This window comes from Pseudomonas sp. GW821-FHT03C07 (assembly GCF_059420925.1).
On the sequence record NZ_JBWKUQ010000009.1, the window covers coordinates 115,344 to 172,542 of the forward strand.

Below are 57,199 nucleotides of genomic sequence, written 5' to 3' on the forward strand. Positions count from 1 at the left end.
CTACGACATGTTGCCGATGGCCGGCCTGATCGGTTGCCTGATCGGCCTTGGCAGCCTGGCCAGCAACAGCGAATTGACCATCATGCGCGCGGCGGGCGTGTCGGTCGGGCGTATCGTCTGGGCGGTGATGAAGCCGATGCTGGTGCTGATGCTGGTCGGCGTGCTGGTCGGCGAGTACGTTGCCCCGGCCACCGAGAGCCGGGCCCAGGCAGCCAAGGCCCTGGCCCAGGGGTCGGGGGATGCGCAGAGTTCGCGCAACGGCCTGTGGCATCGCCAGGGTGACGAGTTCATCCATATCAACGCCGTGCAGCCCAACGGCCTGCTTTACGGTGTGACCCGCTATCACTTCGACAGCGAGCGGCACATACTCTCGTCGAGCTTTGCCAAGAAGGCCCACTTCGACAAGGATTTCTGGCAACTGACGGACGTCACCACCACCTATTTCCGTGACGGTCGCACCGAAGTGATCAATGTGCCGGAAGAACGCTGGGACGTGGCCTTGAGCCCGAACCTGCTGAGTACCGTGGTGATGGTGCCCGAGGCTCTGTCGATCAGCGGCCTGTGGAGTTACATCCACTACCTGGCGGACCAGGGCCTGGCGAACGGTCGTTACTGGCTGGCGTTCTGGGTCAAGGTCCTGCAACCGCTGGTGACCGCGGCGCTGGTCTTGATGGCGATTTCCTTCATCTTCGGCCCGCTGCGTTCGGTTACCCTGGGGCAACGGGTGTTCACCGGCGTGCTGGTGGGCTTCACCTTCCGCATCGCCCAGGACTTGCTCGGGCCGTCGAGCCTGGTGTTCGGTTTCCCGCCGCTGCTGGCGGTGGTGGTGCCGGCGGCGATCTGTGCGGTGGCCGGTGTCTGGCTGTTGCGTCGGGCCGGATGATGAAGCGATTGAGCGGTAAATGATTCACGGAAAAGCCTCTGTCCAGCGACCGAGGCTTTTTTGTCCGTGCCGCCCGGCCTGTTCACGTGACGCCTTGGTCGCGCATCAGGTACAATTCCCGGCTATTTTTCGGCGGGCAGTCTGCCTGCAACCTTTTTGAGTGTTGATCCGTGAGTGATTTGAGTCATATCCGCAATTTCTCCATCATCGCCCACATTGACCATGGCAAGTCGACTCTGGCCGATCGCTTCATCCAGATGTGCGGCGGCCTTGCCGAGCGCGAAATGGAAGCGCAGGTGCTGGACTCCATGGACCTCGAGCGCGAGCGCGGGATCACCATCAAGGCCCATAGCGTTACCCTGTACTACAAGGCTCGCGACGGCATCACCTACCAGCTGAACTTCATTGACACCCCCGGCCACGTCGACTTCACCTATGAAGTCAGCCGTTCCCTGGCCGCCTGTGAAGGTGCCCTGCTGGTGGTGGACGCCGGCCAGGGCGTCGAAGCCCAGTCCGTTGCCAACTGCTACACCGCGATCGAGCAGGGCCTGGAAGTCATGCCGGTGCTGAACAAGATCGACCTGCCTCAGGCCGATCCGGACCGCGTGAAGGAAGAAATCGAGAAAATCATCGGTATCGACGCCACCGACGCCGTCACCTGCAGCGCCAAGACCGGCCAGGGTGTCGACGAAGTGCTCGAACGCCTGGTGACCACCATTCCCGCGCCGACCGGCAATATCGAAGATCCGCTGCAAGCGTTGATCATCGACTCCTGGTTCGACAACTACCTGGGCGTCGTGTCCCTGGTGCGCGTGCGCCACGGCCGTGTGCGCAAGGGCGACAAGATCCTGGTCAAGTCCACCGGCAAGATGCACCTGGTGGACAGCGTCGGCGTGTTCAACCCGAAACACACCGCCACCGTCGACCTGAAGGCCGGCGAAGTGGGCTTTATCATCGCCGGTATCAAGGACATCCACGGTGCGCCGGTGGGTGACACCCTGACCCTGAGCACCACCCCTGACGTCGACGTGCTGCCGGGCTTCAAACGCATCCAGCCGCAGGTCTACGCCGGTCTGTTTCCGGTCAGCTCCGACGATTTCGAAGACTTCCGCGAAGCCCTGCAAAAGCTCACGCTGAACGACTCCTCGCTGCAGTACACCCCGGAAAGTTCCGACGCCCTGGGCTTCGGTTTCCGTTGCGGGTTCCTCGGCATGCTGCACATGGAGATCATCCAGGAGCGCCTGGAGCGCGAGTACGACCTGGACCTGATCACCACCGCGCCGACGGTAATCTTCGAGCTGCTGCTCAAGACCGGCGAAACCATTTACGTCGACAACCCGTCGAAGCTGCCGGACCTGTCGTCCATCGAGGATATGCGCGAACCGATCGTCCGGGCGAATATTCTTGTACCGCAGGAGCACCTGGGTAACGTCATTACCCTGTGTATCGAGAAGCGTGGCATCCAGCACGACATGCTGTTCCTCGGTTCACAGGTGCAAGTGACCTACGATTTGCCGATGAACGAAGTGGTCCTGGACTTCTTTGACCGTCTCAAATCCACCAGTCGCGGCTATGCTTCGCTGGACTACCATTTTGATCGTTACCAGTCGGCCAACCTGGTCAAGCTGGATGTACTGATCAACGGTGAAAAGGTCGACGCCCTGGCGCTGATCGTGCATCGTGATAACGCGCATTACAAAGGTCGTGCGTTGACCGAGAAGATGAAAGAACTGATTCCTCGTCAGATGTTCGACGTTGCCATCCAGGCCGCCATTGGCGGGCAGATCGTGGCGCGGACAACCGTCAAGGCCCTCAGAAAGAACGTACTGGCCAAATGCTACGGCGGCGACGTCAGCCGTAAGCGCAAGCTGTTGGAAAAGCAAAAGGCCGGTAAGAAACGCATGAAGCAAGTGGGTAACGTGGAAATTCCACAGGAAGCCTTCCTTGCAGTGCTCAGGTTGGATAGTTAGGTCCTATGTCACTAAATTTCCCGCTGTTGCTGGTCATCGCCGTCGCCGTTTGTGGTGCCTTGGCGTTGTTCGATCTGGTCTTTCTGGCGCCTCGTCGGCGTTCCGCCATCGCGGCCTATCAGGGCAGCGTGACGCAGCCCGATGGCGATGTGGTCGAAAAGCTGAACAAGGAACCTTTGCTGGTTGAATACGGCAAATCCTTCTTCCCGGTGTTGTTCATCGTGCTGGTACTGCGTTCGTTCCTGGTGGAACCGTTCCAGATTCCGTCCGGTTCGATGAAACCGACCCTGGATGTCGGCGACTTCATCCTGGTGAACAAGTTTTCCTACGGGATTCGCTTGCCGGTGATCGACCAGAAGGTCATCCGGGTCGGTGATCCGCAGCGCGGCGATGTGATGGTGTTCCGCTACCCGAGCGACCCCAACGTCAACTACATCAAGCGTGTAGTCGGCCTGCCGGGCGACGTGGTGCGCTACACCAGTGACAAGAAGCTGTTCGTCAATGGCCAGTCGGTGGCCGAGCAACTGATTGGCGCCGAGCCGGGCATGTTGGGCAGCGCCGAGCTCTACAAAGAGCAACTGGGCGCCGCCGAGCACATGATCCGCAAGGAAATGGGCCGTTACCGCGCGCCGCCCGATCACGAGTGGAAGGTTCCGCAAGGCCACTACTTCATGATGGGTGACAACCGCGACAACTCCAACGACAGCCGCTACTGGGATGACCCAAGCATTCCCAAGGAGCTGCTGGGCATGGTTCCCGACGAGAACATCGTCGGCAAGGCCTTCGCGGTCTGGATGAGCTGGCCCGAACCGAAACTCAGCCACTTCCCGAATTTTTCCCGGGTCGGTCTGATCAAGTAACCAAACCCGGCGCTGTGAACACAGCGCCGAGTGCTTTTTCAGGTGCCGCAGTACCATGAAGATGACCTCCGCTCGCTCGCAAGAAGGCCTGTCGTTTTTTGGCTGGTTGCTGACCCTGGCCGTGGTGGCCTTTGCCGCCAGTGTGGCGTTGAAGCTGGTCCCGCATTACCTCGACTATATGTCGATGAAGAGAATCATCATGTCGGTGGAAACCGACAAGGCGGCGGATATCGTCACCGTCAATGACTTTTATACCCATGTTATCCGCGGCATGCAGGTCAACAGTATTCAGGATTTGGATTTGAACAAGGTGTTAAGCGTGACGTTGGAAAACAACCGGTTCCTCGCGCACTTGAAATATGAGCAGCGTGACCCGCTGATCCAGAATATCGATCTGGTGGTCAAGTTCGACCACGAATTCAGCGTGGCCAAACCGTGAGCGTGTCTTTAAGTCGTCTCGAGCGCCAGCTCGGCTATACCTTCAAGGATCAGGAGTTGATGCTCCTGGCCCTGACTCACCGCAGTTTTGCCGGGCGCAACAACGAGCGCCTGGAGTTCCTCGGGGATGCCATTCTCAACTTCGTGGCGGGCGAGGCGCTGTTCGAGCGTTTCCCCCAGGCTCGCGAAGGCCAGTTGTCGCGTTTACGCGCGCGCCTGGTGAAAGGTGAAACACTGGCGATACTGGCCCGTGGTTTCGAGTTGGGCGAGTACCTGCGCCTGGGCTCCGGCGAGCTGAAAAGCGGTGGTTTCCGCCGCGAGTCGATTCTCGCCGATGCCCTGGAAGCCCTGATTGGTGCGATTTACCTGGATGCCGGCATGGAAGCGGCACGGGACCGGGTGTTGGCCTGGCTGACCTCGGAGTTTGACAGCCTGACGCCGGTGGACACCAACAAGGACCCCAAGACCCGCCTGCAGGAGTTTCTGCAATCCCGGGCCTGCGACCTGCCGCGTTACGAAGTGGTGGATATCCAGGGTGAGCCGCATTGCCGGACGTTCTTCGTCGAGTGCGAGATCACCCTATTGAATGAAAAAAGCCGAGGACAGGGCGTGAGCCGTCGTATTGCCGAACAGGTAGCGGCGGCATCGGCACTGATTGCCCTGGGCGTGGAGAATGGTAATGACTGATTCAACGGCAACACGCTGCGGCTACGTCGCCATCGTCGGCCGGCCGAACGTGGGCAAGTCCACGCTGCTGAACCATATCCTCGGGCAGAAACTGGCGATCACCTCGCGCAAGCCCCAGACCACTCGCCACAACATGCTCGGGATCAAGACCGAAGGCAGCGTGCAGGCGGTCTATGTCGACACCCCCGGTATGCACAAGGGCGGCGAAAAGGCCCTGAACCGCTATATGAACAAGACCGCTTCGGCGGCGTTGAAAGACGTCGACGTGGTGATCTTCGTGGTTGACCGCACCCGTTGGACCGACGAAGACCAGATGGTCCTGGAGCGTATCCAGTACGTTGAGGGCCCGGTGATCGTGGCCTTGAACAAGACCGACCGGATCGAGGACAAGGCCGAGCTGATGCCACACCTGACCTGGTTGCAGGAGCAGTTGCCGAAGGCGCAGATCGTGCCGATCTCGGCGCAGCACGGGCACAACCTTGAGCACCTGGAAAGCCTGATCGCCACGCACCTGCCGGAAAACGAGCACTTTTTCCCGGAAGACCAGATCACCGACCGCAGCAGCCGATTCCTGGCGGCGGAACTGGTGCGTGAGAAAATCATGCGGCAGATGGGCGCCGAGCTGCCTTACCAGATCACCGTGGAAATCGAAGAATTCAAGCAGCAGGGCAAGACCCTGCACATCCATGCGTTGATCCTCGTCGAGCGTGACGGCCAGAAGAAGATCATCATTGGTGACAAGGGCGAGCGCATCAAGCGTATCGGCACCGAGGCGCGCAAGGACATGGAGCTGCTGTTCGATTCGAAGATCATGCTCAACCTGTGGGTCAAGGTGAAGGGCGGCTGGTCCGATGACGAGCGTGCGCTGCGTTCGTTGGGTTACGGCGACCTGTAACCAGGCTGTTCGAGCGCTCCCAGGCGGAACGCTATCCCTCACCCCTGTAGGAGCGAGCTTGCTCGCGATGAACGCAAGAACACTGCGATTCTTGCATTGCCCCGCGTTATCGTTAACGTTCATCGCGAGCAAGCTCGCTCCTACAGGGTCTTCATGTCCACGACGCCACCTCCCGGCCAACCCGCCTACGTCCTGCACTCCCGCGCCTATCGCGAAAACAGCGCGCTGGTGGATTTCATCACCCCGCAAGGCCGGCTGCGTGCCGTACTGCGCAGCGCGCGGGGCAAGGCCGGGACTCTGGCGCGGCCCTTCGTGCCCCTCGAGGTGGAGTTTCGCGGTCGCGGCGAGCTGAAGAACGTCGGCCGCATGGAAAGCGCCGGGGTCTCCACCTGGCTGGTTGGCGAGGCCCTGTTCAGCGGCCTCTACCTCAATGAACTGTTGATCCGCCTACTGCCCGCCGAAGATCCGCACCCCGCGGTCTTCGAGCATTACGCCGCAACCTTGCTGGCCCTGGCCGAAGGCCGTCCCCTCGAACCGCTGCTGCGCTCCTTTGAGTGGCGGCTGCTGGACGACCTCGGTTATGGCTTTTCCCTCGACCTGGATATTCACGGTGAACCGCTGGCGGCGGATGGCTTGTACCGCCTGCAAGTCGATGCCGGCCTGGAGCGGGTCTATCTGTTGCAACCGGGCCTGTTCCAGGGCGCCGAGCTGCTGGCCATGGCCGAGGCCGACTGGACCGCGGTGGGCGCCTTGTCGGCGGCCAAACGCCTGATGCGCCAAGCCCTGGCGGTGCATCTGGGCGGCAAGCCGCTGGTCAGTCGCGAGTTGTTTCGCAAGCCCTGAGGGGCGGGTAGGGCCTAATGCTGTTGTAGGAGCAGCCGGTCGACGGCGTTAGGGCATGGCCTCCTGGCATCCACATTCGACACACAGAACTGGCCGTACAAGCCACGGCTGACGTGTATGCTGTGCAGCGAATCTTCCACTCTTCAGGAGTCTTTCCGTGAGCACCAGCACTCGTATCCTTCTCGGCGTGAACATCGACCACGTCGCCACCCTGCGCCAGGCCCGGGGCACGCGTTATCCCGATCCGGTCAAGGCTGCGCTGGATGCCGAAGAGGCGGGCGCCGACGGCATCACCGTGCACCTGCGTGAAGACCGCCGGCATATCCAGGAGCGCGATGTGTTGCTGCTCAAGGAGGTGTTGCAGACGCGGATGAACTTCGAGATGGGCGTGACCGACGAGATGATGGCTTTTGCCGAGCGCATTCGTCCGGCGCATATCTGCCTGGTACCGGAAACCCGTCAGGAGCTGACCACCGAGGGTGGCCTGGATGTGGCGGGGCAGGAGGAACGGATCAAGGCGGCGGTGCAGCGCCTGAGCAAGATTGGCAGCGAAGTGTCGCTGTTCATCGATGCTGATGAGCGTCAGATCGCCGCGGCCAAGCGTGTCGGGGCGCCGGCTATCGAGCTGCACACCGGGCGTTATGCCGATGCCCAGACGCCGGTGGAAGTGGCCGAAGAGCTGAAGCGGATCGCCGATGGCGTGGCATTCGGTGTGGCCCAGGGATTGATCGTCAATGCCGGGCATGGCCTGCATTACCACAACGTCGAGGCGGTGGCGGCGATCCCGGGGATCAACGAACTGAACATCGGTCACGCGCTGGTGGCGCATGCGCTGTTCGTCGGATTCAAGGCGGCGGTGGTGGAGATGAAAGCGCTGATCCTGGCGGCTGCGCCGAAGGCCTGACTGCCGGGTATGTCATCTTGAGGCGTAACCTGAAGTGCTGTTGCGCCTGTTCCGGTCTCTTCGCGGGCAAGCTCCGCTCCCACAGTTTGACCGCGTCCCCCCTGTGGGAGCGGAGCTTGCCCGCGAAGAGGTCCGAAAGAACACCACAAATAACTCAGGCCATACCCCCATCAGCTTAGAGCTGTGACGGCTGCTCGGTCGGCTTGGTCTTGTCCACGCCTGGCACATGCAGGTTGCTGTCCGCCACCTGGCTGCCTTCCAGCTGCGGCTGGGTCACCCAGGTCAGGATGTCGTAGTAACGGCGGATGTTGGCGACGAAATGCACCGGTTCGCCGCCCCGCGCATACCCGTAGCGGGTCTTGCTGTACCACTGCTTCTGCGCCAGACGCGGCAACATCTTCTTCACGTCCAGCCACTTGTTCGGGTTCAGGCCGTCCTTCTCGGCCAGCTTGCGCGCGTCGTCCAGATGGCCGCTGCCGACGTTGTACGCCGCCAGGGCAAACCAGGTGCGGTCCGGCTCTTCGATCTGCTCGTCCAGTTGATCCTTCATATACGCCAGGTACTTGGCCCCGCCGCTGATGCTCTGTCGCGCATCCAGGCGGTTGGACACGCCCATGGCCTGGGCCGTGCTCTGGGTCAGCATCATCAGGCCGCGCACGCCGGTCTTGGAAGTGACCCCCGGCTGCCACAGCGATTCCTGATAGCCGATGGCCGCCAGCAACCGCCAGTCGACTTTTTCTTCCTTGGCCGACGCGCGGAAATGTTTCTCGTACTTGGGCAGGCGTTGCTGCAAGTGCTGGGCAAAGGTATAGGCGCCGACGTAACCGAGGACATCGACATGCCCGTAATAGCGATCCTTCAGACGTTGCAAGGTGCCGTTCTGCTGCACCTTGTCGAGGTAGGCGTTGATCTCGTTGAGCAGGCTGTTGTCTTCGCCCGGGGCCACCGCCCAGCGCTGGTTGCGGGCATCGCCGAGGTCGAAGGCGACCCGCACATTGGGGAAGTAGACCTGGTTCATCGCCACTTCGTTGGAATCCACCAGGGTCAGGTCGATCTGACCTTCGTCGACCATGCGCAGCAGGTCGACCACTTCAACCGCGTCGGACTCTTCGTATTCGATCGCGGGATTCTGCTTTTTCAGCTCGGCGAGTTGTCCGGCATGGCTGCTGCCCTTGAGCACCGTGATGCGTTTGCCCACCAGGTCCGCCGGTGTCGTGGGGCGGGATTGGCCGTTGCGGTAGACAATCTGCGGGGTGACTTCCAGGTACGGATGGGAAAAGCGTGCCTGCAGCTTGCGTTCGTCGCTGCTCACCAGGCCGGCGGCCGCCAGCACCGGGCCGTTGGGTTTGCCCAGTTGATTGAACAGATCGTCAAGATTGTCGGCGGTTTCGATCTCGAGCTTGACCCCCAGGTCATCGGCAAAGCGCTTGACCAGCTCGTACTCGAAGCCGGTCTCGCCGTTGCGATCCTGGAAATAGGTGGCCGGACTGTTGCGGGTAATCACCCGCAGTACGCCGTCCTCCTTTACGCGCTCGAGTGTGCTGGGTTTATCAACACAGGCGCCGAGCATCAGGAAGAGTCCGGTTGCGATGAGCCACCTGGCACAGCGCGGGCGGAAAGCAGTTGGGGAGAACATCTGCGCAGTATACGCAAAGGACCCCGGCCGCCATATCTCGACAGAATCGCGCCGGTCTGCTAGCTATCCCTGGGAATGGCTGGAGGCTGTAGGAATGGGCTTTTGAGCGCGTATGAACTTTATAAAATAGTGCTGATGAATAATGGTAATGACCTGTATGAATGGGTAATTAGACCTTGAGAGGCATGTGCCGTGAGGCAAGCGTGCCGTTTCGGGTGCCGTCGCGGGCGGTTTAGGCTAGAATGCACGGCCTCAAAGCACACCCCTTCCCGAGGCTGTCCCGAAGATGTTGATCCTGCGCGGCGCTCCTGCCCTTTCCGCCTTTCGCCACAGCAAACTGCTTGAACAACTGAGCCAAAAAGTTCCGGCTGTCAGTGGTTTGTATGCCGAGTTCGCCCATTTCGCCGAAGTGACTGGCGTGCTGACTGGCGACGAACAGCAAGTGCTGGCCCGCCTGCTGAAATACGGCCCGAGCGTGCCGGTCCAGGAGCCGACCGGTCGTCTGTTTCTGGTGTTGCCGCGTTTCGGCACCATTTCGCCCTGGTCGAGCAAGGCCAGCGACATTGCCCGTAACTGCGGCCTGGGGAAAGTCCAGCGCCTGGAACGTGGTATCGCGTTCTACGTGGCCGGCCAGTTCAGCGACGCCGAAGCCGAGCTGATCGCTTCCGCCCTGCATGACCGCATGACCCAGATCGTGCTGGGCACCCTGGAGCAGGCCGCCGGTCTGTTCAGCCATGCCGAGCCGAAGCCGCTGACGGCCATCGACCTGCTGGGTGGCGGTCGCGCCGCGCTGGAAAAAGCCAACGTCGAGCTGGGCCTGGCCCTGGCGGAAGACGAGATCGACTACCTGGTCGACGCTTTCAACGGCCTCAAGCGCAATCCCCACGACATCGAACTGATGATGTTCGCCCAGGCGAACTCCGAGCACTGCCGGCACAAGATCTTCAACGCCAGTTGGGATATCGACGGCCAGAGCCAGGAAAAAAGCCTGTTCGGCATGATCAAGAACACCTACCAGATGCACAGCGAAGGCGTTCTGTCGGCTTACAAGGACAACGCCTCGGTGATCGTCGGTAACGTTGCCGGACGTTTCTTCCCGGACCCTGAAACCCGCCAGTACGGCGCGGTGCAGGAGCCGGTGCACATCCTGATGAAGGTCGAAACCCACAACCACCCGACCGCGATTGCCCCGTTCCCGGGCGCGGCCACCGGTTCCGGCGGCGAGATCCGCGACGAGGGTGCTACCGGCCGTGGCGCCAAGCCGAAAGCCGGCCTCACCGGTTTCACCGTGTCCAACCTGCAGATCCCGGGTTTCGTACAGCCGTGGGAAGTGCCATACGGCAAGCCCGAGCGCATCGTCACCGCGCTGGACATCATGATCGAAGGCCCACTGGGTGGCGCCGCGTTCAACAACGAATTCGGTCGTCCGGCCCTGACCGGCTACTTCCGTACTTTCGAGCAATCCATCACCACCCCGCGTGGCGACGAAGTGCGCGGTTACCACAAGCCGATCATGCTGGCCGGCGGTATGGGCAACATTCGCGCCGAGCACGTACAGAAAGGCGAAATCGTTGTCGGCTCCAAGCTGATCGTCCTTGGCGGCCCGGCAATGCTGATCGGTCTGGGTGGCGGTGCTGCCTCGTCCATGGCCACCGGCACCAGCTCGGCGGACCTGGATTTCGCTTCGGTACAGCGCGAAAACCCGGAAATGGAACGTCGCTGCCAGGAGGTCATCGACCGTTGCTGGCAGCTGGGCGACAAGAACCCCATCAGCTTTATCCATGACGTGGGTGCCGGCGGTCTGTCCAACGCCTTCCCGGAACTGGTCAATGACGGCGATCGCGGCGGTCGTTTCGAACTGCGCAATATTCCCAATGACGAGCCGGGCATGGCCCCGCACGAAATCTGGTCGAACGAATCCCAGGAACGTTATGTCCTGGCGGTCGGCGCGGCGGACTTCGAACGCTTCAAGGCGATCTGCGAGCGTGAGCGTTGCCCGTTCGCCGTGGTCGGCGAAGCCACTACCGAGCCGCAACTGACGGTCACCGACAGCCACTTCGGCAACAGCCCGGTGGATATGCCGCTGGAAGTGCTGCTGGGCAAGGCCCCGCGCATGCACCGTTCGGCGGTGCGCGAAAGCGAGCTGGGCGACGATTTCGATCCGAGCAGCCTGGCCCTGGCCGAGTGCGTCGAGCGCGTCCTGCATCACCCGGCCGTGGCGAGCAAAAGCTTCCTGATCACCATCGGCGACCGCACCATTACCGGCCTGGTCTCCCGCGACCAGATGGTCGGCCCGTGGCAGGTACCGGTGGCTGACGTCGCCGTGACCGCTACCAGCTTCGACGTCTACACCGGTGAGGCCATGGCCATGGGCGAGCGCACGCCGCTGGCCCTGTTGAACGCGCCGGCCTCCGGGCGCATGGCGATCGGCGAAACCCTGACCAACATCGCGGCTTCGCGGATCGGCAAGCTGTCCGATATCAAGCTGTCGGCCAACTGGATGTCCGCGGCCGGCCATCCGGGTGAAGATGCCCGTCTTTACGACACCGTCAAAGCGGTCGGTATGGAACTGTGCCCTGAACTGGGCCTGACCATTCCGGTGGGCAAGGACTCCATGTCCATGGCCACCCGCTGGAACGACGAAGGCACCGACAAGAGTGTGACTTCGCCGCTGTCGCTGATCGTTACCGGTTTCGCCCCGGTCACCGATATCCGCCAGACCCTGACCCCGCAACTGCGCATGGACAAGGGCACCACCGATCTGATCCTGGTCGACCTCGGTCGCGGTCAGAATCGCATGGGCGCTTCGATCCTCGCCCAGGTCTACGGCAAGCTCGGCAAGCAGGCTCCGGACGTCGACGACGCCGAGGACCTGAAGGCCTTCTTCGCGGTGATCCAGGGCCTCAACGCCGACGGTCACCTGCTGGCCTACCATGACCGTTCCGACGGTGGTCTGCTGACCTCCGTGCTGGAAATGGCCTTTGCCGGTCATTGCGGCCTGCATCTGAACCTCGACGGTTTGGCGGAAACCTCCGCCGACCTCGCGGCCATCCTGTTCAACGAAGAACTCGGCGCGGTGATCCAGGTTCGCCAGGATTCCACCCCGGACGTGCTGGCGCAGTTCAGCGCCGCCGGCCTGGGCGACTGTGTGTCGGTGATCGGCCAGCCGTTGAACAATGGCGAAGTCAGCATCACCTTCGACGGCGAGACGGTCTTCACCGGCGAGCGTCGCCTGTTGCAGCGCCAGTGGGCGGAAACCAGCTACCGTATCCAGCGCCTGCGTGACAACGCCGAGTGCGCCGACCAGGAATTCGATGTCCTGCTCGACGAAGGCAACCCCGGCCTGAGCTACAAGACCAGCTTCGATGTGAGCCAGGACATCGCCGCGCCGTACATCAAGAAGGGCATTCGCCCACAGGTGGCGGTGCTGCGTGAGCAGGGTGTCAACGGCCAGGTGGAAATGGCCGCGGCGTTCGACCGTGCCGGCTTCAACGCCATTGACGTGCACATGAGCGATATCCTCGCCGGTCGCGTCGACCTGAACGAGTTCAAGGGCCTGGTTGCCTGCGGCGGCTTCTCCTATGGCGACGTACTCGGTGCCGGTGAAGGCTGGGCCAAATCGGCGCTGTTCAACGCCCGTGCCCGCGATGCCTTCCAGGGCTTCTTCGAGCGCACCGACAGTTTCACCCTGGGCGTGTGCAACGGTTGCCAGATGATGTCCAACCTGCACGAGCTGATTCCGGGCAGCGAACTCTGGCCGCACTTCGTCCGTAACCGCTCCGAGCAGTTCGAAGCGCGGGTGGCGATGGTCCAGGTCCAGGAGTCGAATTCGATCTTCCTGCAGGGCATGGCCGGTTCGCGCATGCCGATTGCCATCGCCCACGGCGAAGGCCATGCCGAGTTCGAAAGCGAGGCCGCGCTGCTGCAAGCCGACCTGTCGGGTTGCGTGGCCATGCGTTTCGTCGACAACCACGGCAAGGTCACCCAGACCTACCCGGCCAACCCGAACGGCTCGCCGCGCGGGATCACCGGGCTGACCAGCCGCGACGGTCGCGTCACCATCATGATGCCGCACCCTGAGCGGGTATTCCGTGCCGTGCAGAACTCCTGGCGCTCGGAAGACTGGAACGAAGACGCGCCATGGATGCGCATGTTCCGCAACGCCCGCGTCTGGGTGAACTAAGCGCTCATGTACAAGCTCAGCTTTTTCGTTCCGCCGAGCCATGTGGAACAGGTCAAGCGTGCCGTATTCGCCGCCGGAGGCGGGCGGATCGGTACTTACGACCAGTGCGCATGGCAGGTGCTGGGCCAAGGCCAGTTTCGCCCGTTGGACGGCAGCCAGCCGTTTCTCGGGCAGACCGGTGTGGTCGAGCAGGTGGATGAGTGGAAGGTTGAGCTGGTGGTGGCGGACGCCTTGATCGAGGCGGTGGTGATGGCTCTGAAGCAGAGCCATCCCTACGAAACGCCGGCCTATGAAGTCTGGCGTCTAGCGGATTTCTGATGCACTCCTCTCCATCTAGAGCGGTACCGCACAGGTTTCCTTGCGGTTCAATAGCGTCCTTAGCGCTTCACTCATTGCGCTGGCCCGATTCCCCACCAACACATGCCAGGCGCCGCCTTCCACCTGGCTGATGCCCTGGCAGCCCAGGGTTTTCAGATCCGCTTCGGATAACCGCCGAACATCCTCGAGCTGCACCCGTAGCCGGGTCTGGGCGACGCATTGCAGTGCCAGCACATTGTCTTTCCCGCCCAGTGCGTCCAGCCATTGCTGGGCCTGTTGCGCGCTGATCGCCTTCGCCCCGAGGGGCACTGGCTCGCTCACCGCCCTGTCGATCGAGCCTGTCACTGGTAAGGCCAGGCGGATCTCATCGGCAATGCTGTCCGCCAATGGCCCGACCACCACCTGCAGGCTGCCGCCGTGTCCTGGTCGCACCACGGCCATTGCCCCGAGGCTTTTCAGCTCGGCGTCCACGGCCTTGTCCCGGTCCAGCAACTCCACTCGCAGGCGTGTGGTGCAGGCCCCCACTGTCAGCAAGTTGGCGGCCCCGCCGAGGGCCTGGATATAAGCGGCGGCCCGCTGGTTTTCGCTGAGTATCCGGGTGGCGGTGGCACTGGCGAGATTCTCGCGGCCCGGGGTCTTCAGGTCGAATCGGCGGATGCAGAAATCGAAAACGAAGTAGTACAGCAAGGCATAGCCCAGCCCCACCGGAAGCACCAACCAGCCGTTGGTGGATTTGCCCCAGCCCAGGGCCATGTCGATGGCACCGCCGGAGAAGGTAAAGCCCAGGTGGATGTTCAGCGCGTTGGTCACGGCCATCGACAGGCCCGTGAGCAAGGCGTGCAGCACATACAACATGGGCGCGAGGAACATGAAGGCGAATTCTATCGGTTCGGTCACCCCGGTCAGGAACGAGGTCAGGGCCATCGATAACAGCAGGCCGCCCATCAACTTGCGTCGTTCCGGCAGGGCATTGCGGTACATCGCCAGGCAGGCCGCCGGCAAGCCGAAGACCATCACCGGGAACATGCCGGTCATGAACTGCCCGGCCTTCGGGTCGCCGGCGAAGTAACGCGCCAGGTCCCCGGTGACCATCAGCCCGGTCTCGGGCGAGGTGTAGCTGCCGAACACGAACCACATCATATTGTTGAGGATATGGTGCAAGCCGGTGACGATCAGCAGTCGGTTGAAGACGCCGAAGACGAAGGCCCCGAGGCTGCCGCTCTCGACCATCAGCAGGCCGAGGCTGTTGATGCCGCTCTGGATCGGCGGCCAGATAAAGCCGAACACCACCCCCAGGCCTACCGCCGAGAACCCGGTGACAATCGGCACGAAGCGGCGCCCGCCGAAGAACGCCAGGTATTCCGGCAGCTTGATGTCCTTGAAGCGGTTGTACAACGCGCCGCCGAGCAGGCCGCTGATGATCCCGGCGAGCATGCCCATGTTGATGCTCGCGTCGAGCACCTTGAGGGTGGCGATCAGCACCAGGTAACCGATGGCCCCGGCCAGCCCGGCGGTGCCGTTGTTGTCGCGGGCGAACCCCACGGCGATGCCGATGGCGAAGATCAGCGCCAGGTTGGCGAAGATGGTGTTGCCGGCATCGTGGATGATCGCGATGTTCAGCAGGTCGGTATCGCCCAGGCGCAGCAGCAGGCCGGCTATCGGCAGGATGGCGATGGGGAGCATCAACGCCCGTCCCAGGCGTTGCAGACCTTCGATGAAGAACTGGTACATGACGTGTCTCCTTCTTGTTGTTGTGTGCAGGCCTAGGATCAATCAGCCCAGCGGCCAGTGTTGGTGACAGGCGTCACGGACTTGTGCGGCGCTGCCCAGTTGCAGCAGCGACGGCACGATCCGCCGACATTCGGCGGCATCCAGGCTGCGGACCCGCGCCTTGATTTCGCCAATTTGCGGGGTGCTCACGGACAGCTCGGTGATCCCCAGGCCGATCAGCACCGGGGTCGCCAACGGGTCGGAGGCCAGCGCGCCGCAGATCCCCACCCAACGCCGATGCATGCCGGCCCCGGCGCAGGTCTGGGCCATCAGCCGCAGCAGGGCCGGGTGCAGGGCATCGACCCGGGCGGCGAGGCCGGCGTGGTCGCGGTCCATGGCCAGGGTGTATTGCGACAGGTCGTTGCTACCGATGGACAGGAAGTCCGCATGCTCGGCCAGTTGTTCGGCCAGCAGGGCGGCCGAAGGCACTTCGATCATCACCCCCAGTTCCGGGCGCAGATTGAGTCCCAGCTCGCTGGCCAGCTCATCCAGGCGCTGACGTACCTGCAGCAGTTCGTCGACTTCGCTGATCATCGGCAGCAGGATCCGGCAGCGTTGCAGCGGGCTGACCTGCAGCAGGGCGCGCAGTTGCTGGTCGAGCAGTGCCGGTTGCGCCTGGCTCAGGCGGATACCGCGCAGGCCCAGCACCGGATTGGCTTCCACCGGCAGCGGCAGGTAGTCGAGTTGCTTGTCGCCACCGACATCGATGGTGCGGATGATTACCGGGCGTTCGCCCATGGCGTCGAGCACGCCCTGGTAGGCACTGCGTTGTTCCTCTTGGTCCGGCGCGTTGCGACGCCCGACGAAGAGGAACTCAGTGCGCAACAGGCCGACAGCGTCGGCGCCGTGCAGATGGGCTTCGCCGGCTTCGGCGGCCGAGGCGACATTGGCGGCCACCTCGATGTGCAGGCCATCGCGGGTCTCGGCCGGTAAGTGGGCCTGGGCCTGTTGTTGCTGGCGCCGCAGTTGCTGTTGCCAGTGGGCCAGGGCGACGCCTTCGCGGCGGGCGTCATCGGGTGTCAATTCGAGGCGGCCGTGATCGGCGTCGAGGACCACCACTTGGCCGGGAGCAATCTCCAATAGTCCGGCCCCCAGCGCCACCAGGCAGGGCAGACCTTTGCTCCGGGCGAGGATCGCGACGTGGGAGGTCGCACCGCCGGCGGCCATGCACAGCCCGGCGACCTGTTGCCGGCTGAGCAACAGCAGGTCCGAGGGGGTCAGTTCCTGCGCGGCGACGATAGCGCCGGGGGGCAGGTCGTAGTGCGCGGCTTCGCCCAGCAGGGCCCGCAGCACCTGTTGCCGGAGGTCGCTCAGGTCGTTGGTGCGCTCGGCCAGCAGCGGATTACCGAGATTGAGCAGAACCTGGCATTGCGTCTCGATCGAACGGTCCCAGGCGTGGGTAGCCGCCTGGCCGGCTTCGATGGCCTGGCTGGCGGCCTCCAGTAGCACGGGGTCTTCGAGCAAGGCGAGGTGGGCGTTGAAGATCGCCTCCTCTTCGGCGGCTTTGCGCTGGCGGGCCTGTAACAGCGTGCCGTGGATGTCCGCGCGAACCTTTTCCAGGGCAGTGTCCAGTGCTTGCAGCTGTTCATCGGCGGCGTGCTGACCGGCGTCCGGCGCCAGGGTGATGGCGGCCAGGCGGACCAGCGGACCACTGACCAGACCGGGCGAGGCGCATACGCCCGGCAGGACGCCGTCTTCGTTTGCTTGGCGTGGGGCCGTCCTGAGCGGCGCTGGCGCCGAATGGCCGGCATCGCCCAGGGGCGTACGCAATACGTTCAACAGGGCTTGCAACGCCGCTTCGCGGTCCGCTCCACGACAGCTGATCTGCACGTCCTGCTGTTCCCCGACGCTGAGTCCCATGATGCCGATCAGGCTGTCGAGGGGCGCCGATTTATCCCCCAGATGCAAACGGGCGCTGCAATTGAAACCTTGTGCGGTCTGGCGCAGCAACGCCGCCGGACGGGCATGCAGGCCGCCGTGATGGGCGACCCGGGCGCTGCCGCGGACTTCGTCGGAGTCCACCGTCGGAGAAGCGGCGGGTTGTTCGGTGTGCTGGCGCGGGACGATATGCAACAAGGGTTCGCCGACCTTGACGTGGGCCTGGGCCATGGGCTGCAGGTCGTAATGCTCGCCGTTGGTCAGGATCACCAGGCTCACCAGGCTCTTGCACTGGCGGGCGACCTTGTCCAGGTCGACGCGCAGCAATGCCTGGCCGTCCCGCACCCGGGTGCCCGTCTCGACCAGCAGGGCAAAGCCTTCACCTTGCAGCTCGACGGTGTCCAGGCCCAGGTGCAGCAGCAGTTCGGCGCCGTTATCGGTGCGCAGGGTCAGGGCGTGTCGCGTTCGGGCGATGTGAATGATCTCGCCGGCACAGGGCGCGTGCAGGCAATCGTTGAGCGGGTCGATGGCCAGCCCGGGGCCCATGGCGCCGCTGGCGAATACCGCATCGTCGACCTCGGCAAGCGGGAACACGGGCCCGCTCAGCGGGGCGCTGAGGGTGATGTTGTTCTTGTTATGCATGGCGCTGTACTCGTCAGTGGGTACGGGTGACTTTGCTCAGGTGGCGCGGTTGGTCGGGGTCCATGCCACGGGCCACGGCCAGGTGGGCGGCCATCACGTAGAAACTCTGGATTGCCAGGATCGGATCGAGGGCCGGGTGCTCGGCGCAGCACAGGTCCAGGTCGCGTTCGGCCACGTCCGGCGGCGCCGCCAGCAGCACCCGGGCGCCGCGCTGGCGCATCTCGGCGGCGAGCTTGAGCAGCCCGGCTTGTTCGGCACCGCGTGGGGCGAAGACCAGCAGCGGATAGCCCGCGTCGATCAGGGCCATGGGACCGTGGCGGACTTCCGCGCTGCTGAAGGCTTCGGCCTGGATCGCCGAGGTTTCCTTGAATTTCAGCGCGGCTTCCTGGGCGATGGCGAAACCGGCGCCCCGGCCGATCACCATCAGTCGTTCGCAATCGCGCAGGGTCTCGATGGCCTTGCTCCAATCGCGGGTTGCGGCCTGTCTCAGACCTTCCGGCAGGGCCGCTCCGGCCGCGAGCAAGGCCGGGTCCTGGCGCCAATGGCCGAGCAGGCGGGCACTGGCGCTGAGGGTGGCGATAAAACTCTTGGTCGCGGCCACGCTTTGTTCCGGCCCGGCCAGCAGTGGGATCGCATATTCGCAGGCGGCTTCCAGGGGTGAGTCCGCGGCGTTGACCAGGGCCACTGTCAAGGCGCCGCGCTCACGCAGCAGGCGCAGGCTGTCCACCAGGTCGGGGCTCTGGCCTGACTGGGAAAAGGCCAGTACCGCCTGGCCGCTGACCTGTAACGGTGAGTGTTGCAGGGTCACCACCGACATCGGCAAAGAAGCCACCGGGACCCCGGTCTGCTGCATGGCGATATAGGCGAAGTAGCTGGCGGCGTGGTCGGAGCTGCCGCGGGCGACGGTCATTATCACCTGCGGCGGTTGCTCGCGCAGCCGTGCGCCCAGGGTTATCAGCCGTGCATCGAGCTGTTGCAACTGGCGGCTGACCGCCTCGTGGGCCGACAGCGCCTCTTCAAGCATTCGGGAAGTCAACGGCTTCTCCTTCGACCATGATCGAGGTCAGTGTCAGTGAACGGTCCAGGCGCACACAGTCGGCCCAACTGCCGGCTTGCAGGCGTCCGCGTTCGGCCAGGCCGAGATAGTCGGCGGGGAACTGCGACAGGCGCTGCGAGGCTTCGGCCAGCGGCAGGCCGATCTTCACCAGGTTGCGCAGGGCCTGGTCCATGGTCAACGTGCTGCCGGCCAGGGTGCCGTCGGCCAGGCGCACGCCACCCAGGCATTTGGTCACGGTGTGGCTTCCGAGCTTGTACTCACCGTCCGGCATGCCGGCCGCCGCCGTGGAGTCGGTGACGCAATAGAGGCAGGGAATCGAGCGCAGGGCCACGCGGATGGCGCCGGGGTGCACATGCAGCAGGTCGGGGATCAGTTCGGCGTAGCGGGCGTGGGCCAGGGCGGCGCCGACGATGCCGGGCTCGCGGTGATGCAGCGGGCTCATGGCGTTATACAGGTGGGTGAAGCTGGTGGCCCCGGCCTCGAGGGCGGCCACGCCCTCTTCGTAGCTGCCCAGGGTATGGCCGATCTGCATGCGGATGCCACGTGAGCTGAGGTCACGGATCAACGGCGCATGGCCGGCGATTTCCGGGGCGATGGTGATGACCCGGATTGGCGCCAGGCGCAGGTAGTCTTCGACTTCGGCGCTGATCGCGGTGTGGGCGAAGTTCGGTTGTGCGCCCAGCTTGCCGGGGTTGATGAACGGACCTTCCAGGTGCACACCGAGGACCCGGGCGGTGCCGGGTTGGCGCTGTTCGCAATAGACCCCGAGTTGGCCGAGGATCAGGCTGATTTCCTCGGGCGGCGCGGTCATGGTGGTGGCCAGCAGCGAGGTGGTGCCGAAGCGCAGGTGGGTACGGGCGATGGTCTCGAAGGCATCAAAGCCCTGCATGATGTCCTTGCCGCCGCCGCCATGGACATGCAGGTCGATAAAGCCGGGCAACAGGTATGGCAGGTCGTTTTCGCGCGGATCGCAAGGTGTGCCCTCGATCTGCGTGACCTTGCCGTGCTGGTGCAGCAGGCGACCGCGAATCCAGCCTTGCGGGGTGAGGATGTTGTCTTCGGACATGGCAGGCTCTCTGAACAGGCTAACGCCGCAGTTCGGCGACGAAGTCGTAGTAATCGTTACGGCAGTAGGTGTCGGTCAGCTCGATCGGGGTGTTGTCCTCGAGGTAGCCGACGCGGGTCATCAGCAGCATCGCGGTGCCGGGCGCGATGCCCACCAGCGCGGCGAATTCGGCCGAGGCGTTGATCGCGCGAATATGTTGCAGGGCCCGCACCACCGGGCGGCCGATGCTGTCGAGGAAGGCGTAGAGCGAATCGCCGACGGCCTCCGGGTCCGGCAGCAGGGCGGCGGGCAGGGTGCTCATTTCGATGGCCATGACCGTGTCGTCGGCGGTGCGCAGGCGCTTGAGCCGGGTGACCTGGTCCCGTGGCGACAAGGCCAGGCGGATCAGTTCCTCGTGGCTCGGCAGGGCGATCTCGCGCTCCAGCCAGCGCGAGCCGGGGACAAAACCCTTGGCCCGCAGCCGTTCGCTGAAACTCGACAGGCGTGACAGTGGTTGTTCCAGGCGTGGGGTGATAAAGGTTCCGGAGCCCTGGCTGCGACGGATCAAGCCTTGTTCCAGGAGGACTTCCAGGGCCTTGCGCGCGGTCACCCGGGAAATGCTCAACAGCTCGCTCAGATTGCGCTCCGAGGGCAGTGCCTGTTCGGCTTTCCACTGGCCGGCATGGATCGCCGCTTCCAGGTTGCGCGCCAGCTGCAGGTACAGCGGGGTCGGCTGGGACTCGTCGGGTCGCAGAGCGAGGATGTCGTTCATGTAAGATTTTTCCTGTGCGTTTGTTAGAAGTTTTGCACTCGGACAGTGGTGATGAAAGTAATACCACTTGAATACCATGTCAATGCCAGTGGTTTCGTACGAGTGCAATAAAAACGCCCGTCATGGGGGACATGACGGGCGCTGGATGACGCAGTGGTATCAGGGTGGTTCGGCTCAGGGGCGGATTTCCACCATAGTGCCGTCCTTGACCAGTCCCCAGACCTCGCGCATATCGACATTGCGCATGGCCACGCAACCGTCGGTCCAGTCCAGGGTGTAGAACAGCTGTTCCGGGTAGTCCTCGGAGTCCGGGGTGCCGTGGATCATGATCATGTCGCCGGGGTCCACGCCTTCGCGGCGGGCGCGGACCGAATCGCTGATATTGGGGTAGGACAGGTGCAGCGACAGGTTGTATTTGTCACTGGTCTTGCGCCAGTCCACCCAATAGAAACCTTCGGGCGTGCGGCGGTCGCCGGCGATGAGTTTCTGGCCCTTGGGGTTTCTCCCCAGGGAAATGCGGTAGGTCTTCAGCGGTTTGCCGTCACTGATCAGTTGCAGTTGATGGGCGGACTTGAGGACAAGGACCTTGTCGATAATTTTGCCGCTCAGCGGGTCGGCGGCGGAGGCCTGGGACAGGGTGGCGAACGACAGGCAGAAGACAACTAACAACCAGCGCATTAAAACGGTATCCCTGAGGGTGAAGGGTTTCTGATTATCGGGTGGTATTACGTGGCGCCATGGGTGGCACGGCTTCGCTGCGAACCGGGTACTGCTCGGTCGAGCGGTCGGCGAAAAAGTATTCCAGGGTCCGTCCGACGGTCCTGAACGCCAGTTCGGACCAGGGGATCTCGTGTTCTTCGAACAGGCGCACTTCGAGGCTTTCTTCGCCGGCGGCAAAAGTCAGGTCCACCAGTTCGGCACGGTAGAACACGTGTACCTGGTTGATATGGGGCACGTCGATCAGCGTATAGATGTTCAGGTTGCGCACCTGCGCGCATGCTTCTTCCAGGGTTTCCCGGCGGGCGGCCTGTTCCACGGTTTCGCCGTTTTCCATAAAACCGGCGGGCAGGGTCCAGTAACCGCGGCGCGGCTCGATGGCGCGCCGGCAGAGCAGGACCTGGGTGCCCCAGACCGGCAGGCAGCCGGCGACGATATTGGGGTTTTGGTAATGAATGGTGTCGCAGTGGTCGCAGACGAAGCGCAGGCGCGTGTCGCCCTCGGGTATGCGTTGACTCACTGGTTTACCGCATTGGCTACAGAACTTCATGCTGGATTCTCTTGGCAATACGTCTATCTTCGCGTGGGCGCGGTCTGTCGGCAAGTTGTGCTTTCGCGACATGGCAACGTTCGGGACTTGGGCCAGCCACTTCTTTTGGTGCATGATGCCGGGTAAGCCGCAAATCGAGATCAGCCATGCTGGACGAGTTACTTCGACGTGTAAGCAGCCATACGCCCCGCCCCCTGGAAACGGATAGTCGTTTTCCCGAGGCGGCGGTACTGGTGCCCATCACCCGCAGTGACGAACCGGAACTGGTGCTGACCCTGCGCGCCAGCGGTCTGTCGACCCACGGCGGCGAGGTGGCCTTTCCCGGCGGGCGTCGCGACCCGGAAGATCCGGACCTGATCTTCACCGCCCTGCGCGAAGCCGAAGAGGAAATCGGCCTGGCCCCGGGGCTGGTGGAAATCATCGGCCCCCTCAGTCCGCTGATCTCGCTGCACGGAATCAAGGTCACGCCTTATGTCGGGGTAGTGCCGGATTTTGTCGACTATCGGGCCAACGACGCCGAGATCGCCGCGGTGTTCAATGTGCCGCTTGAGTTTTTCCGCCAGGATCCCCGCGAGCATACCCACCGCATCGACTATCAGGGCCGCAGTTGGTACGTGCCCAGCTACCGCTTTGGCGAATACAAGATCTGGGGGCTGACGGCGATCATGATCGTCGAGCTGGTCAACCTGTTGTATGACGCGCGGATCAGCCTGCACAATCCCCCCGAACGTTTTATCAATATCTAGAGCTACCGTTCAGGTGGCCGTGAGCCTTGAGGACAACCCTATGAAATACCGTCTGGGCGATGCCCGGGTCGAGACGCATCCGCACAGCTGGGTGGCGCCCAATGCGACCCTGGTCGGCAAGGTCCGGCTGGAGGAGGGGGCCAGTGTCTGGTTCAACGCGGTGTTGCGCGGCGACAACGAACTGATCCTGATCGGCCGTAACAGTAATGTGCAAGACGGCACGGTGATGCACACCGACATGGGCTTTGCGCTGACCATTGGTACCGGGGTGACCATCGGCCATAACGCCATGCTCCATGGCTGCACCGTGGACGACTACAGCCTGATCGGCATCAACGCGGTGATCCTCAACGGCGCGAAGATCGGCAAGCACTGCATCATCGGCGCCAATGCCCTGATCGGCGAGAACAAGGAAATTCCCGACGGTTCGCTGGTGATGGGCTCGCCGGGCAAGGTGGTCCGCGAGTTGACCGAGGCACAGAAGAAAATGCTCGAGGCCAGTGCCGCTCACTATGTGCACAACGCCCAGCGTTATGCCCGTGACCTGGCGGTCGACGAAGCATGAGCAGTGCCGAACGTCCGCTGGCCTCGCCTTGCGTGAGTGTCTGCGCGCTGGATGAGCAGGACATCTGCATCGGTTGCCAGCGCACGGTGGAGGAGATCACCCGCTGGAGTCGCATGGACAACAGCGAGCGCCGCGAGGTGCTCGGGCGTTGCCATGAGCGGGCCAGGGCCGGTGGCTTGCTGTGGATACCGAACGCCAAACCGAATTCATGAAATACACGCGGACCTTGTAGGCGCTGGCTTGCCAGCGATGGCGTCCTTGAAATTGATGCAAGACTCAAGGGCCTCATCGCTGGCAAGCCAGCTCCAAGGATTTTTGGTGTTTGTGAGGTCGTAGGTGTTTCCCGGCAGGCCTTTCGGTATTGGCCGACAAACGCTTGAGCTTGGCCGTGCGCGGTTGCTGAAGTACCCTGTGCGGCTACATAGACAAGGTAGTCTGCAACCCATGCTTTTTCTTCTCGCCTACATCGCCAGCGTCGTACTGATCAACTTCGCCTTCTCCGCCGCGCCGCACCTGGACATTATCTGGTCAGCCTGGGGCGGGTTGGTGTTTATCCTGCGCGACATGGTGCAGACCCGCTTCGGCCACGGCGCGATTGTCGCGATGATCGCAGCGCTGCTGTTGTCCTACTTCACTTCCGAACCGGCCATCGCCCTGGCGAGCGCCACCGCCTTTGCCGTCTCCGAATGCATCGACTGGCTGGTTTTCAGCATCACCAAGCGCCCGCTGCACGATCGCCTGTGGATAAGTTCGGCGCTAAGCATTCCGTTGGACACTTTTATCTTCTTCGGTCTGATCGGCGCGCTGACCCCGGGGGTGATCCTCACCGCCCTGGGTTCGAAATTCGCCGGGGTGACCTGCGTCTGGCTGGCCATGGCCTGGCGGATGCGCAAGGCGGCGCTTTCCAGCTGAAGCCACGCCCGTTCGGTTCATGTCCCGCTCAGTTCATGTAAAATGCCGGCCTTTCTTCCCGACAGGTGTCTGATTGTCCAGGCGCCGTCGTTGATCTGCTTCCTTGAGGACCTGAAATGACCCGTATCGGAACTCCACTGTCGTCGACCGCGACTCGCGTATTGCTCTGTGGCTGTGGTGAGCTGGGCAAGGAAGTGGTCATCGAGCTGCAACGCCTGGGCGTCGAAGTGATCGCCGTTGACCGCTACGCCAATGCGCCGGCGATGCAGGTGGCCCATCGCAGCCACGTGATCAATATGCTCGACGGCGCGGCCCTGCGGGCGGTGATCGAAGCCGAGAAACCGCATTTCATCGTCCCGGAAATCGAAGCCATCGCCACCGCCACCCTGGTGGAACTGGAAGCTGAAGGCTTCACCGTGGTGCCGACCGCCCGTGCCGCGCAACTGACCATGAACCGTGAAGGCATCCGTCGCCTGGCCGCCGAAGAGTTGCAGTTGCCGACCTCGCCGTACCACTTCGCCGATACCTTCGAGGCCTACAGCAAGGCCGTCTCGGACCTGGGCTTCCCGTGCGTGGTCAAGCCGGTGATGAGTTCCTCGGGCAAGGGCCAGAGCCTGCTGCGCAGCGATGACGACGTGCAGAAGGCCTGGGACTACGCCCAGGAAGGCGGGCGTGCCGGTAAAGGTCGGGTGATTGTCGAGGGCTTCATCGACTTCGACTACGAAATCACTCTGCTGACCGTTCGTCATATTGGTGGCACCACGTTCTGCGCGCCGGTCGGCCACCGTCAGGAGAAGGGCGACTACCAGGAATCCTGGCAGCCGCAGGTCATGAGCCCGTTGGCCCTGGCCGAGTCGGAGCGGGTTGCCAAGGCGGTGACCGAGGCCCTGGGTGGGCGCGGCATGTTTGGCGTCGAGTTGTTTATCAAGGGTGACCAGGTCTGGTTCAGCGAAGTCTCGCCGCGTCCCCATGACACCGGCATGGTGACCATGATTTCCCAGGACCTGTCGCAGTTCGCGCTGCATGCCCGGGCGATTCTCGGCTTGCCGATCCCGTTGATCCGCCAGTTTGGTCCGTCGGCGTCGGCGGTGATCCTGGTGGAAGGGCAGTCGACCCAGACCGCGTTCGCCAACCTGGGGGCGGCGTTGAGCGAGCCGGATACCGCCTTGCGCCTGTTCGGCAAGCCGGAAGTCAATGGCCAGCGCCGCATGGGTGTGGCGTTGGCGCGGGACGAGTCGATCGAAGCCGCGCGGGCCAAGGCCACGCGTGCTGCTCAGGCGGTTGTGGTCGAGCTGTAATCACGCCCGCGAGCGCGGATTTGTGCCATGCGTACAATTTGTGCTCGCCACCGAACTGTAGGAGCCAGCAAGCTGGCTCCTACAAAGCGGAGTCAGGTCACCTTGTTCAAATCGTTGTAGCGCGTCTCCTTCAAGCAGAAAATCGCAATCAGGCTCAACGCCGCCGCTCCCGATATATACCCGCCGACCCAGCTCAAACCACCCAGCGCCACCAGTTTCTGGGCAAAGAACGGTGCCGCCGAGGCGCCAACGATGCCGCCCAGGTTATAGGCCGCCGATGCGCCGGTATAACGTACGTGGGTCGGAAACAGCTCCGGCAGCAACGCCCCCATCGGTGCGAAAGTAATCCCCATCAGAAACAGCTCCAGGCACAGGAACAGCGCGACGCCCGTGGTCGTGCCATGGCCCAGTAACGGCTCCATGGTAAAACCGGACAGCAAGGCCAGTACGCCGCCGAAAATCAACACCGGCTTGCGCCCGAAGCGGTCGCTGGCCCAGGCCGCCAGTGGCGTGGCCGCGGCCATGAACAACACGGCAAAACACAGCAGCTCGAGGAAGGTCTCGCGACTGTAACCGAGGTTGGCCACGCCATAGCTCAGGGAAAACACCGCCGAGATATAGAACAGCGCGTAACACACCACCATCGCCAGCGAGCCGAGCAGTACCGGCGCCCAATAGCGGCTGAACAGCTCGACCAGAGGCATTTTTACCCGTTCCTGGCGGGCCACGGCATTGGCGAAGATCGGCGTTTCCTCAAGCTTTAGGCGCACATACAGGCCGACCATCACCAGCGCGGCGCTGAGCAGGAACGGAATGCGCCAGCCCCAGGAGCGGAACTGTTCGTCGCTCAGGGTCATGGCCAGGATCAGGAACAGGCCGTTGGCGGCGAGAAAGCCGATGGAGGGGCCCAGTTGCGGAAACATGCCGAACCAGGCGCGTTTGCCCGCGGGGGCGTTTTCGGTCGCCAGCAGCGCGGCCCCGCCCCATTCGCCGCCGAGCCCCAGGCCCTGGCCGAAGCGCAGCAGGCACAAAAGGATCGGCGCCCAGGCGCCAATGGTCGCGTAGCCGGGTAGCACGCCGATCAGTGTGGTGCACACGCCCATCAACAGCAGCGAAGCGACCAGCGTCGATTTACGCCCGATACGGTCACCGAAGTGGCCGAACAGGATCGAGCCCAGCGGGCGGGCGAGGAAGGCGATGCCGAAGGTCAGGAAGGCCGAGAGCATCTGCGCGGTGCTGTCGGTCTGCGGGAAAAATACCGGCCCGATCACCAGGGCGGCGGCGGTGGCATAGACGTAGAAGTCGTAGAACTCGATGGCCGTGCCGATAAAGCTGGCGGTCGCCACTCGTGCGGTCGAGTTCAGCGGTTTGCTTGGCGTGGCAGTGTCAAAGGTGCTGCTGGAAGTCATTGCGGGCGTCCCTGAAAGTCTTGCGCGTGCGAATTATTAGTATTGAACGCCCAGGGATAAGGGCAGGTTCCGCGCGGTTCAAGGTTCGAACCAGCGTCGGATTGTGACAATGTGTGGGGCCGGAGGGGAGGATTGCGGGTAAGCAAGCGTTCCGACTAGGCTGGGTAAGCCGGGTCGATTATAGGAAGGCACTGACGGATCAAACAAGAGCGAAGGCCGGCGCTGGTGTGGGTTCGGCGAGATATTGTAGGAGCCAGCTTGCTGGCGATGGCGTCCTCGAAAGCGACGCAAGGCTCAAGGGCCTCATCGCCGGCAAGCCGGCTCCCACAGGGTTATGCGGCGCTTTCGTTAGAGGGGCGGAGTCGTCGCTGGGGTAGTGCTGGTGTGCCAGGCCAGCACCCGGCTGACCCGATTGTCCTCGGTCTCGAGGATTTCCAGGCGGTAACGGCCGATCTTCAGGCACACCGCGCTTTCCGGGATGGTTTCCAGGGCTTCGGTGACCAGGCCGTTGAGGGTTTTCGGACCGTCGCAAGGCAGGTGCCAGCCCAGGCTCTTGTTCAGTTCGCGAATTGACGCGGCACCTTCGATCACCAGCCGGCCATCGGCCTGCGGATGGATATGCGGGTTGTCGAGGCTGTGCTCGCTTTCGAATTCGCCGACGATTTCTTCCAGGATATCTTCCAGGGTGACGATGCCCAGCACTTCGCCGTATTCGTCCACGACCATGCCCAGGCGCCGCTGCTGCTTGTGGAAATTCAGCAGTTGCAGTTGCAGCGGCGTGCTTTCCGGGACGAAGTACGGCTCGTGGCAGGCCGCGAGCAGGGCGGCTTTGGTCAGGCTGGCATCGAACAGCAGATTGAGGATCTGGCGGGTATTGATCACCGCCTCGACCTGGTTGATATCGCTGTGGAACACCGGCAGGCGGGTACGGCGGTTCTTCAGCAACTGTGCGGTGATTTCCTCGATGGAATCGTCGAGATTGATCCCATCCACTTCGCTGCGCGGCACCAGGATGTCGTTGACCGTGATGTTGTCCAGCGCCTTGATGCTCGACAGCGAATGGCTGCGCGGTGGGTGTTCCGGTTCGTCTTGCGGATCGAGGGGTGGCTGGTCCTCATCGCTCTGCTTGACTGCGTTGACCTTGCTGATAAAGGGCCGCAGCAACAGTTGGGCGATACCGTGCAGCAACCAGGCCGCGGGGTAGATGATTTTCAGCGGAATCCCCAGCAAGGCGTTGCCGGTGGCCAGGATCGGCTCGGGATAACGGACGGCGAGCAGGCGCGGCAGGTAGTCGGCAAAGACCAGTAGCAGCACCGTGGCTCCCAGGCAGGCCCGCCAGGGCCCGTGCTGGCCCCACAGCAGGATCGACAACAGGGTGCCGAGAATGACGACGACGACCCGGCACAGGGTATTGCACAGGATCAGGCTGTCGCGGGGGAATTTCAGCCGGGCTGCTGGTTTTTCACCCGAGCGCGAGGCCGGGCGCAGGGCGGCGAGCTGGTGCTGGGCGACTTCAACGGCGGTAAACAGCGCCGACCAGAGAATCAGCAGGGCCAATACGGCGAGCATTGGCCCGGCGGGCAGGTTGTCCATGGTCTTGTCGGCCCGTCAGATGTGCAGGATGTATTCGCGGACCAGCTTGCTGCCGAAATAGGCCAGCATCAGCAGGCAGAAACCGGCCAGGGTCCAGCGGATCGCCTTGTGCCCGCGCCAGCCGAGACGATTGCGCCCCCACAGCAGCACGCTGAACACCACCCAGGCCAGGAAGGCCAGCAGAGTCTTGTGCACCAGGTGCTGGGCGAACAGGTTCTCGACGAACAGCCAGCCGGAGATCAACGACAGCGACAGCAGGCTCCAGCCGGCCCAGAGAAAGCCGAACAACAGGCTTTCCATGGTTTGCAGCGGCGGAAAATTGCGGATCAGCCCGGAGGGGTGCTTGTTTTTCAGCTGGTGGTCTTGCAATAACAGGAGCAGGGCCTGGAACACCGCGATGGTGAACATGCCGTAGGCCAGGATCGACAGCAGGATATGCGCCAGGATCCCTGGCTCCTCGTCGATGATCTGCACCGTGCCCGAGGGCGCGAACTGTGCCAGCAGCACCGTCAGCAAGCCCAGCGGAAACAGCAGGAGCAGCAGGTTTTCCACCGGAATGCGCGAGCAGGCCGCCAGGGTCAGGGCGATCACGGCGACGGCGATCAGGCTGGCGGCGTTGAAAAAGTCCAGGCCCAGGCCGATCGGGGTCATCAGGTGGGTGAGCAGGCTCACCGCGTGGGCGATCACGGCGATTACGCCGAGCCCGACCAGCAGGCGTTTGTTCGCCTTGGCGCCTTGGCGCAGGCGGGTGCCCTGATAGAGGGTCGCAGCGGCGTAGATGAAGGCGGCGGCGAGGCTGGTCAGTAAACTGGGTGACAAAGGGAGCATAAGTCCTGTTAGGCAAGCCCGAAAGACGCTGAGTTTGGCATAGAACCCCCGGTCCACGAAAGACCGTGGCGCTAGTGGCCGCTTGCAGTCTCCGCTATAATCCGCGACCTGCCCACGCCGCAGGCTCGCCAGGCGCTGTTTTTCCTTGTTCCGGCAGCCATCACTTCGGTCTCCATAAGGGCCTCAAAGGATCGCGCATGTTTGAAAACCTGACCGACCGTCTCTCGCAGACGCTGCGCCATGTCACCGGCAAGGCCAAGCTGACCGAGGACAATATCAAAGACACCCTGCGTGAAGTGCGCATGGCGTTGCTCGAAGCTGACGTCGCCCTGCCGGTGGTGAAGGACTTCGTCAATTCGGTCAAGGAGCGCGCGGTCGGCACCGAAGTGTCGCGCAGCCTGACCCCGGGCCAGGCGTTCGTGAAGATCGTCCAGGCCGAGCTCGAAAGCCTGATGGGCGCCGCCAACGAAGACCTGAACCTCAGCGCCGTGCCGCCTGCGGTGGTGCTGATGGCCGGTCTGCAGGGGGCGGGTAAAACCACCACGGTCGGCAAGCTGGCGCGCTTCCTCAAGGAGCGCAAGAAGAAAACCGTGATGGTGGTGTCGGCCGACGTCTACCGTCCGGCGGCGATCAAGCAGTTGGAAACCCTCGCCGGCGACATCGGCGTGACCTTCTTCCCGTCCGATCTCAGCCAGAAGCCGGTGGACATCGCCGAAGCGGCGATCAAGGAAGCGCGCCTCAAATTCATCGACGTGGTCATCGTCGACACCGCTGGTCGTCTGCACATCGACGACGAGATGATGGCCGAGATCAAGCAACTGCACGCGGCGATCAAGCCGGTGGAGACGCTGTTCGTGGTCGACGCCATGACCGGCCAGGACGCCGCCAACACCGCCAAGGCCTTTGGCGATGCGCTGCCGCTGACCGGGGTGATCCTGACCAAGGTCGACGGCGACGCCCGTGGCGGTGCCGCACTGTCGGTACGGGCCATCACCGGCAAGCCGATCAAGTTCATCGGTATGGGCGAGAAGAGCGAAGCGCTCGAGCCCTTCCACCCGGAACGGATCGCCTCGCGCATCCTCGGCATGGGCGACGTGCTCAGCCTGATCGAGAAGGCCGAACAGACCCTCGACAAGGAAAAAGCCGACAAACTGGCTAAAAAGCTGAAGAAAGGCAAAGGCTTCGATCTCGAAGACTTCCGCGACCAGCTGCAACAGATGAAGAACATGGGCGGTCTCGGTGGCCTGATGGACAAACTGCCGAACATCGGCGGGGTCAACCTGGCGCAGATGGGCAACGCCCAGGGCGCGGCCGAGAAGCAGTTCAAGCAGATGGAAGCGATCATCAACTCCATGACCCCGGCCGAGCGCCGCGACCCTGAGCTGATCAGCGGTTCGCGCAAACGCCGGATCGCCATGGGCTCCGGCACCCAGGTGCAGGACATCGGACGCTTGATCAAGCAGCACAAGCAGATGCAGAAGATGATGAAGAAATTCTCCGCCAAAGGCGGTATGGCCAAGATGATGCGCGGCATGGGCGGTATGTTGCCCGGCGGCGGCATGCCGAAAATGTAAAAGATTCGCGTCGGCCTGACGGCCGGCGCTACCCCCGCAGGGATGCGGGGGATCGCCAGTAAACCCGCGTTTAGCGGGAGCTGACCTGCCGTCTTGACGACGGCTCTATGGCAAATCCAGATTGCACGGCGCCGGGCGCCGGAAAAAGTCATTTGCAAAAGTCCGTATATTCCTTAGAATATGCGGCCTTTCGGGCACCCATGCCCGCTGTGCATTTAGATTTGCAGCACCGACTACAGGAACGATGTTCACATGCTAACAATCCGTCTTGCCCTTGGCGGCTCCAAAAAGCGCCCGTTTTACCACCTGACCGTAACCGACAGCCGCAACGCTCGTGACGGTTCGCACAAAGAACAAGTGGGTTTCTTCAACCCAGTTGCTCGTGGTCAGGAAGTTCGTCTGTCCGTGAACCAAGAGCGCGTAGCCTACTGGCTGAGCGTTGGTGCACAACCTTCTGAGCGTGTTGCTCAGTTGCTGAAGGAAAACGCTAAGGTTGCGGCCTGAGCAATATGAACGCGACGCCGGCTTCTACCGATGATTTGATCGTTATCGGCAAGATCTATTCTGTTCATGGCGTTCGCGGCGAAGTGAAGGTTTATTCCTTTACTGATCCGATTAAAAACCTGTTGGAGTACAAAACCTGGACGCTTCGGCGCGAAGGTAGCGTGAAACAGGTGGAGCTGGTCAGTGGACGCGGGAACGACAAGTTCCTGGTCGCAAAGCTCAAGGATCTCGATGATCGTGAAGAAGCGCGTCTTCTGGCCGGTTATGAGATCTGCGTGCCGCGCAACCTGTTCCCAGACCTGACCGACGGCGAGTACTACTGGTACCAGCTGGAAGGTCTCAAGGTTATCGACACCCTCGGACAACTGTTCGGGAAAATCGATCACCTGCTGGAGACTGGCTCGAATGATGTCATGGTGGTCAAGCCTTGCCCGGGCAGCCTGGATGATCGCGAACGCCTGTTGCCCTATACCGAGCAATGCGTGTTGGCTGTCGACCTTGCCGCTGGCGAGATGAAGGTGGAATGGGATGCGGACTTCTAAGCTGGCTGGCCTGCGCGTAGAAGTGATCAGTTTGTTTCCCGAAATGTTTTCCGCCATCAGCGATTACGGCATCACCAGTCGTGCGGTGAAACAGGGGCTCTTGCAGCTGACCTGTTGGAACCCGCGGGACTACACGACGGATCGTCATCACACTGTGGATGATCGCCCATTTGGCGGTGGTCCGGGCATGGTGATGAAGATCAAGCCCCTTGAGGACGCCCTGGTTCAGGCCAAGGCAGCAGCAGGGGAGGCGGCGAAGGTGATTTACCTGTCGCCCCAAGGCCGGCAACTGAATCAGTTGGCGGTACGCGACCTGGCGAACGAGGAAGCCTTAATCCTCATTGCAGGTCGTTATGAAGGCATTGACGAGCGCTTTATAGAGGCTCATGTCGATGAAGAGTGGTCGATTGGGGACTATGTTCTTTCCGGTGGCGAGCTGCCGGCGATGGTCCTGATAGATGCGGTTACACGGCTGCTGCCCGGAGCTTTAGGGCATGCGGACTCCGCGGAGGAAGATTCCTTCACGGATGGTTTGCTGGATTGCCCGCACTACACCCGTCCGGAGGTGTATGTGGATCAGCGTGTTCCCGACGTGTTGCTCAGTGGCAACCACGCACATATCCGGCGTTGGCGTCTGAAGCAGTCCCTTGGCAGGACCTCGGAACGACGCGCCGATCTTCTGGAAAGCCGCTCGCTTTCTGGAGAAGAGAAGAAGCTGCTCGAGGAATACATCCGCGAGCGGGACGATAGTTAACAACGTATCGATGGTAGATCGAACGATTTACCTTAGGAGCACAGCATGACTAACAAAATCATTCTGCAACTCGAAGCCGAGCAGATGACCAAAGAGATCCCTACCTTTGCCCCGGGCGACACCATTGTCGTTCAGGTGAAAGTGAAGGAAGGCGACCGTTCGCGTCTGCAAGCGTTCGAAGGCGTGGTAATTGCCAAGCGTAACCGCGGTGTGAACAGCGCGTTCACCGTACGTAAAATCTCCAACGGTGTTGGCGTAGAGCGTACTTTCCAGACCTACAGCCCGCAAATCGACAGCATGGCTGTCAAGCGTCGCGGTGATGTACGTAAGGCCAAGCTGTACTACCTGCGCGACCTGTCGGGTAAAGCCGCTCGCATCAAGGAAAAACTGGTTTAAGTCCAGCTTCCGATGCAGAAAAAAGCAGCCTCCGGGCTGCTTTTTTGCATTCCGGGTTTTGAAAAAGCCGTTTGCCGCTGTCACAGTCGGGTTGCAATGAACACCCTGTAGGAGCTGGCTTGCCAGCGAGAGGCCCTTGAGCCTTGCAGCGCTTGCCCGGACGCCATCGCCGGCGAGCTAGCTCCTACAATGTTCATCTGCTTATCGCCTTTTGTTTTTCGAGCCCTTATGCCCGCCATCGATCACCCGCTTATCGACCAGTTTCTCGACGCCCTGTGGCTGGAAAAAGGTCTGTCCGACAATACCCGGGACGCTTATCGCAGCGACCTGGCGCTGTTCAACGGCTGGTTGCAGGAAAAAGGCCTGGAGCTGGACAAGGCTGGCCGCGAGCTGATCCTCGATCACCTGGCCTGGCGTCTGGAACAGGCCTACAAGCCGCGCTCCACCGCGCGCTTTCTCTCTGGCGTGCGAGGCTTCTATCGTTACCTGTTGCGGGAAAGGCTGATTGCCGTCGACCCGACCTTGCAGGTCGAGATGCCGCAGTTGGGTCGGCCGTTGCCCAAGTCCCTGTCGGAAGCCGATGTGGAAGCGCTGCTGGCCGCCCCGGACCTGAGCGAAGCCATCGGCCAGCGCGACCGTGCCATGCTCGAAGTGCTCTACGCCTGCGGGCTGCGGGTCACCGAACTGATCAGCCTGACCCTGGAACAGGTCAATCTGCGCCAGGGCGTGTTGCGGGTCATGGGCAAGGGCAGCAAGGAGCGCTTGGTGCCCATGGGCGAAGAGGCGATTGTCTGGGTCGAGCGTTATCTGCGTGACGCCCGTGTCGAACTGCTCGGTGGGCGGCCCAGCGACGTGCTGTTTCCCAGCCAGCGCGGCGAACAGATGACCCGCCAGACCTTCTGGCACCGGATCAAGCACCAGGCCAAGGTCGCCGGGATCGGCAAATCGCTGTCGCCGCACACCTTGCGCCATGCCTTCGCCACGCACCTGCTCAACCACGGCGCCGACCTGCGGGTGGTGCAAATGTTGCTCGGTCACAGCGACCTGTCGACCACGCAGATCTACACCCATGTGGCCCGCGCGCGCTTGCAGGAAATGCACGCCAAACACCACCCGCGCGGCTAAGCCACACAGGGGTTCGGCCCCGCCGGGCTTATGTGATAGGCTCTATTGGTTTGCAAAGCGGGCGCTTGAAACCGATCTGTTTCCCAGAGGTCGTATCCGCTTCGACCCCTTTGCCCGCCTTCAGGAGTTCCCATGCGTTTGACCCAGATTTTCGCCGCCGCTGCCCTCGCTCTGGTCAGCTCCCTGGCCTTGGCCGATGACACCGCCGAGCAGGCGATTCGCAAGAGCCTCGAAAGCCTCCAGCTGGAAACCCCGGTGGAGAGCATCAGCGCCAGCCCCCTGGCCGGCCTCTATGAAGTCAAGCTCAAGGGCAGCCGCGTGCTCTACGCCAGCGCCGACGGCCAGTTCGTCATGCAGGGCTACCTGTTCCAGCTCAAGGACGGCAAGCCGGTCAACCTCACCGAGAAAACCGAACGCCTGGGCGTCTCCAAGCTGATCAACGGTATTCCGGTGGCGGAGACCGTGGTCTACCCGGCCATTGGCGAAACCAAGTCGCATATCACCGTGTTCACCGACACCACCTGCCCGTATTGCCACAAGCTGCATGCCGAAGTGCCGGCGCTGAACAAGATGGGCATCGAGGTGCGTTACGTCGCGTTCCCGCGCCAGGGCCTTGGCTCGCCGGGCGATGAGCAGTTGCAGGCGGTCTGGTGCTCGACCGACAAGAAAGCGGCGATGGACAAGATGGTCGAGGGCGATGAAATCAAGGCCGCCAAGTGCGCCAACCCGGTTTCCAAGCAGTTCGCCCTCGGTCAATCAATTGGGGTCAATGGTACGCCGGCCATTGTTTTGGCCGATGGTCAGGTCATTCCGGGCTACCAGCCGGCGGCACAAGTTGCCAAACTGGCACTGTCCGCCAAGTAATTCAGCCTCGTCATGCGCAACCTTTGACGAGCACTGCCCGCGGAACGGGTTCCCGGGTCATCAATAGCGAGCCGCTGGCAGTCCAGCGGCTGTTTTCCACGGCCGACCTCGTGTCGGCCGTTTCATGGGGAGTTCAGAGTGAAACCGGTCAAAGTAGGCATCTGTGGGTTAGGTACCGTCGGTGGCGGCACCTTCAACGTACTTCAGCGTAACGCCGAGGAGATTGCCCGCCGTGCCGGGCGTGGAATCGAAGTGGCGCAAATTGCCATGCGTACGCCAAAGCCTCAGTTCCAGACCACCGGTATTGCGATTACCCACGATGTTTTCGAAGTGGCGAGCAACCCTGAAATCGATATCGTCGTCGAGCTGATGGGCGGCTACACCGTCGCCCGCGAGCTGGTGCTCAAGGCCATCGAAAACGGCAAGCATGTGGTCACCGCGAACAAGGCGCTGATCGCCGTGCACGGTAACGAAATCTTCGCCAAGGCTCGCGAGAAGGGCGTGATCGTCGCGTTCGAAGCCGCGGTGGCCGGTGGTATCCCGGTGATCAAGGCGATTCGCGAAGGCCTCTCGGCCAACCGCATCAACTGGGTCGCCGGTATCATCAACGGCACCGGTAACTTCATCCTCACCGAAATGCGCGAGAAGGGCCGTACCTTCGAAGACGTGCTGGCCGAGGCCCAGGCGCTGGGTTACGCCGAAGCCGATCCAACCTTCGACGTCGAAGGCATCGATGCCGCGCACAAGCTGACGATCCTGGCTTCCATTGCTTTCGGTATCCCGCTGCAATTCGACAAGGCCTACACCGAAGGCATCACCAAGCTGACCACTGCCGACGTCAACTACGCCGAGGCCCTGGGCTATCGCATCAAGCACCTGGGCGTGGCTCGTAGCACCGCCGCCGGTATCGAATTGCGGGTACATCCGACGCTGATCCCGGCCGATCGTCTGATCGCCAACGTCAACGGTGTGATGAACGCGGTCATGGTCAACGGCGACGCCTCCGGTTCGACCCTGTTCTACGGTGCCGGTGCCGGCATGGAGCCAACGGCTTCGTCGGTCATCGCCGACCTGGTGGATGTGGTTCGCGCCATGACCAGCGATCCGGAAAACCGTGTCCCGCACCTGGCCTTCCAGCCGGACTCGCTGTCGGCCCACCCGATCCTGCCGATCGAAGACTGTGAAAGCGCCTACTACCTGCGCATCCAGGCCAAGGACCATCCGGGCGTGCTGGCCCAGGTCGCGAGCATCCTGTCGGAACGCGGCATCAATATCGAATCGATCATGCAGAAGGAAGTCGAAGAACACGACGGCCTGGTGCCGATGATCCTGCTGACCCACCGCGTGCGGGAACAGCATATCAACGACGCCATCGCGGCGCTGGAGGCCCTGCAAGGCGTGGTTGGCCCTGTCGTGCGGATTCGCGTCGAGCACTTGAACTAAGCCGGCGCTGCCGATTAGAGAGGAATTCTTCATGCGTTACATCAGTACCCGCGGCCAGGCACCGGCCCTGAACTTCGAAGACGTGCTGCTGGCCGGCCTGGCCAGCGACGGCGGCCTGTACGTGCCGGAAAACCTGCCACGCTTCACCCAGGAAGAGATCGCTTCCTGGGCCGGCCTGCCGTATCACGAGCTGGCGTTCCGGGTCATGCGCCCGTTCGTCACCGGCAGCATTCCGGACGCCGATTTCAAGAAGATTCTCGAGGAAACCTACGGTGCCTTCTCCCACGGCGCCGTGGCCCCGTTGCGTCAGCTGAATGGTAACGAATGGGTGCTGGAGCTGTTCCACGGCCCGACCCTGGCGTTCAAGGACTTTGCCCTGCAACTGCTCGGTCGCCTGCTTGACTACGTGCTGGCCAAACGTGGCGAGCGCGTGGTGATCGTCGGCGCCACCTCCGGCGACACCGGCTCGGCCGCCATCGAAGGTTGCAAGCACTGCGAGAACGTCGACATCTTTATCCTTCACCCGCACAACCGGGTGTCCGAGGTGCAACGTCGGCAGATGACCACCCTGTTCGGCGATAACATCCACAACATCGCCGTCGAAGGCAACTTCGACGACTGCCAGGAAATGGTCAAGAACAGCTTCGCCGACCAGAGCTTCCTCAAAGGCACGCGCCTGGTCGCGGTGAACTCGATCAACTGGGCGCGGATCATGGCCCAGATCGTCTACTACTTCCACGCGGCCCTGCAGTTGGGCGGCCCGGCCCGTTCGGTGGCGTTCTCGGTGCCGACCGGCAACTTCGGCGATATCTTCGCCGGCTACCTGGCGCGCAACATGGGCCTGCCGATCAGCCAGTTGATCGTCGCGACCAATCGCAACGACATCCTGCACCGCTTCATGAGCGGCAACCAGTACGTCAAGGACACCCTGCACGCGACCCTGTCGCCGTCCATGGACATCATGGTCTCGTCGAACTTCGAACGCCTGCTGTTCGACCTGCACGGGCGCAACGGTGCGGCCATCGCCGGCTTGATGGACACCTTCAAGCAAGGTGGCGGTTTCAGTGTCGACCAGGACCGCTGGAGCGAAGCGCGCAAGCTGTTCGACTCCCTGGCCGTGGACGATGCACAGACCTGCGCAACCATCGCCGAAGTCTTCGCCCAGAGCGGTGAAGTCCTCGATCCGCACACCGCCATCGGCGTGCGCGCGGCCCGCGAGTGCCGACGCAGCCTGGACACCCCGATGGTGATCCTCGGAACCGCGCATCCGGTCAAATTCCCTGAGGCAGTGGAGAAGGCGGGCGTAGGAAAAGCGCTCGAACTACCTGCGCACCTTTCCGATTTGTTTGAGCGAGATGAGCGTTGCACCGTCTTGGCCAATGACTTGAAAGTCGTGCAAGCCTTTGTCAGCCAGCATGGCAACCGTGGTAAGCCGCTCTGACAGACTAGAAAGGTCACACATTAAAGCCCGCCGCTTGGCGGGCTTTATCGTTTTCGCATGTCAAACTTGCCCTGTTTTTTTGCCATTTCCTGAAATGGACCGAAGGGGGCAGGTAGTTCGTCATGGCGTTTTTGGCTCGATCCATACAATCCGTTCTGGCCAGGCTGTGCTGGTGGCTGCTGCTGTGCCTGCCCGTCAGCGCGATGGCGGCCCAGGGCCTGCCGTTCAGCCTGCCGCCCTCGTTCGTCGAGGTCGGCCGCCTGCCCCTGAGCCCGGAGGAGGAGCAATGGCTGGGGCCCGAACGGACCTTGCGGGTGGGGATCTCGGTCGCCGACTATGAACCCGTCGATATCACCAACGACCGCAACCGCTACCAGGGCATCAGTGCCGATTACGTCGGGCTGATCCGCGATCGCCTGGGGGTGCAGGTCCAGGTGCTCGGCTTCGGCGAGCGCGACCAGGCGGTCGAGGCCCTGCGCAGCGGGCAGATCGATATTCTCACCAGTGCCAACGGCTACGAGCGCGGTGTGCCCGGGCTGAGCTTCTCCAGCGACTACATGCCGGACCGTTCGGTGATCGTCGGCCGCGCCGGCGCTCACGGTCTTCACGATCTCAACGGCAAGAAGGTGGTACTGCTCGATGGCTACGCCGATGCCCAGGTGGTGCATGCCACTTACCCGCAGAGCGAGATCATCCTTGCCCCGACCCTCTACAGTGCCCTGGAGGCGTTGTCCCAGGGCGAGGTCGAGGCCTTTATCGGCAATGAGGTGATTGTCCGCGCCTACAAGAGCCTGCGGCCTTACATGGGCGTGCATATCAAGGACAAGAGCGACTTGCCGCCGATTGGCTTCGCCTTTGCCACGCGCCAGTCCGATCACGTGCTCAGCGGCCTGGTGGAGCGGGTCCTGGAGCACACCGACAACGCCACCCGACGGGAGATCCTCGCCCGCTGGACCACCGGCTTCGGCTCGGACATCGCCCAGCAACGCATCAGCCTCACCACCGCGGAACTGGCCTGGATCGACCGCAACCCAAAGGTCACGGTGGTGGCCCAGCCGTATCCGCCGCATATCTACAAGGATGGCCACAACCGTTGGGTCGGTCTCAATCCGGACCTGCTGTCACGTATTTCGCGCATGACCGGCCTGCAGTTCGAGTACAAGGAGACTGCCTCCACCGCCGAGAGTGTCAACCTGCTTCACGACGGCAAGGCGCTGATGAGCACCACGCTGGCCGAGAGTGTCGAGCGCAAGGCCTTCCTGAATTTCACCTATGCCTTTGGTGGCAGCGCCTGGGTGTTTGTGGTGCGTGTGCACGACTCGCCCCTCGGCTCGTTCTCGCAGCTGTCCGGGCGGGTGCTGGTGCTGCCGGAGAAACACGCCTTGGAACCGATGATCCGCAGGGGGTATCCGGAGATTGACCTGCGCACGGTCAAGACCCCCGAGGAGGCCCGGGCGATGGTCGAGCGCGGTGAAGCGACCGCGACCATCCAGAGCGATACGCGGGCCTATCTGTATCCGCCCGGGCGGCTGAAGGTCGGGCGCAGTGTCGAGGGCCTCTGGTCGGCTGACAGTTTCTCGGTGGTCAAGACCGACCCGGAGCTGCTCAGTATCCTGAACAAGGCGCTGGAGGCGTTCCCCGTGGCCGAACTGCGGGCGTTGCGCATCAAATGGCACGGCGCGATCGGCCTGGCGCCGATGCGCCCGGTCTGGGAGCGGGTGCCGCGCTGGGTCTACGGTTTGGCGGCGGTGATGATCCTGCTGGGCGGCGTGTCCCTGGCCTGGAACCGCCGGTTGAATATCCAGATTCGCCAGCGCCGTCGAGCCGAACAGGAACTCAGCGATCAGCTTGCTTTCCAGAGGGCCTTGCTGGACGGTATCCCCAATCCGATTTTCGTGCGCGACCTGGACGGTCGCCTGATGACCTGCAATCGCAGCTACGAGGAGCGCTTTTCTACCACGCTGGAGCAAGTCCAGGGCCGGCGGATTACCGAAGTGGACATCTTGCCCCTGGCCACCGCCGAGCAACTGCACGGCGAGTTCATCCAGTTGTTCGAAACCCAGCAACCGCTGTTCCAGGACCGCCAGCTCGACTTTGCCAGTGGTCGGATCGACATCTACCAGTGGATGGTGCCGTTCTACTCGGCGGAAGCGCAGTTGCAAGGGCTGCTCGGCGGCTGGATCGACATTACCGAACGCAAGCAGCTCGAGGCCCAGTTGATGGAGGCGCGCCAGCAGGCGGAGCAGGCCAACCAGGCCAAGAGTGCGTTCCTGGCGACCATGAGTCACGAGATTCGCACCCCGATGGTGGCCATCATCGGCCTGCTCGAACTCGAACGCGAGCAAGCCCGCATCAATGGGCGGGAACTCTCCCAGGCGCTGCAGGTGGCGTATCAATCGGCGCAGGAACTGACCGCCTTGATCGGCGATAGCCTCGATCTGGCCAAGATCGAGGCCGGTGGCATGCACCTGGCGTTGCGCGCCGGCTCCCTGGTCGCGCTGCTGGAAAGCGTGCGGCAACTGTTCGAGGCCGCGGCGCGGGGCAAGGGTGTCGAACTGAGCCTGGAGATGGAGCCGGGGCTGGCGGGTGATTACTGGTTCGATCCGCTGCGTTTGCGTCAAGTGTTGAACAACCTGATCGGTAATGCGCTGAAGTTCACCGCCGAAGGCTTTGTCCGTATTCAGGTGCGCCGCCTGTTGTGCACCGCGGACCTGGAAACCCTGTGCGTCAGCATCGAAGACAGCGGCAAGGGGATTGGCCTCGAACAGCAACAGACGCTCTTCGCCCCCTTTGTCCAGATCCGCGGTCAGGCCGATGAAGAATATGGCGGCACCGGCCTGGGCTTGAGTATCTGCAAGCAACTGGTGGAGTTGATGGGCGGCAGTATCGCCTTGCTGAGCCAGCCGGGAGAAGGTACCCGGGTGCGTATCGAGCTGGCGCTCAAGCCGGTGGCATCGGTCCCGGCCCAGGCCATACCGGCCGCCGCGGAGGATCGCAGGCCTCGGCTGGCGTCGCTCAAGGTGTTGATTGTCGACGACCTGTCCGCCAACTGCCTGGTGCTCAACCAGCAGTTGCGCTTTCTCGGTCAGCAGGTGGTCGCCTGCCAGAGTGGCGAGGCGGCGTTGCAAGCCTTGGCGCGGGAGCCGTTCGACCTGGTGATTACCGATTGCAATATGCCGGACATGAGTGGTTATGCGCTGGCCGAGGCGATACGCCGGGTCGAGGCCGAGGAACAGCGTCCGCCGTGCCCGGTGGTCGGTTGCACGGCCAATGCCATGAGTGATGAACGCCAGCGCTGCCGGCAGGCGGGCATGACCGAACTGCTGGTCAAGCCGGTCTCGCTGGACGAGCTGGCGCAACTGCTGGCGCGCATCGGGCCCGAGCGCTCCTTCGATATTCAGGCCCTGAGCGCCATGACCTGTGCCAATGCCGAGGTCATGCGGCGTATGTTGCTGGAGTTGCGCAAGAACCTCGAACAGGAGCGTGGGGCGCTGGAAGTCGCGGTCGGCTTGGGCCACTGGGAAGGTTTGGCGGTGGCGGTCCATCGGCTCAAGGGGATCGCCTGCCTGATCGATGCCATTGCCCTGGCGCGTGCCTGCGCCGACCTGGACAGCTGCGTGCGGCTCAAGTCCGAGGAACGGGTGGCGGCGGACTGGCAGGCCCTCAAGCAGGTCATCGAACGGGTGCTGGAGGATATCGAAGCGCATCTGCAGGTGGATATTCCGACATTTTAGGACTTGTCCTATGGGGCCCGGCTGGGGCGGTTGATTAAAGTCGAGGGTCATTGCGGACCCTGGCCGCCTCATTTTGCGGAGACCCTCGATGCGTGCACTCAAAGTCCTGATTCTTGAAGACAACTCCTTTCAACTGATGGCCTTGCACCAGATGCTCAATGCCACTGGCGTGTTTGATGTGCTGACTGCGGAAAATGTCGAGAGCGCCCGGCAGTCGCTGGCCAACCGTGGCCCTATCGACGTGGCCATCTGCGACCTGCAGCTGGAGGAGGGCGATGGTCTGGAGCTGATTCGCTCCCTGGCCGAGGGGCAGGAGGCTCAGGCCCTGATCATTCTCAGCAGTGCCGAGCAGGAGGTGCTCGAGGGCGCCGCGCACATGGCGCGCCAGCAGGGGCTGCATGTCCTCGGCTGTCTGCGCAAGCCGACGTCGGCCGCGGCGCTGGCGGATTTGCTGGCGAGCTACCAGCAACGTTTCGCCCGGCAGCGCCCTGGCCTGCCGCTGGCCCAGGTCTGCGAGCTGTTGTCGCTGCACGAACTGCAGGCTTGTGCCGGGGGCTCGGCCATCGAAAAATACTGTACCGCGCACTTTCAACCGAGGCTGAGCCATGACGGTCGAGTCGTCGGGGTCGAGGTGCTGGTGCGTTGGCAGCACCCGCAACAGGGCTTGTTGCTGCCCAGCAGTTTCATGCCGGTGCTCGAATACGCCGGGCTGGCGCAGACGCTGATCTGGCAGGTGCTGGAACAGGCGGTGAGCCTGTCGGCCGAGGTGCGCTTTGCCACCGATGAAGCCTTGCCGGTTGCCGTGAGCATTCCGGGGAGTCTGTTGGAACAAGCGGACTTCGGCGATCGGCTCAGAGCCTTGCTGGAGCGCTTCGAGTTGCCGCCCGAGCGACTGACCCTCGACCTGCTGGAAAGCGCCGAAGCCAACAGTGCCAGCGCGTTGACCGAAGGCTTGTTGAGAGTGCGCATGCTCGGTTGCCAATTGTCCGTCGGTGATTTCGGCATGGGCGGCGGCGGCCTTCAGCGCCTGCTCGAATTACCCTTCACCGAGCTGAAGATCGGTTCGCCCTTCGTCGTCGGCATGGCGGCGGATCCGCGCAAGTCGGCGATCGTCGCCGGCGTCTTGCGCATGGCGCGGGGCATGCATTTGCAGGTGGTCCTCAGCGGGGTTGCAAGCGAAAACGACTACCAGGCGGCCATGGCCCTGGGCGACTCGTTGATCCAGGGGGACTTCGTCGCACCGGTCATGAGTCGCGCCGAACTGTTGTCCTGGCTGGAAGTGGCGGGGTTCGGCCCGGTTCACCCGTTGTCCGGGACTTTGCAATACGCGGCCATGAATGCCGTGAACCTTTAACGCTGCGCGCTCAAGCCAGGCCATGTTCCTGGAGGTAGAGAAACAGCGCCGCATCGTTGGACAGGCCGAGCTTGCGCATGGCACTGACCTTCTGCGCACTGACCGTCTGCTTGCTGCGGCACAGCTGGGTGGCAATTTCACCGACGCTGCGCCCGGCCGCCAGCAGGCGTGTCACCTCCAGTTCTCGGGGCGAAAGTTGCTCCTGGTTACCCAGGCGGTGCTCACCGACCTCACCGGCCAGTGCCAGGGTCTGGCGAATCGAGTTGGCCACATAGGGGCGCCGGCGGCGTACCTGGGCGATGGCGTCCGGCAGCTCGGCGGCCAGGCTGGCCTTGCTCAGCAGCCCCATGACCCCGAGATCGAGGATGGAGCGGAACAGCCCGGCGTTGTTGAGCATGGTCACCACCACGATTGGCAACTGTGGGTGCTGCCGGGTCACGCTTTCGAGCATGCGCAACCCATCACTCTGTTGTTCGACCGGCATCATGAAGTCGCTGACCAGGACCTCGCAGGCACAGCCTTGCAGAAGCGCCAGAAGCTCCTGTGGCGAGCTGGCCTCGCCGACGACGCTCAGTCCGGGATCGCGCTCGAGGAGGACGCGCAGGCCGATCAGGAAAATCGGGTGATCATCCGCCAGGATGATGCGCAAGGGCGCTGGGGACGCTGAGCCAGGTTGTTTTCTCTCTGTCATCTTTCTCGTTCATGCTCGCAATGGAACGGTAGGCGCCGCTGCTTGATGCTCGGCCTCTACCGATATCAGGTTAGCTGGCTTGACGAACTTTCTTCTCCGACTGGCGGTCTTTGACTCCAGCCCCTTTGTTTTTGACCTGTCGGGTTTCGACTATTGAGTGGTGATCGAGATGGAAAGTATCAGTCTGTTGCTGAATGAAGCCTTGAGTCCCTATCCCGTCACCCTGACGCCATCGGGAAGTCAGGGTGAATGCCTGTTGACCGTGAGCAGCCGTGTGGGCCTGGTCCTGCTGAGCCGTGAAATCAGCCATGCGCAATTGAGCGACAAGCGTTTGTTGACCGATGTGGTCGATGGGCTGCACCGTGACCTGCGCATCGCCGAAGGGCGTCTGGAACCCAGCGTCATCGCGGCCTTGCGTCACGCCGCCCAGGACAAGGTGTTCCGCTCGACTGCCGTGTAAAGTTTCTCGGGAACCTTTTTTTCGCAGTGGGTGTCAGATTTATAACGGCAGGATCAAGCATTGTGCTCCGGTGCTTGTAGCTTGTTGTACTGGTCTTTGTAGGCCACGTTTAACCCCGAGTTGTTTCCCCACTTCTCGGGGTTTCTTTTGCCTGGCGTTTGTCACGGGGCCTCAGGCGTCAGGAAAAACTGCTTGGCATCCTCTCGATAGGCGTCGCGCTGTTGTGGGTCGAGCCATTGCACATAGAAGTCGAGCAACTGGTGCTGACGCAGTTCACGCAGGATCTGATTGATGTGCACGATGGCCGCGCGTCCCTGTTCCGTGTCGGAGCAACCGACGCGGATGAACTGGTATTTATCGACGCCTTTGATCGGATAGAACGCCAGGTCCTCGGTCACGATGCCTTGTTGCTGGGCCTGGTAGCGGATTTCCGGCCAGTAGCCGAGTAGTGCGGTCAGGCGTCCCAAACGCTGCATTTGCAATAGGCTGCCCAAGGCATCGTTGCCGTAATGGGCGGCCAATCGTCCAGCGGGTGTCTGTTTCAACAGGTTATCGATCAGTTGGCCATAGCTGCGTTCGGCGACAATCCCCAGTTTGAGAGGGTCGCTGGCCAGCAAGGCGGCGAGGTCAACCTGACCCTCCTGCACAAATGGCGCGACCAGTGGACGGTCCGCCTGGCGCACCACCAGGCCGTTGCTGACCTGGCCGAGGCTGGGAATGGAGAAGACGATCGTCTTCGCCCGCTCGGCCGTCCAGAGCAGCATCGGGTCGCAGGTAAACGAAGGCTCGGCAAGCATTTGCATGCCGCGCGCGCGGTTGACCCGCAGGCTCGTGTGCTCGTACTCCGGCATGGCGGCCTCCAACAGCGGCCACAACTGGTCGATGGCCCCCTGGCCTTTTTGCGGGCCATCGAAAATGCTCAGTGGCGGCAAGTCCCGCAGCAGCCAGATCAGCGTGTCCTTGGCCTGGGCAACGCTGGGCAGGGCGCAGGCCAGCACTGCCAGCAGGGCGATGAAGGGGTTTCGACAGAGCATGTGTTGCCAGAGAAATCGAGGGCTCATGACGTCCATACCTTCTGCGCAGTCAGGTCAAAGTCTTGCCACCAGGGCATGCTAGATAGCGCCACTTTCATGTAAACGTGCAATCTGTGCGGCGTCATAACCGAGGCCACCCAGTACGACGTCGTTATGCTCGCCCAGTTCAGGCCCGACCCATTCGCTGGAACCTGGTGTCTCGGACAATTTCGGCACAATCCCCGGCATCTTGAAGTCCTTGCCGTCGGGCAACTTGGCCTGGATAAACATTTCCCGAGCGAGAAACTGCGGGTCACTGAACATGTCTTCGGCGCTGTAGATCCGGCTGGCCGGCACCTCGGCCTGGTTCAGGGTGGCGAGTACCGCGTCCAGCGGCTGGCTGTTCACCCAGCGATCGATCACGCCATAGAGTTCATCGCGCCGGCTGTCGCGACCATCATTGCTGGTCAGCAGCGGGTCGTTCGCCAGGTCGTCACGGCCGATGGCTTGCATGAAACGCTTGAAGATCGCGTCGCCATTGGCGCCGATCTGCACATGCTTGCCATCGGCGCTGGTGTGGATCGAAGAGGGGGTGATCCCCGGCATGATGTTGCCGCTGCGCTCGCGGATAAAACCGAACACGTCGAACTCCGGGACCATGCTTTCCATCATGGCGAAGATCGCCTCGTACAGGGCCACGTCCACCACCTGGCCGTTGCCGCCGTTGACTTCGCGATGACGCAGGGCCATGAGCGCGCCGATCACGCCCCAGAGCGCGGCGATCGAGTCTCCGATGGAAATCCCGGTGCGCACCGGGGGGCGGTCTTCGAAACCGGTGATGTAGCGCAACCCACCCATGGACTCACCGACCGCGCCAAAGCCTGGCTGATCCTTCATCGGCCCGGTCTGGCCGAAGCCCGACAGGCGCACCATCACCAGTTTCGGGTTCAGCGCGTGCAGGGTTTCCCAGCCCAGGCCAAGTTTTTCCAGCACGCCGGGGCGGAAGTTCTCGATCAGGATGTCCGCATCGCTCAGCAATTGCTTGAGGATGGCCAGGCCGTCCGGGTGTTTCAGGTTCAGGGTCAGCGATTGCTTGTTGCGCGCCTGGACAAACCACCACAGCGAGGTGCCCTCGTACAGCTTGCGCCATTTACGCAGCGGGTCGCCGCCATCCGGCGATTCGACCTTGATCACCTGCGCGCCGAATTCGGCGCAGATGCGCGAGGCGAAAGGACCGGCGATCAGGGTGCCGAGCTCAATGACCTTCAGGCCGGAAAGGGGTTTGGCGGTGAGCGGCATGGCAGATCCTGTAGGACAACACGGGGGCAATAGAGCCTTTTATCATGGCTGGCGCCATCAGCATAACTTCGAGCAGTCGTTGCTTGCCTTGCGTATCGGTTAGACTGGCCGCCTTTCCTCGTCTTTAGAAGCCCTGTTCATGGCCCAGCCGTCCACGACCTACAAATTCAACCTGAACCTCACCGACCTGGATCGTGGGGTCTACGAGAGCGTCAACCAGACCATCGCCCGCCACCCGTCGGAAACCGAGGAGCGCATGACCGTGCGTCTGCTGGCCTACGCCTTCTGGTACAACGAGCAGCTGTCGTTTGGTCGGGGTCTGTCGGAAGTGGATGAGCCGGCACTGTGGGAAAAGAGCCTGGATGATCGTGTATTGCACTGGATCGAAGTCGGCCAGCCGGACGCCGATCGCCTGACCTGGTGCTCGCGCCGTACCGAGCGCACCAGTCTGCTGGCCTACGGCAGCCTGCGGGTCTGGCAGACCAAGGTGGTCGACGCGGTGAAGAACCTGAAGAACGTGCATATCGCCGCCGTGCCGCAAGACATCCTCGAGACCCTGGCCAAGGACATGCCACGGGTGATCAAGTGGGACGTGATGATCAGCGAAGGCACCATCTTCGTCACCGACGATCGTGGTCAGCATGAAGTCCAGCTGGAATGGCTGATGGGCGAGCGCGGTTAATTATTCCCATGCGTATCGAACCCCGCCCGCTGCCCGCCACACTGCCTTTTCTCGGTGATTTGCCGCCATTGTTGACCCGCCTCTACGCCGCCCGCGGCGTGGTGTCCGAGGACGAGTTGGACAAGAGCCTGGCGCGGCTGATTCCCTTCCAGCAACTCAAGGGCATCGACGCGGCGGTGGACCTGCTGGTGACGGCGTTGGAGCAGCGCCAGCGGATCCTGATCGTCGGCGACTTCGATGCCGACGGCGCCACCGCCAGCACTGTCGGGGTATTGGGTTTGCGCTTGCTGGGGGCGGCGCATGTCGACTACCTGGTGCCAAACCGCTTTGAATACGGCTATGGCCTGACCCCGGAAATCGTTGCCGTGGCCTTGCAGCGCGAGCCGCAATTGCTGATCACCGTGGACAATGGTATTTCCAGCATCGAGGGGGTTCAGGCCGCCAAGGCGGCCGGGCTCAAGGTGCTGGTCACCGACCACCACTTGCCCGGTAGCGAATTGCCGGCGGCCGATGCCATCGTCAACCCGAACCAGCCGGGCTGCGAGTTTCCGAGCAAGGCCCTGGCCGGTGTCGGGGTGATTTTCTATGTGCTGATGGCCTTGCGCGCGCGTTTGCGCAGCCTGGGTTGGTACGCCAATACGCCGCAGCCGAATATCGGTGAGCTGCTCGACCTGGTGGCACTTGGCAGCGTCGCCGACGTGGTACCGCTGGATGCCAACAACCGCATCCTGGTGCACCAGGGCCTCGAGCGGATTCGCGCAGGGCGTGCGCGGCCGGGGCTCAAGGCGATCCTGGAGGTAGCCAAGCGCGAGCATTCGCGGCTGACCTCCACCGACCTCGGTTTTATCCTCGGTCCGCGTCTGAATGCCGCGGGGCGCCTGGATGATATGAGCCTGGGCATCGAATGCCTGCTCTGCGAAGACCCGGCCCAGGCCCTGGAAATGGCCAGCCAGCTTGATGACATGAACAAGGACCGCAAGTCCATCGAGCAGGGCATGCAGCGCGAGGCGCTGGCCCAGCTCAAGGACCTGCCGCTGGAGTCGATGCCGTTTGGCCTGTGCCTGTTCGAGCCGGACTGGCACCAGGGGGTGATCGGGATTCTCGCCTCGCGGATGAAAGAACGTTATCACCGCCCGACCATCGCCTTTGCCGATGCTGGCGACGGCATGCTCAAGGGCTCCGGCCGTTCCGTGCCGGGCTTCCATATCCGCGATGCCTTGAGTGTGGTGGCGGCGCAGCACCCGGAGTTGATAGGCAAGTACGGCGGTCACGCCATGGCCGCCGGCCTGAGCCTGCCGCAGGAGAACTTCCCGCTGTTTGCCGCAGCCTTTGATGCTGAAGTGCGTCGTCAGCTGTCCGCGGACGACCTGACCGGACGCCTGCAGACCGATGGCTCGTTGGCTATCGAGGAGTTCAACCTGGAGTTGGCCCGGGCGTTGCGTAATGCCGGTCCCTGGGGCCAGCATTTCCCTGAGCCGTTGTTCCATGGCGTGTTCCAACTGGTGGAAAAACGCATCGTCGGCGAGCGTCACCTGAAGGTGGTGCTGAAAAGCGAGTGCGGTTCGCTGAAGCTCGATGGCATTGCCTTCGGCATCGACCCGGAGTTGTGGACCCATGCGCGGGTCGATTGGGTGGAGTTGGCTTACAAGCTCGACCTCAACGAGTTTCGCGGCAAGGAAAGCGTGCAACTGATGATTGCCCATATCGAGCCGCGCTGAGGTATTTCGAGGGCGCTTTGTGGATACCGACTTGACCGTTGACTCGCAACCACGGTCAACGCGGTCCCCTGTAGGAGCTGGCTTGCCGGCGATGAGGCCAAAAAGTCTTGCATCGCCTGTTCGACCGCCATCGCCGGCAAGCCAGCGCCTACAAGGGACCGTGTTGGCTGGTTTTGTCGGGTCAGGCTCCAGAGGCGAGTTACAGGCGATGGTGCCGGTTTAAATCCGCTGATCCCTCCCGCCCGTGCCATTGTCGACTAGTCTGTAAGCACTGTCTGAATGGTCTTGTGACGTCGTCTTGTTTTCTACCCGCCGGGGGGCGGTTATCCACCACTCTTGTCACTTGCCGACGTTCTAACAGAACCCTGGAGCCAGCCCACTTGATTTGAGAGGTGCCCCATGAGTCTGCTGCTCGAACCCTATACCCTTCGTCAATTGACCCTGCTCAACCGCATCGCGGTCTCTCCTATGTGCCAGTACTCCAGCGTCGACGGCCTGGCCAATGACTGGCACCTCGTCCATCTGGGCTGTCGGGCAGTGGGCGGGGCCGGGCTGATTTTCACCGAGGCCACCGCGGTGACCGCCGAAGGCCGGATCACCGCCCAGGACCTGGGCCTGTGGAACGACGAACAGATCGAACCGCTGCAACGCATCACCCGCTTTATCACGGCCCAGGGGGCGGTGGCGGGCATCCAGCTGGCGCATGCCGGGCGTAAGGCCAGCACCCATCGGCCCTGGCTGGGCAAGCATGGCAGCGTCAAACCGGAGGAGGGCGGTTGGACCCCGGTTGGCCCGTCGTCGATTGCCTTCGATCCGCAGCACACGTCGCCCACGCCGCTGGATCAGAGGCAGATCGCCGAAGTGATCCAGGCCTTTGTCGCGGCCGCCCAGCGGGCCTTGATCGCCGGTTTCAAGGTGGTCGAAGTGCATGCGGCGCATGGTTACCTGTTGCACCAGTTTCTTTCGCCATTGAGCAACCAGCGCCGCGACCAATACGGTGGCTCCTTTGAAAATCGTATCCGCCTGGTGTTGCAGGTGACCGAAGCGGTGCGCGCGGTTTGGCCCGACGAACTGCCGCTGTTTGTCCGTGTTTCGGCCACCGACTGGGTGGAAGACGGCTGGAATCCGGACGAAACGGTGGAGTTGGCGCGCCGTCTGAAAGCCTTGGGTGTCGACCTGATCGACGTGTCTTCGGGCGGTACCGCCGCCAATGCGGAAATTCCCACAGGGCCTGGTTATCAGACCCGTTTCGCCGAGCGTGTACGCAAGGAGTCCGATATCGCCACGGGTACCGTCGGCCTGATTACCGAGCCAGCCCAGGCCGAGCACATCCTGCGCACCGGTCAGGCAGATGTGATCCTGCTGGCCCGCGAGTTGTTGCGTGACCCTTACTGGCCGTTGCATGCCGATGATGACCTGGGCGGGCACAAGGCGATCTGGCCGGCGCAGTATCAGCGTGCGACCCATCGCGACCAGCCGATTCATGAATCGGACTTGCGTGATTGAGGGCTTGATGCTTGCCGTAAGGCCTTTGAACGAATAAGGTCGGTTTTATGAACTCACACCTGAACATCTCGATTATTCCCACCCTCAATCCGAGGGTGGGCTGACGCGTGTTCTGAAAACACCCGAAACCCGCCCACCGAGGCGGGTTTTTTCTGGCCGCTTCGTGGGTATTGGACGTCAAAAGGAGATTGAAATGTCGCAACCTGAAGCTTTTGCTACTCGTGATTGCGTTCCGACCCTGCACCTGGTCTGTGGAAAGATCGGCTCGGGGAAATCAACGCTGGCACAACGCCTGGCGGCGACAGCCTCGACGGTGTTGATCAGCGAGGACGTCTGGCTCGCGCGCCTGTATCCGGGCGAGATCAGCGAGATCACCGACTACGTGCGCTGCGCCACCCGCTTGCGCGGGGCCTTGGCCGAGCATCTCGTTGCGCTATTGAAAGCGGGGGTCTCGGTGGTCCTCGATTTTCCATCCAATACCGTGGCCAGCCGGCTTTGGGCCCGGTCGGTCTTCGAAAACGCGGAGGCTGCTCATCGGTTGCATTTCCTCGCTGTGGGCGATGATGTGTGCAAGGCGCGCCTGAAGATCCGTAACGAAGCGGGTGATCACCCGTTCAAGACCAGCGAGGCCGAGTTCGAGGTGATTTCCCGCTATTTCGAAGCCCCGACACTGGAGGAGGGGTTTGAGCTGGTGCGGTATGAATAGGCGCGCCTTGGGTGCTCATCACGGACTCTTGCCAGGATAACCTGAGTTTTCTTGCTGGAAATTTCGAAATGTTCTTAGCCTGATTCGGACTGTTCCTACGCTTAGGGTAGGTTTGAGCGGTTCGTTCAGACGGGGCAGGTTTATCCAGCGAGGGCAGCGGTCATGGCAAAGGCGCGGAGCATTTTCGGTTTCATACTGTTCCTCTGGACGTTCAGGGCACCATCCCGGCCCAGGGTGCGCAAGCTCAGCGCTGAAGAGCGACAACTGTTGGAACGCTATCGTGCGTTGTCGGAAGAGGACCGCAACGCGATGTGCTGCCTGTTGAATGTGATGGAGGGTGTTTCGCGGTTTTGAGCCGCACAGGTTGTCATGCCCGCCAGGGACGCGCTGAGGAATGCTGGCAGGTAGGAACCGTCGACGCGGATATCGAAGGTGTTGAACAGCACGCTGAGCGGTTGATGGCGCTCGAACACCCGCTGTCGGCCGCTGCGCCGAGGTGGGGTTGTGCACTCATGACGGTATTGCTCCGGAAAATCGGCAGATTTCAGGGGGCCGAAACCGTGGCCGGGCCATGACGGCCCGTCCCGGTTCGGTATTGGTATTGTTGTGGTGGATCTGGATTGCAGGTAGAGATCTTGAATGGTGGTGCTTGTTCTGGCCTCTTCGCGGCGGTGCGGCGTCCCGACAAGCTCCGCTCCCACAATGACTGCGTCGAATTTACTTTTCGCAGGCGACCGATAACCTGTGGGAGCGGAGCTTGCCCGCGAAGAGGCCCTCAAGACGAACGCCAGCTTCGCGGACAACCCTGGTATTGATGTGTCAGTGCTTGAACATCACATGCCGCACGGTGGTGTAGTCTTCCAGCCCGTACATGGACATGTCCTTGCCATACCCGGACAGCTTCTGCCCGCCGTGGGGCATTTCGCTGACCAGCATGAAGTGGGTGTTGACCCAGGTGCAGCCGTACTGCAAGCGCGCCGCCAGGCGATGGGCGCGACCGACATCGGCGGTCCACACCGACGAGGCCAGGCCGTAGTCCGAATCGTTGGCCCAACCCAGCACCTGGGCTTCATCGTCGAACCGGGTCACCGAGACCACCGGCCCGAACACCTCGCGCCGGACGATTTCGTCGTCCTGCCGGGCATCGGCCAGGACCGTCGGTTCAAAGAAGAAGCCATTGCCGGGCACCGCCTTGCCGCCCGTCACCAGGCGGATATGCGACTGTGCCAACGCGCGTTCAACGAAACCGGCCACACGATCACGATGCTGGGCGGTGATCAGCGGGCCCAGCTCGGTTTGCGGATCATCCTGCAAGCCATACTTGATGGTGCTGACCGCCGCGCCGAGTTTCTCGACGAACTTTTCGTAGATCCCGGCCTGGGCGTAGACCCGGCAGGCGGCGGTGCAGTCCTGGCCGGCATTGTAGAAACCGAAGGTGCGGATGCCGTCCACCGCGGCGTCGATGTCGGCGTCGTCGAAGATGATCACCGGGGCCTTGCCGCCCAGTTCCATGTGCATGCGCTTCACGCTGTCGGCGGTGCTGGCAATGATGTGCGAGCCGGTGGCGATGGAACCGGTCAGCGACACCATGCGCACTTTCGGGTGGGTCACCAGCGGATTGCCCACGCTCGGGCCACGGCCAAAGACCAGGTTGAGCACGCCGGCCGGGAAGATCTGCGCCGCCAGTTCGGCCAGGCGCAAGGCGGTCAGCGGGGTCTGTTCCGAGGGTTTGAGCACCACGGTATTGCCGGCGGCTAGGGCCGGGGCGATTTTCCAGGCGACCATCATCAGCGGGTAGTTCCATGGCGCGATGGAGGCGATCACGCCCACCGGGTCACGACGGATCATCGAGGTGTGGCCGGGCAGGTATTCGCCACCCGCCGAACCGCTCATGCAGCGACTGGCGCCGGCGAAGAAACGGAACACATCGGCGATGGCCGGGATCTCGTCGTTGAGGGCGGCGCTCAGGGGCTTGCCGCAGTTGTCCGACTCCAGTTTCGCCAGCTCCGGGCCATGGGCTTCGATGGCGTCGGCGAGTTTCAGCAACAGCCGCGAACGGTCTTTCGGTGCGGTCTGTGACCAGCTTTCGAAGGCGTCATCGGCGGCGCGCACGGCGGCGTCGACCTGGGCCTCGCTGGCTTCGTTGATATCCACCAGGACCCGACCCAGGGCCGGGTTGAATACCGATTGGGCCGGGCCTTCGCCGTTGACGAGTTGGCCATTGATCAGCAGTTTGGTTTGCATGGTTATGTCCTCATCAGTGCTTTTTTGTAGGAGCCAGCTTGCTGGCGATGGAGGCAGTGGCACCGCGGTTTTTCAGGTTCTCCGCGTTTTCGTTGACGCCTATCGCCAGCAAGCTGGCTCCTACAAGGAAATGTGTGCGCTTGTCCGGGGTTATTTGCCACCACTGCCAGCCACGCTTTCGCCGCCGCGGGTCAGGTAGTAGGCGCCGAGAATCGGCAGCATCGTGACCATCATCACCAGCATGGCGACCACGTTGGTCACGGGCACGTCCCGTGGCCGGCTGAGCTGGTTGAGCAGCCAGATCGGCAAGGTGCGTTCATGCCCGGCGGTAAAGGTGGTGACGATGATCTCGTCGAACGACAGGGCAAACGCCAGCATGCCGCCGGCCAGCAACGCCGAGCCGAGGTTCGGCAGGACGATGTAGCGGAAGGTCTGCCAGCCGTCGGCCCCCAGGTCCATCGAGGCTTCGATCAGGCTGTGGGAGGTACGGCGCAAGCGGGCGATAACGTTGTTGTAGACGATCACCACACAGAAAGTCGCATGGCCGACGATGATGGTGAACATTCCCGGCTCGATCCCCAACGTCTTGAAGGTCGCCAGCAAGGCGATCCCGGTGATGATCCCCGGCAGGGCGATCGGCAGGATCAGCATCAGCGAGATGCCCTGCTTGCCGAAGAAATCCCGGCGATACAGGGCGGCCGAGGCCAGGGTGCCGAGCAGCATGGCGATCAGCGTGGCAATCGCGGCGATCTGCAAGGACAGCTTGATGGCTTCCAGTACGTCGGGCCGGGCGAAGGCCACGCTGAACCACCTCAGGGTGAAGCCCTGGGGTGGGAAGCTGAACGCCGCGTCTTCGGTGTTGAAGGCGTAGAGGAAGATGATCAGGATCGGGAAGTGCAGGAACAGCAGCCCGCCCCAGGCGGCCAGACGCAGGCCCAGCGAGGCCTTGTCGCCGTGTTGTGGTGTATTAGAGCGCATCGAAGGCCCCCAGGCGTTTGACGATGGACAGGTACACGGCGATCAGCACGATCGGCACCAGGGTGAAGGCCGCCGCCATCGGCATGTTGCCGATGGCGCCCTGCTGGGCGTAGACCATGCTGCCGACGAAATAGCCGGGCGGGCCGATCAGTTGCGGCACGATAAAGTCGCCCAGGGTCAGCGAGAAGGTGAAGATCGACCCTGCCGCGATGCCCGGAATCGATAGCGGCAGGACCACCTGCATAAAGGTCTGGCGCGGCCTGGCGCCGAGGTCCGCAGAGGCTTGCAGCAGCGACGGCGGCAGGCGTTCCAGGGAAGCCTGGATCGGCAGGATCATGAACGGCAACCAGATATAGACGAACACCAGGCAGCGTCCCAGGTGCGAGGTCGACAGGGTACTGCCGCCGACCCCGGGAATCCCCAGCACGAACTGCAACAGTGGCTCCAGCCCGAGGTGCTGGACGAACCATTGGGCGACACCGCCCTTGGCCAGCAGCAGGGTCCAGGCGTAGGCCTTGACGATATAGCTGGCCCACATCGGCATCATCACCGCGATGTAGAAGAACGCCTTGGTCTTGCCCGTGGTGTAGCGCGCCATGTAGTAGGCGATGGGGAAGGCGATGCAGCCGGCGACGATGGACACCACCAGCGCCATGCCCAGGGTGCGCAGGATGATGTCGAAGTTCGACGGTGCGAACAGGGCGGCGAAGTTGGCCAGGGTCAGGTCCGGGGTGACCGCCATGGTGAAGTCGTCGAAGGTGTAGAAACCCTGCCAGAGCAAGGTCAGCAGCGAGCCGAGGTAGATCGCGCCGAACCAGATCAGCGGCGGTACCAGCAGCAGTGCCAGGTAGACGTTGGGGCGGCGGTACAAGAGGTTGGCGAAGCGCCGCATCGGCGAGTCGGCGGCAGTCGCTTGGGGGAGGGCCAGGGTGTTCATCTCAGGCCTCGCTCGCCAGCACGGTCATGGCTTCCCGCGCCCAGCGCGCGGTGATGCGCTGGCCGGCCTGATGCCCACTATGGGTGTCCTGCCATTGGCTGTTGGGCTGGCTGATGTTCAGGGTCTGGCCGTTGTCCAGTTTCAGTTCGTAGCGGGTGGCGCTGCCCTGGTACTGGATATCGTGGAGCAGGCCGCTGATCTCGACCTCATGGCCTTGCACCGCCCCGTCGGCGAAGCGCACGTGTTCCGGGCGGATCGACAGCGGCAGGTCGCTGCCACAGAGCTGTTTCGCCAGTTCGCCGCGAATCACGTTGGAGGTGCCGACGAATTCGGCGACAAACACGGTGGCCGGTTTCATGTAGAGGTTGCGTGGGCTGTCGACCTGTTCGATGCGGCCTTTGTTGAACACGGCCACGCGGTCGGACATGGACAGGGCTTCGGTCTGGTCGTGGGTGACGAAGATGAAGGTGATGCCCAGTTGCCGCTGGAGCTTTTTCAGCTCGCCTTGCATCTGCTCGCGCAGCTTCAGGTCGAGCGCGCCGAGGGGTTCGTCGAGCAGCAGCACGCGGGGCCGGTTGACCAGGGCGCGGGCCAGGGCCACACGCTGGCGCTGGCCACCGGAGAGCTGCACCGGCTTGCGTTCGCCGTAGCCGGCCAGGGCGACCATGCCCAGGGCTTCTTCGGCGCGGTTCAGGCGTTCGGTCTTGCCGACACCTTTGACTTTCAGGCCGTAGGCGACGTTGTCGCGTACGTTCATATGGGGGAACAGCGCGTAGTCCTGGAACACTGTGTTCACGTCGCGCTGATAGGGTGGAAGGCCGGCGGCTTCTTCGCCATGGATGCGGATCGAGCCGGCGCTGGGTTGTTCGAAACCGGCGATCAGGCGCAGGCAGGTGGTCTTGCCCGAGCCGGAAGGGCCGAGCATGGAAAAGAACTCGCCGTCCTGGATATCAATGGAAACCCGGTCAACGGCTTTCACTTCGCCGAACTGACGGGAAACGTGGGTGAACTGGACTGCAAGCGTCATGATACGGTGCTCCGAGAAGGCATGGGTTGTGGCAGCGGCCCGGCCTGGACTTCTGAAAAAGCTGAAGCGGTGGATGCTGATCTGACTAACACCGCGAACCCTTGCAGGCGCTGGCTTGCCGGCTATGGCGTGCGGATAGGCGATGCAAGGCTCAAGGGCCTTATCGCCGGCAAGCCAGCTCCTACAGGGTCTATGTCGTACGCAAGTTGGGTGTTCGACACAGATCTCTTGTGGGAGCGGAGCTAGCCCGCGAAGAGGCCTGCGAGGCCGCTAAAAGCTTCGCGGGCAAGCACCGCTCCCACAGGTTCGTCATTGCCCCTCAATCCGGGCTGTTACCTGCCGCCCATGATCGCGATGTAATCCTGGGTCCAGCGGCTGTACGGCACGAACTTGCCACCTGCCGCCTGCGGAGTGGTCCAGAAGGCGATCTTGTCGAAGTGGTCGAAGCCATTGGTCTTGCAACCTTCGGCCCCGAGCAGCTCGCTTTCCTTGCACGCCGCCGGTACCGCCGGCAACGAGCCGAACCAGGCCGCGACATCACCCTGGACCTTCGGCTGCAACGACCAGTCCATCCATTTGTAGGCGCAATTCGGGTGCTTGGCATCGGCGTGCAGCATGGTGGTGTCGGCCCAGCCGGTGACGCCTTCCTTCGGAATGGTCGAGGCCACCGGCTGCTTGTCCGCCTGCAGGCCATTGACCATATAGCCCCAGGAGCTGGACGCGGCAACGCCTTCGTTCTTGAAGTCGCTCATCTGTACTGTGGCGTCATGCCAGTAGCGATGGATCAACGGCTGCTGCGCCCGCAGCA

General features: G+C 62.6%; 50 protein-coding genes (2 of these 50 only partly in view). 31 read left to right on the forward strand and 19 right to left on the reverse strand.

Translation table 11 applies throughout. The features are described from left to right. The 8 genes from lptG to pdxJ form a co-directional block, all read left to right on the forward strand. Window positions 1-883, forward strand: the 3' portion of a protein-coding gene (gene lptG, locus AC07VG_RS18620) for an LPS export ABC transporter permease LptG (RefSeq protein WP_494999309.1). Its footprint begins 179 nt before the window's first position; only the last 883 of its 1,062 coding nucleotides appear in the window; its start codon lies off the left edge, out of view; it ends in the stop codon at window positions 881-883. 170 nt (window positions 884-1,053) lie between these two features. Next, on the forward strand, window positions 1,054-2,853 hold the full coding sequence (gene lepA, locus AC07VG_RS18625; protein WP_494999310.1) for a translation elongation factor 4: 1,800 nt from the start codon (window positions 1,054-1,056) through the stop codon (window positions 2,851-2,853). A gap of 5 nt (window positions 2,854-2,858) precedes the next feature. Beyond that, entirely contained in the window at window positions 2,859-3,713 is an 855-nt protein-coding gene (gene lepB / locus AC07VG_RS18630) for a signal peptidase I (protein ID WP_494999311.1), read from the forward strand. Between the two features lie 61 nt (window positions 3,714-3,774). Continuing rightward, window positions 3,775-4,152, forward strand: coding sequence for a DUF4845 domain-containing protein (locus AC07VG_RS18635; protein ID WP_494999868.1), 378 nt, complete (start codon window positions 3,775-3,777; stop codon window positions 4,150-4,152). Further along, a complete protein-coding gene (gene rnc, locus AC07VG_RS18640; protein WP_495021671.1) occupies window positions 4,149-4,838 on the forward strand; it encodes a ribonuclease III in 690 nt (229 codons plus the stop codon). Before AC07VG_RS18635 ends, rnc begins: the two co-directional genes overlap by 4 nt. Then, window positions 4,831-5,733: a GTPase Era gene (era, locus tag AC07VG_RS18645; RefSeq protein ID WP_248794722.1), complete on the forward strand. Its 903-nt coding sequence runs from the start codon at window positions 4,831-4,833 to the stop codon at window positions 5,731-5,733. The genes rnc and era overlap by 8 nt, the downstream gene beginning before the upstream one ends. Before the next feature lie 153 nt (window positions 5,734-5,886). After that, on the forward strand, window positions 5,887-6,576 hold the full coding sequence (gene recO / locus AC07VG_RS18650) for a DNA repair protein RecO (RefSeq protein WP_494999313.1): 690 nt from the start codon (window positions 5,887-5,889) through the stop codon (window positions 6,574-6,576). 157 nt (window positions 6,577-6,733) lie between these two features. Continuing rightward, window positions 6,734-7,480 carry a pyridoxine 5'-phosphate synthase gene (pdxJ, locus tag AC07VG_RS18655; RefSeq protein ID WP_494999314.1) on the forward strand — a complete coding sequence of 249 codons (747 nt, stop codon included), beginning with the start codon at window positions 6,734-6,736 and terminating at the stop codon, window positions 7,478-7,480. Window positions 7,481-7,655: 175 nt separating this feature from the next. Here the strand turns inward: pdxJ and mltF are convergent, their stop codons facing one another. Then, a complete protein-coding gene (gene mltF / locus AC07VG_RS18660; RefSeq protein ID WP_494999315.1) occupies window positions 7,656-9,116 on the reverse strand; it encodes a membrane-bound lytic murein transglycosylase MltF in 1,461 nt (486 codons plus the stop codon). Window positions 9,117-9,402: 286 nt separating this feature from the next. Between mltF and purL the strand changes: the two genes are divergently transcribed. Together purL and AC07VG_RS18670 are read left to right on the forward strand one after the other, a co-directional pair. After that, complete coding sequence (purL, locus tag AC07VG_RS18665) at window positions 9,403-13,299, forward strand: phosphoribosylformylglycinamidine synthase (RefSeq protein ID WP_494999316.1); 3,897 nt, start codon at window positions 9,403-9,405, stop codon at window positions 13,297-13,299. A gap of 6 nt (window positions 13,300-13,305) precedes the next feature. Continuing rightward, on the forward strand, window positions 13,306-13,617 hold the full coding sequence (locus AC07VG_RS18670; RefSeq protein WP_494999317.1) for an NGG1p interacting factor NIF3: 312 nt from the start codon (window positions 13,306-13,308) through the stop codon (window positions 13,615-13,617). A 15-nt stretch (window positions 13,618-13,632) separates the two neighbouring features. Here the strand turns inward: AC07VG_RS18670 and nagE are convergent, their stop codons facing one another. The 7 genes from nagE to AC07VG_RS18705 form a co-directional block, all read right to left on the reverse strand. Continuing rightward, window positions 13,633-15,348, reverse strand: a complete 1,716-nt coding sequence (gene nagE, locus AC07VG_RS18675) for an N-acetylglucosamine-specific PTS transporter subunit IIBC (RefSeq protein ID WP_494999318.1) — start codon at window positions 15,346-15,348, stop codon at window positions 13,633-13,635. Between the two features lie 42 nt (window positions 15,349-15,390). Continuing rightward, a complete protein-coding gene (gene ptsP, locus AC07VG_RS18680; protein ID WP_494999319.1) occupies window positions 15,391-17,907 on the reverse strand; it encodes a phosphoenolpyruvate--protein phosphotransferase in 2,517 nt (838 codons plus the stop codon). A 13-nt stretch (window positions 17,908-17,920) separates the two neighbouring features. Then, window positions 17,921-18,943, reverse strand: coding sequence for an SIS domain-containing protein (locus AC07VG_RS18685; protein ID WP_494999320.1), 1,023 nt, complete (start codon window positions 18,941-18,943; stop codon window positions 17,921-17,923). Then, entirely contained in the window at window positions 18,924-20,030 is a 1,107-nt protein-coding gene (nagA, locus tag AC07VG_RS18690) for an N-acetylglucosamine-6-phosphate deacetylase (RefSeq protein WP_494999321.1), read from the reverse strand. The genes AC07VG_RS18685 and nagA overlap by 20 nt, the downstream gene beginning before the upstream one ends. Before the next feature lie 19 nt (window positions 20,031-20,049). Further along, on the reverse strand, window positions 20,050-20,781 hold the full coding sequence (locus AC07VG_RS18695; RefSeq protein WP_494999322.1) for a GntR family transcriptional regulator: 732 nt from the start codon (window positions 20,779-20,781) through the stop codon (window positions 20,050-20,052). A 174-nt stretch (window positions 20,782-20,955) separates the two neighbouring features. Beyond that, a complete protein-coding gene (locus AC07VG_RS18700; protein WP_494999323.1) occupies window positions 20,956-21,459 on the reverse strand; it encodes a L,D-transpeptidase family protein in 504 nt (167 codons plus the stop codon). 34 nt (window positions 21,460-21,493) lie between these two features. Next, the gene (locus tag AC07VG_RS18705) at window positions 21,494-22,048 is read right to left on the reverse strand and encodes an NUDIX hydrolase (RefSeq protein WP_494999324.1); all 555 of its coding nucleotides are present in this window, start codon (window positions 22,046-22,048) and stop codon (window positions 21,494-21,496) included. Window positions 22,049-22,194: 146 nt separating this feature from the next. Here AC07VG_RS18705 and AC07VG_RS18710 point away from each other — a divergent pair, with 146 nt between their 5' ends. The 5 genes from AC07VG_RS18710 (at window position 22,195) to purT (ending at window position 25,569) form a co-directional block, all read left to right on the forward strand. Beyond that, complete coding sequence (locus AC07VG_RS18710; protein WP_494999325.1) at window positions 22,195-22,794, forward strand: CoA pyrophosphatase; 600 nt, start codon at window positions 22,195-22,197, stop codon at window positions 22,792-22,794. 40 nt (window positions 22,795-22,834) lie between these two features. Then, the gene (locus AC07VG_RS18715; protein ID WP_494999326.1) at window positions 22,835-23,359 is read left to right on the forward strand and encodes a gamma carbonic anhydrase family protein; all 525 of its coding nucleotides are present in this window, start codon (window positions 22,835-22,837) and stop codon (window positions 23,357-23,359) included. After that, the gene (locus AC07VG_RS18720) at window positions 23,356-23,571 is read left to right on the forward strand and encodes a DUF1289 domain-containing protein (protein WP_494999327.1); all 216 of its coding nucleotides are present in this window, start codon (window positions 23,356-23,358) and stop codon (window positions 23,569-23,571) included. Before AC07VG_RS18715 ends, AC07VG_RS18720 begins: the two co-directional genes overlap by 4 nt. 232 nt (window positions 23,572-23,803) lie before the next feature. Beyond that, window positions 23,804-24,271 carry a VUT family protein gene (locus tag AC07VG_RS18725; protein ID WP_494999328.1) on the forward strand — a complete coding sequence of 156 codons (468 nt, stop codon included), beginning with the start codon at window positions 23,804-23,806 and terminating at the stop codon, window positions 24,269-24,271. A 116-nt stretch (window positions 24,272-24,387) separates the two neighbouring features. Next, window positions 24,388-25,569: a formate-dependent phosphoribosylglycinamide formyltransferase gene (gene purT, locus AC07VG_RS18730; protein WP_494999329.1), complete on the forward strand. Its 1,182-nt coding sequence runs from the start codon at window positions 24,388-24,390 to the stop codon at window positions 25,567-25,569. A 92-nt stretch (window positions 25,570-25,661) separates the two neighbouring features. On the opposite strand, the gene AC07VG_RS18735 is transcribed toward purT, so the two are convergent. The 3 genes from AC07VG_RS18735 to AC07VG_RS18745 form a co-directional block, all read right to left on the reverse strand. Further along, on the reverse strand, window positions 25,662-26,978 hold the full coding sequence (locus AC07VG_RS18735; RefSeq protein WP_495021672.1) for an MFS transporter: 1,317 nt from the start codon (window positions 26,976-26,978) through the stop codon (window positions 25,662-25,664). 348 nt (window positions 26,979-27,326) lie between these two features. Further along, window positions 27,327-28,571, reverse strand: coding sequence for a transporter associated domain-containing protein (locus AC07VG_RS18740; protein ID WP_494999331.1), 1,245 nt, complete (start codon window positions 28,569-28,571; stop codon window positions 27,327-27,329). Between the two features lie 15 nt (window positions 28,572-28,586). Beyond that, on the reverse strand, window positions 28,587-29,399 hold the full coding sequence (locus AC07VG_RS18745; RefSeq protein ID WP_494999332.1) for a cytochrome C assembly family protein: 813 nt from the start codon (window positions 29,397-29,399) through the stop codon (window positions 28,587-28,589). A 197-nt stretch (window positions 29,400-29,596) separates the two neighbouring features. On the opposite strand from AC07VG_RS18745, the gene ffh reads away from it, so the two are divergent. From ffh to AC07VG_RS18800, 11 genes are all read left to right on the forward strand, one after another. Further along, window positions 29,597-30,973: a signal recognition particle protein gene (gene ffh, locus AC07VG_RS18750; RefSeq protein WP_494999333.1), complete on the forward strand. Its 1,377-nt coding sequence runs from the start codon at window positions 29,597-29,599 to the stop codon at window positions 30,971-30,973. A gap of 252 nt (window positions 30,974-31,225) precedes the next feature. Beyond that, entirely contained in the window at window positions 31,226-31,477 is a 252-nt protein-coding gene (gene rpsP, locus AC07VG_RS18755) for a 30S ribosomal protein S16 (RefSeq protein WP_017124058.1), read from the forward strand. A gap of 5 nt (window positions 31,478-31,482) precedes the next feature. Beyond that, window positions 31,483-32,019: a ribosome maturation factor RimM gene (gene rimM, locus AC07VG_RS18760; RefSeq protein ID WP_494999334.1), complete on the forward strand. Its 537-nt coding sequence runs from the start codon at window positions 31,483-31,485 to the stop codon at window positions 32,017-32,019. Beyond that, complete coding sequence (gene trmD, locus AC07VG_RS18765) at window positions 32,006-32,773, forward strand: tRNA (guanosine(37)-N1)-methyltransferase TrmD (RefSeq protein WP_494999335.1); 768 nt, start codon at window positions 32,006-32,008, stop codon at window positions 32,771-32,773. Before rimM ends, trmD begins: the two co-directional genes overlap by 14 nt. A 45-nt stretch (window positions 32,774-32,818) precedes the next feature. Then, window positions 32,819-33,169, forward strand: coding sequence for a 50S ribosomal protein L19 (gene rplS / locus AC07VG_RS18770; RefSeq protein ID WP_191485515.1), 351 nt, complete (start codon window positions 32,819-32,821; stop codon window positions 33,167-33,169). Window positions 33,170-33,397: 228 nt separating this feature from the next. Further along, window positions 33,398-34,294, forward strand: coding sequence for a site-specific tyrosine recombinase XerD (gene xerD / locus AC07VG_RS18775; protein ID WP_494999336.1), 897 nt, complete (start codon window positions 33,398-33,400; stop codon window positions 34,292-34,294). A 132-nt stretch (window positions 34,295-34,426) separates the two neighbouring features. Beyond that, a complete protein-coding gene (locus AC07VG_RS18780; RefSeq protein ID WP_248794698.1) occupies window positions 34,427-35,158 on the forward strand; it encodes a DsbC family protein in 732 nt (243 codons plus the stop codon). Between the two features lie 138 nt (window positions 35,159-35,296). Further along, entirely contained in the window at window positions 35,297-36,601 is a 1,305-nt protein-coding gene (locus tag AC07VG_RS18785) for a homoserine dehydrogenase (protein WP_494999337.1), read from the forward strand. 31 nt (window positions 36,602-36,632) lie between these two features. Next, window positions 36,633-38,042 carry a threonine synthase gene (gene thrC / locus AC07VG_RS18790; RefSeq protein WP_494999338.1) on the forward strand — a complete coding sequence of 470 codons (1,410 nt, stop codon included), beginning with the start codon at window positions 36,633-36,635 and terminating at the stop codon, window positions 38,040-38,042. Window positions 38,043-38,245: 203 nt separating this feature from the next. Then, window positions 38,246-41,776, forward strand: a complete 3,531-nt coding sequence (locus AC07VG_RS18795; protein ID WP_494999869.1) for an ATP-binding protein — start codon at window positions 38,246-38,248, stop codon at window positions 41,774-41,776. Window positions 41,777-41,864: 88 nt separating this feature from the next. Then, on the forward strand, window positions 41,865-43,130 hold the full coding sequence (locus AC07VG_RS18800) for an EAL domain-containing response regulator (RefSeq protein WP_495021673.1): 1,266 nt from the start codon (window positions 41,865-41,867) through the stop codon (window positions 43,128-43,130). Window positions 43,131-43,140: 10 nt separating this feature from the next. Here AC07VG_RS18800 and AC07VG_RS18805 read toward each other — a convergent pair whose 3' ends face one another. Continuing rightward, a complete protein-coding gene (locus AC07VG_RS18805) occupies window positions 43,141-43,821 on the reverse strand; it encodes a response regulator (RefSeq protein ID WP_494999340.1) in 681 nt (226 codons plus the stop codon). A gap of 169 nt (window positions 43,822-43,990) precedes the next feature. On the opposite strand from AC07VG_RS18805, the gene AC07VG_RS18810 reads away from it, so the two are divergent. Continuing rightward, window positions 43,991-44,281, forward strand: a complete 291-nt coding sequence (locus tag AC07VG_RS18810; RefSeq protein WP_494999341.1) for a DUF3509 domain-containing protein — start codon at window positions 43,991-43,993, stop codon at window positions 44,279-44,281. A 161-nt stretch (window positions 44,282-44,442) separates the two neighbouring features. On the opposite strand, the gene AC07VG_RS18815 is transcribed toward AC07VG_RS18810, so the two are convergent. After that, window positions 44,443-45,342, reverse strand: a complete 900-nt coding sequence (locus AC07VG_RS18815) for a TIGR02285 family protein (RefSeq protein WP_494999342.1) — start codon at window positions 45,340-45,342, stop codon at window positions 44,443-44,445. 51 nt (window positions 45,343-45,393) lie between these two features. After that, complete coding sequence (locus AC07VG_RS18820; protein WP_494999343.1) at window positions 45,394-46,593, reverse strand: CaiB/BaiF CoA transferase family protein; 1,200 nt, start codon at window positions 46,591-46,593, stop codon at window positions 45,394-45,396. Window positions 46,594-46,732: 139 nt separating this feature from the next. Here AC07VG_RS18820 and AC07VG_RS18825 point away from each other — a divergent pair, with 139 nt between their 5' ends. The 4 genes from AC07VG_RS18825 to AC07VG_RS18840 all read left to right on the forward strand — a co-directional run bounded on the left by AC07VG_RS18825 (window position 46,733) and on the right by AC07VG_RS18840 (window position 51,205). Further along, window positions 46,733-47,275, forward strand: a complete 543-nt coding sequence (locus tag AC07VG_RS18825; RefSeq protein WP_494999344.1) for a YaeQ family protein — start codon at window positions 46,733-46,735, stop codon at window positions 47,273-47,275. Window positions 47,276-47,283: 8 nt separating this feature from the next. Then, the gene (gene recJ, locus AC07VG_RS18830; RefSeq protein ID WP_495021674.1) at window positions 47,284-48,993 is read left to right on the forward strand and encodes a single-stranded-DNA-specific exonuclease RecJ; all 1,710 of its coding nucleotides are present in this window, start codon (window positions 47,284-47,286) and stop codon (window positions 48,991-48,993) included. Between the two features lie 399 nt (window positions 48,994-49,392). Continuing rightward, complete coding sequence (locus tag AC07VG_RS18835; protein ID WP_495021675.1) at window positions 49,393-50,499, forward strand: NADH:flavin oxidoreductase/NADH oxidase; 1,107 nt, start codon at window positions 49,393-49,395, stop codon at window positions 50,497-50,499. Window positions 50,500-50,692: 193 nt separating this feature from the next. Beyond that, entirely contained in the window at window positions 50,693-51,205 is a 513-nt protein-coding gene (locus tag AC07VG_RS18840) for a P-loop nucleotide/nucleoside kinase family protein (RefSeq protein ID WP_494999347.1), read from the forward strand. Between the two features lie 819 nt (window positions 51,206-52,024). On the opposite strand, the gene AC07VG_RS18845 is transcribed toward AC07VG_RS18840, so the two are convergent. From AC07VG_RS18845 to ydcS, 5 genes are all read right to left on the reverse strand, one after another. Next, on the reverse strand, window positions 52,025-53,449 hold the full coding sequence (locus AC07VG_RS18845) for a gamma-aminobutyraldehyde dehydrogenase (protein WP_494999348.1): 1,425 nt from the start codon (window positions 53,447-53,449) through the stop codon (window positions 52,025-52,027). A 150-nt stretch (window positions 53,450-53,599) separates the two neighbouring features. Then, on the reverse strand, window positions 53,600-54,427 hold the full coding sequence (locus AC07VG_RS18850) for an ABC transporter permease (RefSeq protein ID WP_494999349.1): 828 nt from the start codon (window positions 54,425-54,427) through the stop codon (window positions 53,600-53,602). After that, the gene (locus AC07VG_RS18855; protein WP_494999350.1) at window positions 54,417-55,364 is read right to left on the reverse strand and encodes an ABC transporter permease; all 948 of its coding nucleotides are present in this window, start codon (window positions 55,362-55,364) and stop codon (window positions 54,417-54,419) included. Before AC07VG_RS18855 ends, AC07VG_RS18850 begins: the two co-directional genes overlap by 11 nt. Before the next feature lies 1 nt (window position 55,365). Continuing rightward, window positions 55,366-56,391, reverse strand: coding sequence for an ABC transporter ATP-binding protein (locus AC07VG_RS18860; RefSeq protein ID WP_494999351.1), 1,026 nt, complete (start codon window positions 56,389-56,391; stop codon window positions 55,366-55,368). A 332-nt stretch (window positions 56,392-56,723) separates the two neighbouring features. Beyond that, a protein-coding gene (gene ydcS / locus AC07VG_RS18865) for a putative ABC transporter substrate-binding protein YdcS (protein WP_494999352.1) crosses the window boundary here: on the reverse strand, window positions 56,724-57,199 show its end. The gene runs 676 nt beyond the window's last position; only the last 476 of its 1,152 coding nucleotides appear in the window; its start codon lies off the right edge, out of view; it ends in the stop codon at window positions 56,724-56,726.

What these genes read in the sequence shown, in the direction of transcription:
- xerD (WP_494999336.1), top strand. Translation starts at nt 33,398, where the DNA reads ATGCCCGCCATCGATCACCCGCTTATCGACCAGTTTCTCGACGCCCTG.
- AC07VG_RS18695 (WP_494999322.1), bottom strand. Translation starts at nt 20,781, where the DNA reads ATGAACGACATCCTCGCTCTGCGACCCGACGAGTCCCAGCCGACCCCG.
- AC07VG_RS18710 (WP_494999325.1), top strand. Translation starts at nt 22,195, where the DNA reads ATGCTGGACGAGTTACTTCGACGTGTAAGCAGCCATACGCCCCGCCCC.
- lepB (WP_494999311.1), top strand. Translation starts at nt 2,859, where the DNA reads ATGTCACTAAATTTCCCGCTGTTGCTGGTCATCGCCGTCGCCGTTTGT.
- trmD (WP_494999335.1), top strand. Translation starts at nt 32,006, where the DNA reads ATGCGGACTTCTAAGCTGGCTGGCCTGCGCGTAGAAGTGATCAGTTTG.
- AC07VG_RS18700 (WP_494999323.1), bottom strand. Translation starts at nt 21,459, where the DNA reads ATGCGCTGGTTGTTAGTTGTCTTCTGCCTGTCGTTCGCCACCCTGTCC.
- AC07VG_RS18670 (WP_494999317.1), top strand. Translation starts at nt 13,306, where the DNA reads ATGTACAAGCTCAGCTTTTTCGTTCCGCCGAGCCATGTGGAACAGGTC.
- AC07VG_RS18780 (WP_248794698.1), top strand. Translation starts at nt 34,427, where the DNA reads ATGCGTTTGACCCAGATTTTCGCCGCCGCTGCCCTCGCTCTGGTCAGC.
- AC07VG_RS18860 (WP_494999351.1), bottom strand. Translation starts at nt 56,391, where the DNA reads ATGACGCTTGCAGTCCAGTTCACCCACGTTTCCCGTCAGTTCGGCGAA.
- recO (WP_494999313.1), top strand. Translation starts at nt 5,887, where the DNA reads ATGTCCACGACGCCACCTCCCGGCCAACCCGCCTACGTCCTGCACTCC.
- AC07VG_RS18810 (WP_494999341.1), top strand. Translation starts at nt 43,991, where the DNA reads ATGGAAAGTATCAGTCTGTTGCTGAATGAAGCCTTGAGTCCCTATCCC.
- AC07VG_RS18635 (WP_494999868.1), top strand. Translation starts at nt 3,775, where the DNA reads ATGACCTCCGCTCGCTCGCAAGAAGGCCTGTCGTTTTTTGGCTGGTTG.
- AC07VG_RS18835 (WP_495021675.1), top strand. Translation starts at nt 49,393, where the DNA reads ATGAGTCTGCTGCTCGAACCCTATACCCTTCGTCAATTGACCCTGCTC.
- nagE (WP_494999318.1), bottom strand. Translation starts at nt 15,348, where the DNA reads ATGTACCAGTTCTTCATCGAAGGTCTGCAACGCCTGGGACGGGCGTTG.
- AC07VG_RS18795 (WP_494999869.1), top strand. Translation starts at nt 38,246, where the DNA reads ATGGCGGCCCAGGGCCTGCCGTTCAGCCTGCCGCCCTCGTTCGTCGAG.
- thrC (WP_494999338.1), top strand. Translation starts at nt 36,633, where the DNA reads ATGCGTTACATCAGTACCCGCGGCCAGGCACCGGCCCTGAACTTCGAA.
- mltF (WP_494999315.1), bottom strand. Translation starts at nt 9,116, where the DNA reads ATGTTCTCCCCAACTGCTTTCCGCCCGCGCTGTGCCAGGTGGCTCATC.
- AC07VG_RS18845 (WP_494999348.1), bottom strand. Translation starts at nt 53,449, where the DNA reads ATGCAAACCAAACTGCTGATCAATGGCCAACTCGTCAACGGCGAAGGC.
- AC07VG_RS18850 (WP_494999349.1), bottom strand. Translation starts at nt 54,427, where the DNA reads ATGCGCTCTAATACACCACAACACGGCGACAAGGCCTCGCTGGGCCTG.
- AC07VG_RS18720 (WP_494999327.1), top strand. Translation starts at nt 23,356, where the DNA reads ATGAGCAGTGCCGAACGTCCGCTGGCCTCGCCTTGCGTGAGTGTCTGC.
- AC07VG_RS18725 (WP_494999328.1), top strand. Translation starts at nt 23,804, where the DNA reads ATGCTTTTTCTTCTCGCCTACATCGCCAGCGTCGTACTGATCAACTTC.
- purT (WP_494999329.1), top strand. Translation starts at nt 24,388, where the DNA reads ATGACCCGTATCGGAACTCCACTGTCGTCGACCGCGACTCGCGTATTG.
- rimM (WP_494999334.1), top strand. Translation starts at nt 31,483, where the DNA reads ATGAACGCGACGCCGGCTTCTACCGATGATTTGATCGTTATCGGCAAG.
- ffh (WP_494999333.1), top strand. Translation starts at nt 29,597, where the DNA reads ATGTTTGAAAACCTGACCGACCGTCTCTCGCAGACGCTGCGCCATGTC.
- era (WP_248794722.1), top strand. Translation starts at nt 4,831, where the DNA reads ATGACTGATTCAACGGCAACACGCTGCGGCTACGTCGCCATCGTCGGC.
- AC07VG_RS18800 (WP_495021673.1), top strand. Translation starts at nt 41,865, where the DNA reads ATGCGTGCACTCAAAGTCCTGATTCTTGAAGACAACTCCTTTCAACTG.
- AC07VG_RS18705 (WP_494999324.1), bottom strand. Translation starts at nt 22,048, where the DNA reads ATGAAGTTCTGTAGCCAATGCGGTAAACCAGTGAGTCAACGCATACCC.
- recJ (WP_495021674.1), top strand. Translation starts at nt 47,284, where the DNA reads ATGCGTATCGAACCCCGCCCGCTGCCCGCCACACTGCCTTTTCTCGGT.
- AC07VG_RS18855 (WP_494999350.1), bottom strand. Translation starts at nt 55,364, where the DNA reads ATGAACACCCTGGCCCTCCCCCAAGCGACTGCCGCCGACTCGCCGATG.
- ptsP (WP_494999319.1), bottom strand. Translation starts at nt 17,907, where the DNA reads ATGCATAACAAGAACAACATCACCCTCAGCGCCCCGCTGAGCGGGCCC.
- AC07VG_RS18740 (WP_494999331.1), bottom strand. Translation starts at nt 28,571, where the DNA reads ATGGACAACCTGCCCGCCGGGCCAATGCTCGCCGTATTGGCCCTGCTG.
- nagA (WP_494999321.1), bottom strand. Translation starts at nt 20,030, where the DNA reads ATGTCCGAAGACAACATCCTCACCCCGCAAGGCTGGATTCGCGGTCGC.
- AC07VG_RS18715 (WP_494999326.1), top strand. Translation starts at nt 22,835, where the DNA reads ATGAAATACCGTCTGGGCGATGCCCGGGTCGAGACGCATCCGCACAGC.
- AC07VG_RS18805 (WP_494999340.1), bottom strand. Translation starts at nt 43,821, where the DNA reads ATGACAGAGAGAAAACAACCTGGCTCAGCGTCCCCAGCGCCCTTGCGC.
- AC07VG_RS18820 (WP_494999343.1), bottom strand. Translation starts at nt 46,593, where the DNA reads ATGCCGCTCACCGCCAAACCCCTTTCCGGCCTGAAGGTCATTGAGCTC.
- AC07VG_RS18735 (WP_495021672.1), bottom strand. Translation starts at nt 26,978, where the DNA reads ATGACTTCCAGCAGCACCTTTGACACTGCCACGCCAAGCAAACCGCTG.
- AC07VG_RS18840 (WP_494999347.1), top strand. Translation starts at nt 50,693, where the DNA reads ATGTCGCAACCTGAAGCTTTTGCTACTCGTGATTGCGTTCCGACCCTG.
- purL (WP_494999316.1), top strand. Translation starts at nt 9,403, where the DNA reads ATGTTGATCCTGCGCGGCGCTCCTGCCCTTTCCGCCTTTCGCCACAGC.
- AC07VG_RS18815 (WP_494999342.1), bottom strand. Translation starts at nt 45,342, where the DNA reads ATGAGCCCTCGATTTCTCTGGCAACACATGCTCTGTCGAAACCCCTTC.
- AC07VG_RS18745 (WP_494999332.1), bottom strand. Translation starts at nt 29,399, where the DNA reads ATGCTCCCTTTGTCACCCAGTTTACTGACCAGCCTCGCCGCCGCCTTC.
- rpsP (WP_017124058.1), top strand. Translation starts at nt 31,226, where the DNA reads ATGCTAACAATCCGTCTTGCCCTTGGCGGCTCCAAAAAGCGCCCGTTT.
- AC07VG_RS18825 (WP_494999344.1), top strand. Translation starts at nt 46,733, where the DNA reads ATGGCCCAGCCGTCCACGACCTACAAATTCAACCTGAACCTCACCGAC.
- rplS (WP_191485515.1), top strand. Translation starts at nt 32,819, where the DNA reads ATGACTAACAAAATCATTCTGCAACTCGAAGCCGAGCAGATGACCAAA.